The sequence below is a fragment of the Bradyrhizobium sp. WSM4874 genome, assembly GCF_055811835.1.
Genome location: NZ_JBVVPR010000013.1, coordinates 113,061 through 162,305, shown reverse-complemented (window position 1 = coordinate 162,305; position 49,245 = coordinate 113,061). Strand labels below are relative to the sequence as shown.

The following is a 49,245-nucleotide window of genomic DNA, read 5'->3' as shown; positions in this document are numbered from 1 at the left end:
CCAAGCTCGCCGGCGGTGTCCACCGTCTCGACGGCCAGCTCATGGTCGTCCTCGACGTCGACCGCGTCCTCGAGCTCAAGACCGAAGTGCAGATGGCTGCGTGAGCCCCAAAACATCGAAGCCGGAGAACCGAAATGAAGACGTGTTTGGTGGTCGATGATTCAAGCGTCGTGCGCAAGATCGCACGCCGGATCCTGGAAGGCCTGGAATTCGAAGTCACGGAGGCCGAGGACGGCTCCAAAGCGCTCGAGGTCTGTCAGCGCAAGCTGCCCGACGCTGTGCTGCTGGACTGGAACATGCCGGTGATGGACGGCTTCGAGTTCATGGGCCACATGCGCCGCCTGCCGGGCGGCGACCAGCCCAAGGTCGTGTTCTGCACCACCGAAAACAACGTGGCTCATATCGCTCAGGCGCTCAGCGGCGGCGCCAACGAGTACATCATGAAGCCCTTCGACAAAGACATCATCGCCGACAAATTCGCTGAAGTCGGCTTGATCCCGGTCGGACAAGCCATGGTCTGAGTTATCTGGCCGAGTGTTCCAGCCAGAGTGTTCCCAGTACAGCTTCCGAGAGGCCTATCCGTGACCCCGACCGAGTATGAGTATCTGCGTAAGTTCCTGAGGGATCATTCCGGGCTCGATCTGTCCGCAGACAAGCAATATCTGATTGAAAGCCGGCTGTTGCCGCTGGCGCGCAAGGCCGGTATCTCCGGCATCGGCGAGCTCGTGCAGAAGCTGCAAGGCGCTGGCTCGGGCGCGCTCGTCACCAGCGTGGTCGAGGCGATGACCACCAACGAGACCTTCTTCTTTCGCGACAAGGTCCCCTTCGATCATTTCCGCGACACCATCATGCCGGAGATCATCAAGGCCCGCGCCGGCCGCCGCAGCGTGCGCATCTGGTGCGCCGCCGGCTCGACCGGGCAGGAGCCCTATTCGCTGGCGATGAGCCTGAAGGAGATGGGTGCGGCCCTGACCGGCTGGCGCGTCGAGATCATCGCGACCGACCTGTCGCAGGAGGTGCTCGAGAAGGCCAAGGCCGGCATCTACAGCCAGTTCGAGGTGCAGCGCGGCCTGCCGATCCAGATGCTGATGAAATATTTCAAGCAGACCGGCGAGACCTGGCAGATCAATCCCGAGCTGCGGGCGATGATCCAGCACCGGCAGCTCAATCTGCTGCACGATTTCGCTCAGCTCGGCACCTTCGACGTCATCTTCTGCCGCAACGTGCTGATCTATTTCGATCAGGACACCAAGATCAACATCTTCAACCGCCTGGCTCGTCAGATCGAGGGAGACGGCTTCCTGGTGCTGGGCGCGGCCGAAACGGTGGTCGGACTGACCGACACGTTCAGGCCGATTCCGGAGCGGCGCGGTCTCTACAAGCCGAACGACCCGCGTGCCGCGGCCGCCAAGCCGGCTCTCGCCGGCGCCGCGCCGCGCGTAGCGGTCATGGCAGGACGATAGGCATGGCCGAGGATGGCAAGGGCGCGGAACGCGTGACATTCAGTCGCGGCTATGATGTCTGCATCATGGCCATCGACGGCACTTGGCGCCGCGACTGCAAGCTCAACGCGATCTCCGACACCGACGCCGTCCTGACGGTGGAAGGCTCGATTCAGGGCCTGAACCTGAAAGAGTTCTTCCTGCTGCTGTCGTCCACCGGCCTTGCCTATCGCCGCTGCGAACTGGTGCGCGTCAACGGCGTCGAAATGGACATCCAATTCCTGCGTGGCAAGAACCGGAAGAAGCGCGGCGCCGCCGGTGGCCGTGACGAGGCGGCGTGATCTTCACGTGCGTCTCGTCGCCGTTTGCCGCGACATTGGTTCACATTTGCTGAAACATCCGGCTGAATTTGCCGTCGCGGCTTTACGTCGCCTAAGCGCGAACCGGGTATCCATGGCCGGTCTCAATCTCAGGATACGGTAATGCCCAGAAGCTCTTTCTCACCTCTCCCGTCAAACCTGCCCGACGGCGCCGAGCGGCGCGCACTTCAGCTTCTGGTGGTCGATGACGACGCCACGCAGCGCAGCCTGATCACGGTCGCGGCCAAGCAGGCCGGCCACGAAGTCACCGTGGCGCCGTCCGTGGCCGAAGCGATCGAGAAACTCCGCACTGCGCGCTTCGACTGCGTGACACTCGATCTCGTGCTGGAGGATGGCGACGGCATCGACGTGCTGGGCGAGATGGCCAAGGCGAAATTTGGCGGCGCCGTGATCGTCATCAGCGGCATGGACGGAAAGCGCCGCAGCGCTGCCCGCAGCTTCGCCCGTTCCGTCGGGATCGAGCTCCAGAGCCTGCCCAAGCCGCTGGATCTGGCCGCATTGCGCATCAGCCTCGCCAATCTCGGCAAGACCGCGATGGGCCTGCCCGCGATGCACACCTGGGGTGGTGTCGCCACCGACGCGATCGTGGAACGGCACCGCGCCTGAGCCGCGGGCCGCCATGCGATAAAAAGAATGCGGTTGCCGCGTCGCAGCGATCGCGATCTACACCGTGCTGCCGGCATCCGACAGGCATTCAAGGGCGTCGCCAAGGCTGGGCCGGCAGGCATCGAGAGCGGCGATCGCCGTGGCATGCCGGGGTGTGACATCGTCGAGCACGAAGACGTCGGCGGAACCTTCCGGATCGCTGCCGTGTTCTTGATCCATGGCTGTGGCGGTCCGGCGCATACTGGTCTCGATCTGCGAGATCAGCATGCGAAGGTCAGCCGCAATCAGCTCACGGCTCTCGATTTCGGGCATTGCGACGAGAGGCGGCGTAGCGCCCAATTTAGCATGGATATTCTCCGTCCTCTGCAATTAGGCGCCTTGCCGCTACTTGTGCGTTATGTCCATGTCCCGTACAAATACGGTGGGCCGAATCCGCGCCGAACGCCATAACGGTTGGGGCGGACGCGAGTCCTTCATGCCAACCGGATGTGTGGCACATGGCCGAACAAAGCTCTCGCGGTGAAATCTTCGTGGTCGACGACGACGCTGCCGTTCGCGACACCTTGTCGATGGTGTTGAAGGCGGCGGGCTATGAGGTGATCTGTTTTGCGGACGGCGCAGCATTGCTCTCCGTCGCGCGAAGCCGCACACCTGCAGCGGTCCTGCTCGACGTGCACATTCCCGGCAAGTCGGGTCTCGACATTCTCAATGAGCTGCACGGCGAAGACTATCCGGCACCGATCTTCATGATCTCCGGGCAGGGCGATATCGCGATGGCGGTGGGGGCCATCAAGAGCGGCGCGCTCGACTTCATCGAGAAGCCGTTCCGCGGCAGCGAGATCGTCGGCCGGCTCGACGAGGCGATCGGTGCCTATGCACGCAGGCAGTCGGAGAACGCGGCGCCGAAGTTCGGTTCGCTGCATTTCCCCGGACGCGAGCCGTTGACGCGCAGGGAACGCGAGGTGCTCGAGCAGTTCGCCGCCGGCGCCTCCAACAAGGAGGCCGGCCGCACGCTCGGCATCAGCCCGCGCACCATCGAGGACCACCGCGCCAACATCATGAAGAAGCTCGGTGCGCGCAATGCCGCCGATCTGATCCGGATCGTGATGACCGCGGCCCAGCGCGCGTCGTAAATTTATCGGTCAGTAGCCCGGATGGAGCGTAGCGAAATCCGGGGATCCGTGTCCACGGCAAGACACGTCCCGGATTGCGCTGCGCTCCATCCGGGCTACGGCCCCTCACATCAACTGCTCAACGCCTTGCGGATGGCCCGCGCCAGATCCGATTTGCGATAGGGCTTCGCCAGCAGTAGAACGCCCGAATCCAGCCGGCCGTGATGGATGATCGCGTTCTCGGTATAGCCGGACGTGTAGAGCACCCTGAGATCGGGACGCGTTCTCTGCAGTTCATCGGCGAGCTGTCGTCCGTTCATCTTGCCGGGCATGATGACGTCGGTGAACAGGAGGTCGAACGGTTTTCCGGCGGCGACGATTGCGAGCGCCTCCGCGGCGTTCGCAGCCTGCAAGGTGACGTAGCCGAGCGAATGCAGCTGTGCCAGCACGTAGTCGCGCACCAGCCGGTCGTCCTCGACCACCAGGATCGTCTCGTGTCCGCCCTCGATGGTCGCCGGCGTCACGCTCTCGCCGACCGCCGTCGGCGTCTTGCCGGGCGGCAGATACATCTTGATCGTGGTGCCGTGGTCTTCCTCGCTGTAGATCTTGATATGGCCCGCGGACTGCTTGATGAAGCCGTAGACCATCGAAAGCCCGAGGCCGGTGCCCTTGCCCGGTCCCTTCGAGGTGAAGAAGGGGTCGAACACCCGGGCCAGCATGTTGGCGGGAATTCCGCTGCCGGTGTCGCTCACGGCGATCAGCACGTAATGGCCCGGCGGGACGTCGTTGACGCTGGCATAGACCTCGTCGAGATAGGCCGCGCCCGTCTCCACGATCAGCTTGCCGCCGCCGGGCATGGCGTCGCGGGCATTGAGCGCGAGGTTGAGGATCGCGGTGGTGAGCTGGCTCGGATCGACGGTCGCGACGCAGTTCTCGTCCTCGAACACTGATTCGATATGGATCTGCTCGCCCAGCGTCGGCCGCAATAATTTCGCGGTGTCGATGATCAGCGCGTTGACGTCGATCTCGCGCGGCTGGAGCGGCTGCTTGCGCGCAAACGCCAGCAGATGCTGCGTCAGCTCGGCGCCACGGCCGGCGGCTTCGTCGATCATCTTCGTGATCGCCGCGAGCTCCGGCTCCTTGGCCACCGCATCGGCCAGGATCTCGATCGTTCCGGTGATGACGGTGAGGATGTTGTTGAAGTCGTGCGCCACGCCGCCGGTGAGCTGGCCGACCGCCTCCATCTTCTCGGCATGACGGATGCGTTCATCGGCCGCGATCTTGTCGGTCAGGTCGCGGTAGAACGAATTGAGGAGAACGCCTTCGCGTCGCCGGAGCGCCGTGACGCTGAGCTCGGCCCTGAATTCCTTACCGTCGCGCCGCCGCACCAAAAGTTCGCGCCGTGGATTGGCTAGCGATTGTTGCTCGGATTCGAGAAAGAGCTTCAGTCTGGCCCTGACGCTTTCGCGCTCACTGGGGGCGACGAAAAACTCGATCGCATTCTTGCCGATTGCCTCCTCACGCGTCCATCCGAAGAGCTTCTCGGCCTGCGAGTTCCAACTCAGGATGGCACCGGTGTGGTCTGTCTGGGTGAAGGCGTCGAGGGAGGTCTCGACGATATTGCGCGCAAGCTGCTCGCTCTCCCGCAAGGATTCCTGTGCGAGCCTCGCCTCGGTCATGTCGCGCCCGACGAAGAAGTAACGCTGGGCGTGGTCGGACCAGCTACCGAGCCAGGACAGCCAGACCTCGCGTCCGTCCTTGTGGAAGCAGCGGGTGTCGGCGAGCTTCAGCCGCTCGCCGCGCCTGAGCGCGCGCATCTCGTCGCGCGACTGGTCGAGATGGCCGGGATGAATGAAATCGGCGCCGCTGCGGCCGATCATCTGCTCCGGCCGGTAGCCGAGAATAGACTCGCTGCTCGGACTGATCTGCGCGATGTGGCCGCGCGCGTCCATCACCATGATCAGATCCTGCGAGGTGTCGAAAAGTTGTCGCCGTTCCTCAAGCTGCTGCTGCAGCGCCCGCTCGGCCCGACGCGCCTCGGTCAGGCTGCGCGCGGTGCCGGAGGCGCCCACGATCTCGCCCGATGGGCCCTTGATCGGCGACAGGCTGAGTGAGATTTCGACCGGCGTGCCATCCTTGCGCAGGCGCACCGTCTCGAAGCGTTCGATCGGTTCGCCTCCGGCGATCCGCCGCAAATAGTCCTTGCCTTGCTCGCGTCTGTCGGGTGGGACGATAATCGAGGTGGATTGCCCGATCGCCTCATTCGCCGGATAGCCGTAGAGGCGCTCGGCGGAGGCATTCCAGCCGGTGATGATGGCGTCGAGCGATTGCATCACGATCGCGTCGTCGGAGGATTCGACGGCGGCGCTGAACAAGCGCTCGCGCGCTTCATGATGGCTTCGCGCTGCCTCGGTGCGGCGATGTTCCTCGACCTCGCGTTCAAGAGCGGCCGTCTTCGCTCTCGTTTCTTCGACCATTTGGGCAAAGGCCCGCGCCAGCACGCCTGTCTCTCCGCTCGCATCGACGGGAATGTCGGCGCGCCGTCCGCTGCCGATCGCCTCCACTGCCGCGGTCAAACGCCCGATCGGCCGCGTCAATGAGCGCGCCAGCAGCATCGCAAGCAAAGCTGCGGCAAGGACGGCAAGCAGGCCAACCAGCGAGGAGGTTTTTTGAATGGCCGCCGGAACGCGGCTGAACACGGAGGAGGGGGCCGTCTCGATGACTGCCAACCACTCCTTGCCGGCAAGCAGCGCGGGCGCGATTGCCGCTCCACTCGGCCGGCCCGACCCGTCGCTCGTAAGCTGCGCCGATCCTTGCGGCAGGCCGGCCCGCGCTGCAAAGAACGGAAAGTCACGGCGCCAGTCATTTGCGCTGCCGCGCAATGTGCCGAATTCCCGCGCGCGATCGGGATGGACCAGATAGTCGCCGCGCGCGTTCACGACATAGATCTCTCCCCCGGCGCTCGCGGTCGAGCGGATTCGGTCGAGCGCGGGACGCATGTCGATATTGGCGATGATGATGCCGAACGGCTTGCTATCAGGCGTGAACAGCGGCGTCGCGACGCGCAACGTCGGAATGTGAGGGTCCGTGGTTCCTCCCTGCCGGGTGGCGAGATCGAGGGGCGAAACATAGACGTCGCCCGGCGCCAATCGAATCGTCTCCTGGAAGTAGGTTCGTTCGCTCTTGCGTTCGAGTTCGCTGTTGGGGACGATCCGTGCTGCTCCGTTCGGGCCGGCGCGATCGACGCGGACCAGCTCGCGCTGGTCGTCGTCAAGGCCGATAATTCGAAATTGCCCGTAGCTCGGTTTCGCGTCGATCTCGGCTGCGAACCGCGCTGCGATGCGCTCGCGCCAGGTTTGCTCCGAAACGCCGTCGACGGCATCGATGCCTCCACCGACATGGGCGCGGATCAGGCCGTTGATGGCAGCGGCGGAGCGATAACCGAGCAGATCGCCACGAGCGCCGGCAACGTAGGATTCAAGATGGGTGGCCAGCAGGCTCGACTGGGCTTCGATCCGCTCCAGGACCCGCGGAATGACGGCCTGGGTGATGTTGCGATAGCCGAGCCAGCCGACTGCGGCCACGGTGACCGCCACCAGCAGGATCATCGCGATTGCGAGCCGCGTAGCGAGCGTCATGGTGATATTTGCACCGCTTCCCGAAAGGCCGTGCCCGTGCTCGGTTGGAACAGAATGAAGGTTCTGGTCATCGGCGGCCGGTGCTGACATCCGGATTCCTCACCGATGCCGCCCGCGCCGCGTCCAGGCAGCCAGCGACCGCGGCGAGCAGCGCGTCGGCCCGGAACGGCTTCTGCAAGCTCGCCACCGCGCCGAGCTTGGTCGCCATCTTGAGGAAGTCCGGCTCCGCATGAGCATCCGGCGTGAACGAACGGCCGGAGATGACGACGATCGGAATCGCCGGCTGCAGCGCCCGGATGTGGCGCATCGTCTCCAGGCCGTCCATGCCGGGCATGAAGATGTCGAGAAACAGCAGGTCGAACTGGCTGGCTTCGAACAGCGCAAGTCCCTTGCGGCCGTCTCCGGCGACGGTGATGTGATGACCAGCCCTCTCCAGGAGCAGCCGAATCGTCATCTGCACGGCCGGGTCGTCATCCACGATCAGGATGTTGGCCACGTCTGGTATCCTCCGGGCCGGATGGGGTTTCCCAGCGACCGCAAATCAAACCATCAACTCTGAAATTGTTGCGCGGATTGCATCCGGCCTGCAAGCACTTCGCCATAGATCCGACAATTGCTCGCAAAAGGCGAATCGGTTGCGCCAAGTTATGCACGGTGACGTGCACAAGCGCTCGCTCGCGACAATCGGGCCCCATAGGCTAGTCGCTCAGGTATTCCGGATAGTGGCTTCGGATCGTGTCGAGCTCGCTCAGCGTGCCCGACAGGTGCTTGCGCAGATGCTGTTGCGCGGTATCGGCGTCGCCGGCCTCGATCGCGCGCGTGATCAGCTTGTGGTGGCGGACGATGTTCTGGGCCTTGCCGGGTGAGGGCAGATGCAGCCGGCGCAGCCGGTCGATATGTCCGCTGCGACTGCGCACCAGCGTCCAGAGCTCCTGCTTGCCGGCCGCGGCATAAAGCTGCGCGTGAAAATCATTGTCGCCGGCGATGAAGCTCTGGAAGTCTCCGGCCTTGGCGAATTGCTGCTGGAGCGCGATCGTGTGGTCGAGGCGTATGACCAGGGCTTCGTTGTGCTGCTGCGCAAGCAGCCGGACGATTTCGAGCTCCAGCGCCTGGCGCAGGAAATGGGCCTGCTCGGCCCGACCGACATCGACCCGGCTGACGACGGTGGCGTGCTGCGGAAACACGTCGACGAGCCCTTCTTCCTCCAGCCGCATCAAGGCGTCGCGGATCGGAGTCGAGCTGACGCCGAATTGTGCGGCGAGATCCGTGCGCGAAAGCGGCGAGCCCGGCGGCAATTCCAGCGCGAGAATGGCGTTGCGCAGCCGCTCGAACACTTGCGGTGCGGCCTGCCGGGCCCGGTCGAGCCGCGCGCCGGGGCGGGCGGCCGCGCGGGGCGCGGGGTGGGCTGTTTCCATGCGAAGGGCTCCGGCCGGCCTTGCCTTTGATACACTAATGCATTAGTGCATCAGTGAGATCGCTCGTCAATGGCGGCCGGAGGAAACGAACAACAATGATCAAGCAATTGCAGTGTGGCCTCGCAGCCATCGCCCTGATCGCCGCCACGGCGCTGACGGCCTCGCCCGCGAAGGCGCAGCAAAAGTCCGAGATCTCGCTGTCGCGGCAGCCCGGCATTTTCTACATGCCGAGCCACATCATGGAAAAGCAGAAGCTGATCGAGAAGCACGCAGCCCAGCTCGGGGTAGCGGGTGTCACCACCAAATGGGTTACCTTCTCCGGTGGCGGTGCGCAGACCGATGCGCTGCTCGCGGGCGGCGTCGACATCCTCAACACCGGCACCGGCAATCTGCTGCTGCTGTGGGACCGCACCCGCGGCGGCGTCAAGGGCATCGTCGCGACCTCGGCGCAGCCGATGACGCTGATCAGCCGCGACGCCAACATCAAGTCGATCAAGGATTTCGGTCCCAGCGACAAGATCGCCGTGCCGACCGTAAAGGTCTCGACCCAGGCGATCGTGCTCCAGATCGCCGCCGCCGAGGCCTTTGGTGCCGACCAGTGGTCGAAGCTGGATGCCAACACGGTGCAGCTCGGCCATCCCGACGCCTATGCGGCGCTGTCCAACTCCAAGCACGAGGTGCACACTCACTTCTCGATTCCGCCGTTCACGTTCCTCGAGCTGAAGAACGTGCCGGGCGCGCATGTCGTGCTGTCGTCGCCCGACGTGATGGGCGGCCCGCTCAGCCAGGCGCAGTTCTTCACCGCCACGAAGTTCGCCGATGCCAATCCGAAGATCATCCAGGCCGTGCGCGATGCGACCAAGGAAGCGCAGGATCTGATCCGCAGCGACACCAGACAGGCGGTCGAGATCTACAAGGAGATCACCGGCGACAAGACCTCGGCGGAAGAGCTGCTCGATCTCCTCAAGGAGCCCGGCATGATGGAGTGGAATCTCGAACCGCAGGGCACGATGAAATTCGCCGCCCATCTGTTCAAGACCGGTACGCTGAAGACCCAGCCCAAGGCCTGGACCGATTACTATCTGCCCGTCGCCCACGATCTGAAGGGCAACTGATGGCGCTGCTCGACGTCAGCTCCGTGACGCTGCGCTACAAGACCTCCAGCGCCGTCGTCACGGCGACCGAAAGGGTCAGCTTCACCGTCGACAGGTCCGATCGCTTCGTGCTGCTCGGGCCGTCCGGCTGCGGCAAGTCGACCCTGCTCAAGGCTGTCGGCGGCTACATGGCGCCGAGCGAGGGCCGCATGACGATCAACGACCGCGAGATCCACGGTCCCGGCGCTGATCGCATGATGATCTTCCAGGAGTTCGATCAGCTGCTGCCCTGGAAGAGCGTGCTCGCCAACGTGATGTTCCCGCTGCTGACCGCGCGAAAACTGTCCCGCAAGGACGCCGAAGTGCGGGCGCGGGCCTATATCGAGAAGGTCGGGCTGACGCGCGTGGTCGATGCCTATCCGCACACGCTCTCCGGCGGCATGAAGCAGCGCGTCGCGATCGCGCGCGGCATGGCGATGGAGCCGGACATCCTGTTGATGGACGAGCCGTTCGCCGCGCTCGACGCGCTGACGCGGCGAACCTGCCAGGACGAGCTGCTCCAGCTCTGGAGCGAGACCAAATTCACCGTGCTGTTCGTGACCCACTCGATTGCGGAAGCGATCCGCATCGGCAACCGCATCCTGCTGCTGTCGCCGCATCCCGGCCGCGTCAAGGCCGAGGTGGTCGACGTCGACAAGGTCTCCAATGAGGACGGCAGTGCCGGCCGGCTCGAAAAGGAGGTTCACGATCTCCTCTTCGCCTCCGAAGCAACGGCGCATTGAGGGAGCCTCTCATGGGCGAAGCCAGGATCCTGCTACGTGAGGCGCCGGTCGCCGGCAGCGCAGCCGAAGTCGAGCGCAAGCTGAGCGTGCTCGAGCTGCTGTGGAACGATGGTTTTGTCCGCAAGACCGTCATCATCCTGTTTCTCGCGGCGGTCTGGGAGGCCTACGGCCTCACCCTCGACAATCCCCTGCTGTTTCCTACCCTGCACGACACGATCCTCACGCTCTACGATCGCGTCAAGGACGGCACGATTCCCATGCGGGCATGGGCTTCGCTAAAAGTTCTGTTCATGGGCTATTCGGCCGGCATCGCGCTCGCCGCGATCTTCACCGTGCTCGCGATCTCGACCCGCATCGGCACCGATTTCCTCGAGACTGTCACGGCGATGTTCAATCCGCTGCCGGCGATCGCCCTGTTGCCGCTCGCTTTGATCTGGTTCGGTCTCGGCAACGGCAGTCTGGTGTTTGTGCTGATTCATTCGGTGCTGTGGCCGGTCGCGCTCAATACCCATTCCGGCTTCAAGAGCGTGTCCAACACGCTGCGCATGGTCGGCCGCAATTACGGCCTGCGCGGGCTGCCCTACGTGGCAAAAATCCTCATCCCTGCCGCGTTCGGCTCGATCCTGACCGGTCTCAAAATCGGTTGGGCCTTTGCCTGGCGCACGCTGATCGCGGCCGAGCTGGTGTTCGGCGTATCGTCGGGGCAGGGCGGGCTCGGCTGGTTCATCTTCGAAAACCGCAACCTCCTCGACATACCTGCGGTCTTCGCCGGCCTCTTGACGGTGATCATCATCGGGCTTTTTGTCGAGAACCTGATCTTCCGCGCCATCGAGCGGAACACCGTGCAGAAATGGGGCACCCAATCATGACCAAGAAGAAACTGACGCCCGACCAGCTCCGCAGCGCGCGCTGGTTCGCACCCGACGATCTCCGCTCGTTCGGCCATCGTTCCCGCACCATGCAGATGGGCTACGCGCCGGAGGAGTGGAAGGACCGCCCCATCATCGCTATCCTCAACACCTGGTCGGACGCGCAGCCATGCCACATGCACTTCAAGTCGCGCGTCGATGACGTCAAGCGCGGCATCCTGATGGCGGGCGGCCTGCCGCTGGAGCTGCCGGCGCTGTCGCTGTCGGAATCGCTGCTCAAGCCGACCACGATGCTCTATCGCAATCTGCTGGCGATCGACGCCGAGGAGCTGCTGCGCAGCCATCCGGTCGACGGCGTGGTGCTGATGGGCGGCTGCGACAAGACGACGCCCGCGCTGCTGCTGGGTGCGACCTCGATGAACATTCCGGCGATCTATCTGCCGGCCGGCCCGATGCTGCGCGGCAATTGGAAGGGCAAGACGCTCGGCTCCGGCTCGGACGGCTGGAAATACTGGGACGAGCGGCGCGCCGGGAAAATCTCCGACAAGGACTGGCTCGACATCGAAGCCGGCATCGCGCGCAGCTACGGGACCTGCATGACCATGGGCACGGCTTCCACCATGACCGCGATTGCCGAGGCGATCGGCATGACGCTGCCGGGCGCCTCCTCGATTCCCGCCGCTGATGCCAACCATATCCGTATGGCCTCCGAATGCGGCCGCCGCATCGTCGAGATGGTCTGGGAAGATCTGACGCCGAAGACGATCCAGACCCGCAAGGCGTTCGAGAACGCGATCGCCGTGGCGATGGCGATGGGCTGTTCGACCAACGCGATCATCCATCTGATCGCGCAGGCCCGCCGCGCCGGCCTCGACATCGGCCTCGACGATTTCGAAATTGCGAGCCGCAAGGTGCCCGTCATCGCCAATGTGCGGCCGAGCGGTGACGCCTATCTGATGGAGGATTTCTTCTATGCCGGCGGGCTGCCGGCGCTGATGGGGCAGATCAAGCCGCATCTGCATCTCGACTGCATCACGGTCACCGGTAAGACTGTCGGCGAGAACATCGATGGCGCCGAGGTCCACAATGACGACGTGATCCGCTCGATCGACAATCCCATCTACAAGGAAGGCGCACTCGCCGTGCTCAAGGGCAATCTCGCGCCCGACGGCTGCGTCATCAAGCCGAGCGCCTGCGCGCCCCGCTTCCTCAAGCACACCGGCCCGGCGCTGGTATTCGACGACTATTCATCGATGAAGAAGGCGGTCGACGATCCCGATCTTGATGTGACTGAAGACCACATTCTCATCTTGCGCAATGCGGGCCCGCAGGGCGGGCCCGGCATGCCGGAATGGGGCATGCTGCCGATCCCGACCAAGCTCGTGAAGCAGGGCGTCCGCGACATGGTGCGGATCTCCGATGCGCGCATGAGCGGCACCAGCTACGGCGCCTGCATTTTGCACGTCGCCCCCGAATCCTATGTCGGCGGGCCGCTGGCGCTGGTGCGGAACGGCGACCGCATCACGCTCGATGTCGCCGCCCGCACCATCAATCTCGATGTGTCGGAAGCCGAGCTCGAAAAGCGCCGCGCCGCCTGGAAGCAGCCCGAGCGTCGCTTCGAGCGCGGCTATGGCTGGATGTTCACCAAGCACATCAAGCAGGCCAATGACGGCTGCGATTTCGACTTCCTCGAGACCGATTTCGGCGCGCCGATCGGCGAGCCCTCGATTTACTAGTTTCACCGTCGTTCCGGGGCGCGAAGCGAACCCGGAACCTCGAGATTCCGAGTTCGATGCTTCGCATCGCCCCGGAATGATGACAAGAGAGAGCACGAGATGACCAAACTTACCGAAGCCACCCGCAACAAGCTCAAATCCGTCTCCACCGCCACCGTCGCCACCGCGTTGTTCAAGCGTGGCCTGCGCATCCAGATGATCCAGGATGTGCACCCGCTCAGTGCCGGCCAGCCCACCATGGTCGGTGAGGCCTTCACGCTGCGCTATATGCCGGCCCGCGAGGATCTCAACACCATCGACGTCTTTAGGAATCACTCCCATCCGCAGCGCAAGGCGGTGGAGGATTGTCCGGCAGGCAGCGTGCTGGTGATGGACAGCCGCAAGGACGCGCGCGCCGCTTCCGCCGGTGCGATCCTGGTCACGCGGCTGATGAAGCGCGGTGTCGCCGGGGTCGTCACCGACGGCGGTTTTCGCGACTCGGCCGAGATCGCCAAGCTCGGGATCCCCGCCTACCACCATCGCCCGAGCGCGCCGACCAATCTGACGCTGCATCACGCCATCGAGATCAACGTTCCCATTGGCTGCGGTGATGCGCCGGTGTTTCCCGGCGACGTCATTCTCGGCGACAGCGATGGCGTGATCGTGATCCCGGCGCATCTCACTGAGGAGATCGCCAACGAGACCTTCGAGATGACCGCGTTCGAGGACTTCGTCACCGAGGAAGTCAACAAGGGCCGCGGCATCTTCGGTCTCTATCCGGCGACGGACCCGCAGACGCTGACCGACTTCGCCGCATGGCGGAAGGCGAACGGAAGGTAAATTCCGACAACTCGTCCCACAACCTCCATTGTCGTCCTGGCGTAAGCCAGGACCCATTACCCCAGGGAGTAATTTGGCGAAGACTCGGAGTCGTCGTGCTTTCGCGCGGTACTGATACCGAGCTTTGTCGGATAGATCACGCGGTATGGGTCCTGGCTTTCGCCAGGACGACCAGGGAGAGCGTAGCCTACACCCCCGCCTCCGCCATCCCGGCCGCCCACAGCGCGAACGCATAGACGATCGCGACTTCATCGAGCCGGTTGAAGCGTCCCGAGGCGCCGCCGTGGCCGGCGCCCATGTTGGTGCGGAGCAGGACCGGGCCGCCGCCGCTCATGGTTGCGCGCAGGCGCGCGATCCATTTGGCTGGCTCCCAGTACGTGACGCGCGGATCGGTCAACCCGCCCATCGCCAGGATCGCCGGATAGTCTTTCGCCGCGACATTGTCGTAGGGCGAATACGACAGGATGGTGCGGAAATCCTTTTCGCTCTCGATGGGGTTGCCCCATTCCGGCCATTCCGGCGGCGTCAGCGGCAGCGTGTCGTCGAGCATGGTGTTGAGCACGTCGACGAACGGCACTTCGGCAACGATGCCGGCGAACAATTCACCGGCACGGTTCGCGACCGCGCCCATCAACATGCCGCCGGCCGATCCGCCGTGGCCGACGATGCGTTTTGCACTGGTGTATTTCGCATCGATTAGCGCGCGGGCGCTGGCTGAGAAGTCGTCGAACGAATTCGTCTTCTTCTCGCGCTTGCCGTCGAGATACCAGCCCCAGCCCTTGTCGGCGCCGCCGCGGATATGGGCGATGGCGTAGACGAAGCCGCGGTCGACCAGCGACAGCCGGTTGGCGTTGAACGAGGCCGGCATCGCCATGCCGTAGGAGCCGTAGCCGTAGAGCAGCAACGGCGCCGCGCCGTCGAGAGTGAGCCCGCGGCGGTGGAGGATCGACACCGGCACCTCGGCGCCGTCATGCGCCTTCGCCATGATGCGCGTCGTGACGTAGTCGCTCGCATTGTGGCCGGACGGAATCTCCTGCCGCTTGCGCAGGGTGCGCGTCCGCTTGAGCATGTCGTAGTCATAGACCTCCGACGGCGTCGTCATCGACGAATAGGCGAAGCGCAGTGTGGTCGTTTCGAATTCGTAGGAGCCCATCGTATCCAGCGAATAGGCCGCCTCGTCGAACGCGATGGCGTGCTCGTCCTTGGTCGTGAGGTCGCGGATCACAATCGACGGCAGAGCATTGGCGCGCTCCAGCCGCACCATGTGGCCGGCATAAAGATCGAGATCGATGATGTAGATGCCGGGACGATACGGGATCAGATCGCGCCAGTTCTTGCGCTCGGGTGAGGCGAGCGGCGCGGTGACGATCTTGAAGTCGATGGCTTCGTCGGCGTTGGTGAGGATGAAGAGTTCGTCGCCGCGGTCGGCGAGCGAATATTGCACGCCTTCCTCGCGTGCCGCGACCAGGCGCGGCGGTGCGTCGGGGTGGGCGAGGTCGATCAGCCGCTGCTCGGAGGTCTCGTGGTCGCCGCCCGCGATGACGCAGAAGCGGCCGCTGGTGCTCTCCTGCAGATGGGTGAACCAGCCGGAATCCTGCTCTTCGTAGACCAGCGTGTCGTCGACCTGCCGAGTGCCGAGCTTATGCCGCCACACCTGCATCGGCCGGTGATTGTCGTCGAGCTTCACGTAGAAGAACGACGTGGCGTCCTTGCCCCAGACTACGCCGCCGTCGGTTTCCTCGACGACGTCATCGAGGTCCTTTCCGGTCGCCCAGTCGCGCACGCGGATCGAGAAATATTCCGAGCCCTTGGTGTCGGCGCTCCAGGCCTGCAGCCTGTGGTCGTTCGAGTGCCGGCTGCCGCCGAATTTGAAATATTCATGGCCTTTGGCGAGCGCATCGCCGTCGAGCACGATGTGGCCTTCGCCGCCATCGCGCGGCATGCGGCCGAACAGCTCGTGCTGACCACCTTCGCGGAATTTGCGGAAATAGGCGAAGGGACCATCCGGCGACGGCACGCTGGAATCATCCTCCTTGATCCGCCCCCGCATCTCGCGCACCAGCGTCTTCTGCAGGGCTGCGGTGTGGCCGAGCAGGCTCTCGGTGTAGCCATTTTCTGCGTCGAGATATTTGCGGATGTCGGGATCGAGCACCGCGGGATCGCGCAGCACCTCCTGCCATTTCTCGTCCTTCAGCCAGGCATAATCGTCGGTCACGGTTATCCCGTGCCGCGTGAAGGAATGCGGCCGGCGCGGGGCGACGGGGGGCTGGGAAGGTGTTCTGGCTTGTGTCACTCGATCCTCATTCAGATGCGTCCTGCCTTATATCGTCGCGATTCCGCGAATTGCCAGCGCTACAGCGCCAAGGACCGCGCCAAGTCGCCGGGTTGTTGATCGGCCCCTTCTATGCTTTAGGCTCCCTATCCCCGCCGCCGGTCCAGCCTGATGCTGTTCAATTCCTACCCGTTCATCCTGCTGTTCCTGCCTGCCGCGCTGGCTGGCTATTTCTGGCTCGGGCGGCGCAGCAATCTGGCCCCGGTGATCTGGCTGGCGGTGGCCTCGCTCACCTTCTATGCCATCGGCAACTGGCAGTTCGTCGCCCTGTTGCTGATATCGATCGCCTTCAACTATGGCATCGGCCACCTCCTGATCGTGGCGAACCTTGCTCCGTCGCAACGAAAGGTGGCACTTGCCGTCGGCGTCGCCGGCGACCTCCTCGTGCTTGGCATCTTTAAATATGCCGGCTTCGTCACCGAGAACATCAACGCGCTGGCCGGCACGCACTTTGCGGTCCACATCCTGCTGCCGGTCGGCATCTCCTTCTACACATTCACCCAGATCGCGTTCCTGGTTGACGCATGGCGCGGGCAGGTCGCGGCCTACGCACTGCCGCATTACGCGCTGTTCGTGACATACTTTCCGCATCTGATCGCGGGGCCGATCCTTCACCACAAGGACATGATCCCGCAATTCGAACGGGAGGAAACCAAGCATCCGCACGGGCATCTGATCCTGTGCGGCCTCATCATCTTCGCAATCGGCCTCTTCAAGAAGACGTGCCTTGCCGACGGCATCCAGCCGCTGGTCGCGCTCGCCTTCGATGCGCGCGCGCCGAGTTTTGATCAGGCCTGGCTTGGCGCGCTCGCCTACACCTTCCAGCTCTATTTCGACTTCTCCGGCTATTCGGACATGGCGATCGGAATATCGCTGATGTTCGGCATCTTCCTGCCGGTCAATTTCAACTCGCCCTACAAGGCCACCAGCATCGTCGAGTTCTGGCGGCGCTGGCACATGACGCTGTCGCACTTCCTGCGCGACTATCTGTACATCCCGCTCGGGGGCAACAGGCGCGGCCGCGTGCTCCGTTATGTCAATCTGATGCTCACGATGCTGCTCGGCGGGCTCTGGCACGGCGCGGCCTGGACTTTTGTCATTTGGGGCGCGCTGCATGGTGCCTATCTCTGCATCAATCACGCCTTCAACGCGCTGGTGCCGAGTGTTCCGAAGTTGCTCGCGCGCCCAACTCGGGTCGCCGGGGCCGCGCTGACATTTCTCGCCGTCGTTGTGGCCTGGGTATTCTTCCGTGCCGAACGGGTCGATTGGGCCATGCGGATTCTGAATGCGATGGCCGATCCCTCGAACATCGTCGTCGGGCGCGAGGAGATCGCGGCGTCGGTGATGGTCGCAATTTATGCGGCGCTGGTGTGGCTGGCGCCGAACACGCAAGGACTCATGGGGTACGACCACGCCAATCGCAGGGTCGGCGAGGGCCTGATGGCCGGACGGATGCGGCCGCTGGTCCTGTATGGCGCGTCGCTGGTGCTGGCGTTCGGGATTTTGGGTATCCAGAGCCACAGCGAATTCATCTATTTCCGGTTCTGATGCGGGGCGCGTTCACACATCCAGGGCGTCTTCTCTTCGCGAGCATCGCGTGCGTGCTCGGGGCGGCGGCGCTCACCTATGTCATCGATCCCCTGCAGCTGTTCCGGCCCTCGCGTCTCATCGCGCCGTTCTATTCCGATGACACGCGCGTGCAGAATGCAGGGCTGATCCGCAGCCAGTCGTTCGACGCGGCCTTCATGGGTACCTCGCTCGCGATCCATTTCCGTCAGAGCGACATCGACCATGCGCTTGGCGTGCACTCGCTGAAGTTGGCGATGACCGGCTCCAATTCGCGCCAGCAGGGCTTTGTGCTGGAGCAGGCAATCGACCGCGGCGCAAAGCGCGTGATCTGGCAGATGGACGATTTCATCTTTGTCGATGCGGCCGACATCGAGACGGATCCCTATCTCTCTGCCGATCTCTATCGCGGGACGGCAAAAGGCATCGCGTCGTATCTGTTCAGTGCGGCCATGGCGAAGGAATCCCTATTCGCATTGCTCCGGTCGGTTCCGCCGTTGCGGCAGCCGCTGACCCGGGCGGCGCCTTTTCTGCCAATCAAGTTTGCGCTTGAAGACGTCGACGACATCTATGCGCTGCCGCGGGATGTCGACGTCGCGCGCGCCTATAATGCGAACAGGACGCTCGCGGCCTTCGCCTATATCACCGATCCCGTACGCAGCCGATTTCTCGGCGAAGGCTATCGTTACGACGCCATGGTGCGGCATTTCGAGCATGACGCCGTCGGCCTGATCGCGCGCCATCCGGACGTGACCTTCGACATCTACTTCCCGCCCTATTCGATCCTGCAATTCGTCGCGATGCGCGATGCTTCGCCTGCGACGCTGAAGATCGTCACCGACCTCACCGCCGTCATGGCGCAGCGCCTGACCCAGCTTCCCAATGTGCGCCTGTACGATTTCCGGGCGATCAAGGACGTGACGCACGACCTCGACAACTACGGCGACGTCATCCACCATTCGCCGATCGTCGATGCGAAGGTGCTGTCGTGGCTGGCGCACGGGGAATATCGGGTCGATCCGAAGGCGCCACTTGCGTCGCTGGATGAGCTGAAGGCGCAGGTTGAAGCGTATCGGCTAAAGCAACCGGGTCGTCCCGGCGAAGGCCGGGACCCATAACCCCAGGGAGGAGTTTGGCGAAGACTCGGAGTGAAACGGTCCTCGGTACTGCGACCGCGCTCTGTCGATAGATCACGCGGTATGGGTCCCGGCCTTCGCCGGGACGACAGGTTTACGCCGCCACCTCTTCGCCGAGATACGCGACCGCCGCTTCGAGCCCGCCTTTGCCGTGCGGGATCTTCAGCGCATTCAGCCCGACCTCGATCACCCCCAACGTGCCGAGCAGCATCGGGGCGTTGACGTGGCCCATATGGGCGATGCGGAAGGCTTGTCCCGAGAGATCGCCGATGCCGGTGCCGAGCACGACGCCGCACTTCTCCTTGCAATAGCGTTGCAGGATTGCCGGATCGTGGCCGTTGCTCATGGTCACCGTGGTCACGGTGTTGGAGCGTTCGCTGGCTTCCGCGACGTTGAAGCCGAGCACCTGGCCTTCGGACCACGCGCCGACCGCGCGGCGCGCGGCTTCGCCGAGCAGGCTGTGACGGCGGAAGGCGTTCTCCAGTCCTTCCTCGTGCAACAAGTCGATCGCCTGGCGCAGCGCGAACAGCAGATGTACCGGCGCGGTGCCGGCATATTTGCGATAATGCTCGCTGCCTTCGCGCTCGCTCCAGCTCCAATAGGGCGTGCTCATGTTGGCGGTCTTCTGCACCTCGAGCGCGCGCGCATTGGCCGCGACGAAGCCGAGGCCGGGCGGCGTCATCAGGCCCTTTTGCGAGCCCGACATCGCAACGTCGATGCCCCATTTGTCCATCTCGAACGGCATGCAGCCGAGCGAGGCGACAGTGTCGACCATGTACAGCGCCGGGTGGCCGCTCGCCTTGATCGCCTTGCCGATCGCCTCGATGTCGTTCTGCACGCCAGACGCGGTGTCGACCTGGACGACGACGACGGCCTTGATCGTATGCTCCTTGTCGCGGCGCAGGCGCTCCTCGACCTCGTGCGGCCGTACCGCGCGGCGCCAGTCGCCCTTGAGCACCTCGACCTCGGCACCCATCAGGGAAGCCGCATTGCCCCAGCCGATCGCGAAACGGCCGCTCTCGAGCACCAGCACCTTATCGCCGCGCGACAGCACGTTGCTCAGCGCCGCTTCCCAGGCGCCGTGCCCGTTGGCGATGTAGATGTAGGACTTGCCCTTGGTCGCAAACAGTTTCGAGATGTCCTTAAGCAGGCTCTCGGTCAGATCGGTCATCTGTTTGGAGTAGATGTCGATCGCCGGACGATGCATCGCCCGCAGCACCTCGTCGGGCATATTGGTGGGCCCGGGGATGGCCAGAAATTCCCGGCCCGCGCGAACGGTCATTGCTGTTGGTCCTTATTGCCTGAGAACAGGATCGGTGGGTCGCTGATTTACACTTTTACGCGGCGCTGCGCTGCAAGAAAAGGCCGGAAAACGCAGGTCTGACGTGGGCTATCTCTTAGTCTCGCGGCAGCCCGCAGCTTCGGCTTCCTCCACCGAGCAGAACCAGCGCGTGCCCTTGCTGATCTTCATCTTGATCTGGGTGTACCAACGGCTGGTCGGCTGGTGATAGATGCACTCGCCGGCGGTGTTGACATTGCCCTTGATGGTGCAGTCCGGCGAGGGCGCGACCGGCCCCGAGGCCGAAGCGAGCAGGATCGCATGCGCACCGTCGGGCGGCTTGGTGGCACCGAGGATGGTGGTCTTCTTGTTGCGCACGCGCCAGTCCCAGGGCGCGATGAAGGCGCCCTGCCACATCCCGGCCTTGGCCTCCCGTGCGGCCTTCTCGTCCGCCTCATAGTCGTGCGACATCCGGGTGTAGGCCAGCGCCCAGCCTGCGTGCACCAGCCATTTCTGGATGTCCTCGCCGCCGACATCGCAGCGCGCCACGGTGCGGCCGCGCCGGTCGATCGACCTCGCATGGCAGACCCAGCTCTTGCCGTCGGCATATTTGGCGAGCTCGTCGCGGGCCGCGATGCCGCAGGTCCAGCGCTCGCCCTTGTTGTTGAGGCAGAGCTGGTCGACCGCGGGCGCGTCGATGCCGCCGAGTCTGATCCGCGTGTTGCCGATCACCACCGCGTCGCCGGCGCGAACCTTTGCGGTGCCGGTGATGTCGGCGGCCTCAGCCGGCGACGGCAAGCCGGGCAAGGAGAAGCCAAGCAATGACAGCGCAATCAGGAATTTTCGCAACATGCCGGTCCGCGTGTGATGGAAATTGCGATAGACCGCGCAATTGTGGTCGGCTTTTGTCCGCCCGGCCAGCATATGCCAGGCAGTTGGGCTTTCAACTTCCCGTCATCGAGCGAAGTTTTTGTAGGGTGGGTTAGCCGAAGGCGTAACCCACCTCTTTCGCCTCCACGGCGGCAGAAGTGGTGGGATACGCTTCGCTAACCCACCCTAGCAAACCTATCCCCGCGTCATCGCCCGCTTGGCCACCGCCAGCCCCATCAGCACGAACGCCGATGTGACCTCCGGACCGCCCACCAAAATCCGCGTCGGCGTCTTCATCTTGTTCCATTCATAGGCGCGGAACGGGCCGCGGCGGCCGCCTTCGCCCAGGCTCGCCACGATCACGTTCAGCGCCGGCGCAAAGGCGCGCGGGTCGGCGCCGAGATGGCCGAGCGCGATCAGGGCGAGCGCTGCGTCGAACACGTTCATCTCGGCGGCCATCAGCTCGCCCTTGACGTAGGAGAGCACGCGGTGGCGGATGAAATCGAAATGGCCGTCGGGGTCGATGATCGCCTGCGCCGCCAGCGGCAGCGCCAGGAAGGCGGCGTAGCAGCGGCCGAAATAGGCGCTGTAGAGCTCCGGCAGATAATAGATGTGCGAGCGCGGATTGGCGAAGGCGCCGCTCGCCGCCAGCCGCTTCTGGAAGCCGATGATGCGATGAACGGTGGCGAGCCGCGCCGGCGTCTCCAAGACTTTCCAGCGCGCGAGGTTGCGGAAGCTGACCTCGAGAATGTCGAGATTGAGCGTCGGATCGAGATCGTTGCCGTAGGGCCGCTCGCCATTGAGGTTGTCGATCCAGGTCGCAACCCCGCCCTCGTAGTCGATATTGTCGTTGATCGGCACGGTCACCCGCGGCTCGTTGACGCCGGCGCGCACCTGGTAGCCCGCATAGAAATCCAGCAGTGGCTGGTCGAGGATCGGATCGGTGCAGCCGGCCTGCGTCGCGGCGGAGATCGAGCACGCCGTGGTGTCGCAATCCGGCACGTAGACGCCGAAACCGAGGTCCTGCTTGATCTGGGCGAAGTAGCGCGAGAAGCGCGGATGCGGCGCCGGCGCGAGCGCGGTGATGACGTTGAACCGCGCGCCGTCGATGCCCTCGACCTCTTCGCGGCTGATGCTGACGCAGAAATCGACCATGTCGGCAACCGCGCGCTCCGCCGCCATCTTGTCAGCGAGCGAGGCGAGACCGGTCTCGACGTAACTCAACAGCGCCTCGATGAAGAACGCGTCGTAATAGGCCGAGCGGTGGCGGATCTGCACCGGCTCCCACATCGGTTCGGCAACCCCTCGCCAGGGCGGATTGACGACTGCGCGCGCCGGCGTTCGTGCGATGAAGACGCGGGCGAGGTTGAACAGCAGCGAGGAGTTCTTGTAGCCGCGGGCGTTGAGACCCGTGAGCGCCATGGTCAGCTCGCGTCCGCGGAAATCGGGGTCGCCGATCAGGTTGAACGCGGCGTAGGTCGGCAGAAAGCCATTCTTGCGGTACGAGCCCAGCAGATGCTGCGCGCAGTCGCGGATCACGCCGTCGATCTGCGACTGTTGCGGCGTGGCGCCGGTGAACATGGCCGGCGGCGGCTTGGGATGATCCAGCGCAATGCTGTCGACGAGATCGGCGACGGGCTGGCCGACCGCCGCCCAATCGGGCTCGGCCTCGTCGCGGGCGCGCACCAGCGCCTCGCGCAGCCGGGCCAGTTTGCCTTCGTCGCGCAGTTCGGGCAGTCCGGCCCGGCGCAGCAGCACCCGCAATGCGGGATTGCCGAGCGCGGTCTTGTAGAACTTGGCCAGATGCGGATCGCCACTGGCCGCAACGGCCAATACGGGATCGCAAACGTCGTAAAGCGACGGGCCGTCCTTCTGCGCCGTCAGCGCCCGGCAGGCGGCGCCGGCAAAATATTGGAAGCTCATGAAATACCTGGTCGCGGGAATTTGGCCGAGGGCGCCGGCCGGCACGCTCCCAGCCGCGCGCCACCCCCTGCAAGTCGTTGAAAAAGCTACCCGGATTCGCAGGAAATACAAATGTGGTGATGGTCACAGAAAAAGCCGGCACGAAGCCTGCATAATCAGGCTCCGGAAGGCTACGGGGACGCAAAAAAATCACACATTGGGCAGTGAAAATTAACTCATGTTTCCAGTGGCTTAGCTCAAATTTTCGACGATCTATTGCGGGGGAGGCGATATCCGGTTAAGGGTTTGTTTGGTGCGGCGCCGCAAATTGCGCGCAATTCGGGGGCACACCCCCGGCCAATCCCTCAAACCCAAAGACGCTATCGCGCTACTCAAACAGTGTGCGCGTGCTTGGCTGGTCTTTGGCACTGACAGGAATGACGCGAGATGAATGTAACGCAGCTCGACATTTCCCGACGCACGATCGCGGTGGCCGCAGCCCTCATCGGCACGGTCTCGCTCGTGATCGGCGCCCATGCTGCCCTCAACATGCGGGCGCTCGATGCCGCCAAGGCCGTTTCGACCGACCAGGTCACCGGCTCGATCGGCCAGGCCTCGCGTCTCGCCCTCGTCATCGGCAATGGACATTACCCCGACGCCACCGCGCCGCTGACGCAGTCGATCAACGACGCCCGCGCGCTGTCCTCGTCGCTGCGCAAGAACGGTTTTGACGTCGACATGGTGGAAGACGCGACCAAGGACGACATGGTCCGCGCCGTCAATCGCCTGAAGTCCCGGATCAAGCGCGACACCGTCGTCATGCTGTTCTTCGGCGGCTACGGCGTGCAGGCCGGCCGCGAGAGCTACATGCTGCCGGTCGATGCCGCGATCTGGAAGGAAAACGATGTCCGCCGCCAGGGCATCTCCATCGAGGGCGTGCTCGACATGATGAAGGAGCAGGGCGCCAAGGCCAAGCTCGTCGTGGTCGACGCCTCCCGCCGCAATCCCTATGAGCGCCGCTTCCGGTCCTACAGCCACGGCCTCGCGCCGATCAGCGCGACCGACAATGCGCTGATCCTCTCCTCGGCTTCGCCCGGCAAGGTCGTCGACGACGGCAAGGGCGAGCACAGCGTGCTGGTCAGCGAGTTCCTCAACAACCTCAATGCGCAGGGCAGCGCCGAGAGCGTCTTCAACAAGACCCGCCTTGCCATCTCCCGCGCTAGCGAAGGCGACCAGGTCCCGTCCGTCTCTTCCTCGCTGCTCGAGGACGTCCATTTCGGCGAAGCCGGCGGCTAGTTCTTCTTAGCGCTGGTAGGGTGGATTAGCGAAGCGTAATCCACCACTTCTCTCTCGTCAGCGTGGAAAGCAAATAGGTGGATTACGCCTTCGGCTAATCCACCCTACGATCTACGTGCTCAGCGCACATCTGCAATCACATCGTCATTGCGAGCGCAGCGAAGCAATCCAGAATCTTCCCGCGGAAAGAGTCTGGATTGCTTCGCCGCTTTGCTCCTCGCAATGACGATCGTAGCGATTACTTCGCCGCTTCCGCGGCCATCACGGTGCGCACCGGATCGCCTTCGCGCAGCAGCGCGCCGGCGCGGGCGACGACGATATCACCTTCATTGAGGCCGTCGCGGATCTCGATATTGCCGCCCGACATCAGTCCGACCTCGACGCGCTTGGTCTCGACGCGGTTGCGGCGGATCACCTGCACGACGGTGCCCGCGGAGGAATACTGCACCGAGGTCAGCGGCACCGCGACGTTGCAGCTCTGGCCGGACTTGATCAGTGCGCGGCCGCTCGCATTCAGCAACAGCCGTTTCTGTGAGGAGATGCCGATATAGACCATGCCCTGCTGGATATTCGGCTCAACCGTCGGGCCGATGCGGCGCACCTTGCCGTCGATATCGCCGGCGCCGGCGATGCGCACGGTCGCCACCTGGTTGACCGCGAGCTTGCGCATATCGCTGGTCGCGACCAGGGCGACAAGATCGTACTCGCTGCGCGCCACGATCGTGAACAGCGCCTCGCCTTTGGCGGAGGCGAGGTTGCCGATCTGCGCGGTCGATGTGGCGATCACGCCTGCCACGGGGGCGGTGACCTGAAGCGTGCCGCCCTCGGGCAGCGCCAGCCGCGCCAGCACCTGGCCTGCGGTGGTGGTGTCGCCGGCTTCCGCCAGCACCTCCGTCACCTTCAGCCCGGGCCGCTCCGGCCGTACCGAGCTTGCCTCGCGCGCGATGATGGTGCCGGTGCCCTCGACGATGTCGGAGAAACAGGATTTTGCGACCTTCAGCACCGTGACCGCCGGCCCCTTGGGCGCGTCGTCATCGGCGGCGGCAAAGGGCTGGGCGGACAGCAACAGCAGTCCGGTGAGCGCAACGAGATGTCTGGAAACAGGACGCGCAGGCAATGAACGCATGGATCATTCCGGTTGGGGCCTTGACGGCCTCATCGTTAGCAGAAGCAATTGCGGCGGACCATGGGCCGGCCGGATGAGAATGCCGCAGCAGCACGGGCGGCGCGATACCGCCCGTTGAATTAGTCGCCGCACAAGCAAAGAGGTTCGCCGGTGGTCGCCGCCCAATCAACTCGTCATGTCCGGCCCGGCCATGACGACGAGGAGGTATCAGCTCCCCCTCACGGCAGGCTCAAGAACTCCACCCAGTTCGGCTTCTTGCCGGTGGCGTAGGATTTCAGCTTGGTCAGCGCGCCGCTGCTCTGGTCGATGGCATAGACCGTCATGCTGTCGGAGAGCTCGCCGACCGCGGCGAGGTAGCGCCCGCCGGGATCGATATGAAAGCCGCGCGGTTGCTTCTCGGTCGGCACGCTGCCGATCGTGGTCAGCTTGCCGGTTGTCGCATCGATCTTGTAGGCGGTGAGCGTGCTGGTGGTGCGCTCGGATGCGTAGAGGAAGCGGCCGTCGGGGGTGACGTGGATGTCGGCGGCCCAGGGCTTTCCGGTAAATCCTTCCGGCAGCGCGGTGGTGCGCTGGATCTCGTCCAATGCGCCGCCTTTCGCCTCATAGGCGAACGCCGCGACGTCGCCATTCAGTTCGTGGAGGAGGTAGACGAACTTGCCGTTGGGGTGGAACACGAAATGCCGCGGCCCCGATTTCTCCGGCACCTTGTGAGCCGGCGGATCGCTCGGCGTGAGCGTACCGGTCGTGGCATCGAACGCGAAGGCCAGGATCTGGTCCGAGCCGAGATTGGTCGCGAACGCGAAGCGGTTGTCGGGCGAGGGCAGGACGGCGTGCGCGTTCAGCCCGGTCGGGATCACCTGCTTCGGCTCGCCCACGACGCCGTTGGCAAGCAGCGGATTCAGCGCGACCTTGTTGCCGCCATAGGAGGCGCTGAACAGGAATTTGCCGCCGCGGTCGAAGGCGATATAGGCCATGCTGTCGGCGAGCGGGCCGTTGCCGATATGGCTGAGCTGGCCGGTCTTGGGATCGATCGCAAAGCTCACCGCGAGAAACGGCTGCGAGCGGACACCGGCGATCAGCATGCGATGATCGGGCGTGATCGCGAGCGGCGTCGAGGAGCCGGGCTTTTCGACGCCGGTGAAGGCGGCCGTCTGCACGGGCGTCATCTCGCCGCTCTCGGCCATCTTGAACACGCTGATGTCGTTACTGTCGGCGTTGCCGATATAGGCGAAGGTGTCGGCCATGCCGGCGCGGACTCCAGAAATGAGGGTAAGGAAAGCAAGCGTGGCGGCGATCGCGGCGCGGGGTACGCCGGATCTGATGCGTCGGGTCGGTCTCAACATGGGGTCCTCCTGGATGCCGGTGCGGCATTTGTCGTTTTGCCGGCGAGGATAGCGGCAGCCGCCCCGCCGCACCAAATTTCAATTGGGATCGATCGATGCCGAAATGGTATCGGTCGGAGGCTTACCGTATCGCCGCCGTGCGGGAGGGCAGATGAGGCCCGGGCGGGGTGTCGGGCGGCCCGAGCACGGTCCACACGGTGACCGCGAGCAGCGCGCAGGTCAGGATCGTCCAGGCGACGAGTCGTTTCCGCATCAGGCCGAATCCGTCAGTCATATGAATGAGAATGCTCCCCGGGGGGGGGGCGCCTGGCGATCGTGCACTGCAAATCGCGGCGATCCTATGAACTCGTTCACAGGCGAAGCGAACCAATGCCGCGCGAGCGCATTGAACCGGCATGCCCCGTGAAAACGATCTTGAAGGTAAGCCCGACATGGGCGGCAAGCATGGCGGTCAGGCCGGCCAGCCCAAGTCGCCGCCGCGCCCGCGTCAGGGCGAGCGCGATGAGGACGTCGTGGCAAAGCGCCACACCGGCCAAACCGATCCCGACTCCGCGCCGACCAAACCAAAATAGCACCTCGCCCGCGCCGCACTCGCACCGGGAACGGCAGCCTCGCCTTGCCGTTACCTTGATCCCGCGGGCGGAGCAGATCGAAACGGAGGCTGGCACGTGTTTTGGATTTATTGGAACACCGCCTGGTCGCTGATCATCAGCGGCATCATGTTCGCCACCATCGTCGCCCATCCCGACTCCGAGTTCGTCGAGATCCACGCGGCCAAGCAAGTGAAGTGAACCCACGCCGGCCGCTTCAACGGCGCATCATCGCATGCTGCGCCGAGCCCGGGGACATCAGAAGTCAAAATTTCAAGTCATGCTGCCGGGCATGAAGCAGCGGATCATGGCGCGGCCGTTGATGTAGTACGGCCAGACCATGGTGCGGCCGGCGCGGTTCGGCTCGGTGATCACGGTGTCGTCGGGTACCTCGATCCAGTCGCCCAGAAGTCGGACGCGATAGTGTCCATCTCTCGTGTCCCAGTCGACGTCGTCCAGCGCCGTGCCGTCGGCGTCGGCACAGCAGGGACCGCCGCCCTTGCTGCGCAGGCTCTCGAACCAGCCCTTGAGGGGAGAGTTCGCGTAGCGACCGTCGTCGCGGGCCTGCACGGATGGGCCGATCATGGCAGCAACCGCTACGAGAGTGATCATCCTGAATGCCGTGATCGCCATATCGCCTCGCTCGATCTCGTGCGCGCACGAGCGCAGACGAACAGCCGCCCGCTGCACGTGACACAATGCCGGCTGGCGCCCGCCGATCGGGTTCCAGCCGTCTCAGCGGGGCAACCGCGAGGGTCGATGTTTGATCCTATTTTCAAGGGCGCGAACTCATCGGTGCCACGAGTCCGCGCCCTGCTTCAGCTCTCACCCGGCAAGCGGTCAGTAGTCCCAGAACACCGGCACCCAACGAAAGGCGTCGCCGTCGGCTGCCACGCGGCCCACGGACGGGAACGGCAGGTGCGTCGCCACCAGCATCTCGCCGGTCTCGGCAAGCTGTCGCAACAGACGGATGCGAACGCGCGCCGCTTCCTCGGGGTCGTGCTCGAAACCGTTAAACCAGTCGGGTTGTTCGAACCCGACGGCAAACACGGCATCGCCGGCGAATGTCAGCGCGTCGTCGCCGGCCGCCATGCGAACCACGCTGTGTCCGGGGGTGTGACCGCCGGTGCGAAGGGCGACGACGCCAGGCGCAATCTCGTGCTTGTCATCGAACAACCGCAGCTGACTGCCGTACTCCTTCAGGAAGCGCTTGGCGGTCGATCGAAGCGCGTCCGGAAACCCTTCCGGCATGGCAGTGCGGGAGAAATCAGGCTTTTCCCAGAACTTGACCTCGGCGGCGGCGACGTGGATCCGCAGGTCCTTGCGCAGCTGCTCCTTCACGCCGTCGACCAGCAGGCCGCCAATGTGGTCCATGTGCAGATGGGTCAGCACCAGATCGGTCACCGCCGCGAGATCAATGCCTGCGGCCGCCAGTCGCCTGATCAACTGCCCGGCGCGCGGCAAGTTCAGGTTCGGGTCCGAGCCCAGTCCGGCGTCGATGAGGATGGTCTTGCCGGCGCTGCGGACCATGACGGCGTTCAGCGCCCAGTCGAAAGCATCCTGCGGCAGGAACATGTCGTGCAGCCAGGTCGCCCGCACCGCCGGGTCGGCGTTGTGCGCGAGCATCTTGGTCGGCAGCGGCAGCACGCCGTCGCTGACCACCAGCACGTCGATCTCGCCGATCTTCAGCGCGTAGCGCGACGGAACGAGCTCTTCGGGTCCCGACGACACGGGAAATGAGGTGTTGTGCAGATTCATGTTGGTCTTCCTGTTCGAGGGTTGAGGCTTCCGGCTGGTCCTGTTGAACGGGCTGCGCCGCCGGGGAGAGCGCGGCCCTGATCGCTTGGTGGGTTAGAGGCTCGTCACCCGTTCCGGATCGGCCGACGCGAGCGCCAGGGCGCGCTCCGCCTTCGGCGGATAGATCCAGACGGTGTTGATCTCACGCTTGGTCTTCTTGGCGACGTCGCCGACCAGTTCGACCTTGCGCTCCCATCCGCGTGTGAACAGCGCGCCGGCTTCACCGAGGTCCAGGCAGGTGACGTAGGCCTTCTGGTGGTAGGGCCTGGTCGGAACGCCGAGCAATTCGGCCGCGGCATTGTTGCCGGCAAAGGCGCCCATCCGCGTGGCGTGCTGGCACGACATCAGTGCGTAATTGCCCTCGTCGTCGCAGGCGGCGCGTGCTGCGTCGCCGGCCGCGAAGACACCCTGAACGCCTGGCACCTGCAAGCAGCGATCGACCAGCAACCGTCCGAAATTGTCGCGCTCGGCGGGAATCTGCCCGGTCAGAGGCGCCGCACGAATGCCCGCTGCCCAGATCACCGTCTCGGTTTCAATGTGCTCACCGCTGGACAAGGTGACGCCGGCCGCGTCGAGCGCGGCGACACCGGCGCCGAGCCGTGTCTCCACGCCAACCTTGCGCAGGGCTTCCTCGATGACGGGGCGGGGGCCCGCGCCCATGTCGGGTGCGATCGCAGTGTTGCGCTCGACGATGACGACGCGAGTCTTGGCGTCGGTGCCCAGGATTTCGCGCAGCCGCGCCGGCATTTCGGTGGCGGCCTCGATCCCGGTGAAGCCACCACCGGCGACGACGACCGTGTCGCGTCCGTTCGCGGCGGGCCGCTTCGCGAGGCCATGCAGATGCTTGTCGAGCGCAACGGCATCGTCGAGCGAATCGACGCTGAAGCCGTGCTCGGCGAGGCCCGGAATGTTCGGACGGAAGAGCCGGCTGCCGGTGGTCACGACGAGGCGGTCGTAGGACAGCGTCTTGCGCGGGCCCTTCGCGGGCGTGATCTGCACCGTTCTGGCCTCGGTGTTGGTCGTCTCGGCGCTACCCTGGATGTAGTCGACGTCGATCGCCTCGAGGACGTCGAGCAGCGGGGCCGTCAGGGTTTCCGGCTTCGACTCGTAGAGTCGCGGACGGACCACCAGCGTCGGCTCCGGTGAGACGAGCGCGATCTGCAGATCCTGCGGCGAGGCGCCCCGGATGTCGCGCAGCCGGGCTGCGGAAAGGGCGGCGTACATGCCGGCGAAGCCGGCCCCGATGATGACGAGTCGCATGGATTTTCTCCTTGTTTGCTGTTCGAAAGACCGCGCGTGACCGCGCTGCTGCGTTGAGGGCAGCGTCCGGCGTCATCGCGTGGGGTGGGTTGGTCGCTGGCCTTAGGGCGCGATGCAGCGAGCCGGCAGCGATCTCGGCGGCTGGCCGTAGCCTAAGACGACGGGCTGCAGCTCACTTCGACTCCAGTCCTGATAGGGAAGACCGGGGCCATTTCGGATCATGATGGAAACGGGCGGCTGTGCCGGGTGCATGGTGTAGGCCGGAATTTCCACTTCCTCGCCGGTCGCCGACGTGAAGCGAATGGCCAGCGAGAGTCCGTACATGGTCGCGGTCGCAAGGCTTCGACGGCGTGAGGCAATCAGCCGTCGGCTGACGAAGTTCTTCCAGGTCATCTCTGGTCTCCCTCGATTGGTCTGGCCATGGAGATGATGTAGCCGACCCGATTTGCCGTTGCCCCAGCGCGATTGCCGTCGCTGTCGAGAGATTGCTGCTAACGCACGCGCCTGCGCCAATCGCTCGGCGTCTCGCCCGTCAGCTTCTTGAATGCCGCGGCGAAGGCGGTCTGCGAGGAGTAACCAAGCGCCGCGGCGATCGAGACGATCGATTCGTCGCTCTCCCGCAGCATCTTCATGGCCTGCTCGAGCCGGTGCTGGCGCAGCCAGACATGCGGCGACAGCCCGGTGCTCTCCTTGAAGGACCGGCAGAAATGAAAGCGCGACAGTCCGGCATCGGATGCCAGCGCATCGAGCGAGACGTCCGCTTCGCCGTCGGAGCGCAATCGTTCGATCGCACGGAGCAGGACCTTCGGCGCCAGCCCGCCCATGGTCGGCTGGAACGTGGTTGGCGACCCCGCATGCGCAGCCAAAAGGCGCGTCGCCAGAAGATCCGTGAGCTGATGCCGGAACAGCGTATCAAGCACGCCATGGCCCGCCAGCGAATCCGCCGCGCTCAGGAGCAGTCGGGACGTGATCGTGTCGGGATGCGCCGTTCGCTCAATCAATTCGGCGGGCCCGGTGCTTCCGGCCTCGCCGGCGACGCGCTGCAGCGTTGCGTCGGGAAGGTAAAGCTGCACGACGTCGACGGGCTTCGGAATGTCCCATCGGGAGCTCGACCCTTCCGGAACGATGTTCACGACTCCCGGACGAAACGTGCCGATTGCGATCGATTTTCCCGACCGCCGCTCCATGCGTTGCATCACGCCTTTATGCGCCATGATCACGTGGTGGCGCATGGGCTCGACGACGTCGTGCAGCGCATCATGCTTCCAGTGCGCGATACCGGCGCCGGAGGAATCGAGCGCCATGCGCAACGGCTCGGTCCTGAGCACGCGCGCCATCTCCGCGTCGGCGGCGCGCCGCTCGCACGTCGAGCGGTCGTCAGGCTGTGCGTCGGGTGCGGGCGGCAAGCCCTTGTGCGAGGGATTGCGCATGAGTGCGGTGTTCCCGGTCATGATGTGGCGCCTCCTGATCAGCTCGGGGTTTCGATCAGTCGTCCGTGTTTGTACGGAACGGCGCGTGTTCTAGGCGCCGCGATTGCCGGGCGTATTTCCTGAACCCGCCATGCTTTGTCTGATCCTGCTCCAAGCCGGCCGGCGCTTTCGCGAACGCACGGCGGGCGGGAGTGGAGGGAAATGCCTTATGCCAAAGCGTGCGGCAGTGCGCGGCTAAGCCGCCACTGCCTGTGCCAGCAACAGCTGCTTCAGTTTCGCCGCCGGCACGGCAGGGCTGAACAGCCAGCCCTGCATCTGGCTGCATCCGAGCTGGAGCAGCACTTCGCGCTGGGCTTCGGTCTCGACGCCTTCCGCGGTCGTCGCCATGTGACGGGCGGCGGCCATGTGCACCACCGCCTGCACGATCGGCGAGGAATCCTCAGGTTCTCCGATGTCGCTGATGAAGCTGCGGTCGATCTTGATCTTGTCGAACGGGAAACGATGCAAATAGCTCAGCGACGAATAGCCGGTGCCGAAATCGTCCAGCGCGATGCGCACGCCGAGCTCGCGCAGCTGCTGCAGGATCGTCAGCGCCTCCTGGTCGTCGCGGATCAGGACGGTCTCGGTGATCTCGAGCTCGAGCCGTCCGGGCGCGAGACCCGACTCGGCGAGCGCGGCGGCGACCTTCAGCGCCAGCGTCCGCGAGCGGAACTGCACCGGTGAGACGTTGACCGCGATTTGGATCTGGCCGGGCCAGGAGGCTGCCTCGAGACAGGCCTGCCTCAGCACCCATTCGCCGATCTCGCCGATCAATCCGGTCTCTTCCGCGACCGGGATGAAGTCGGCGGGCGAGACCATGCCGCGCTCCGGATGGTGCCAGCGCAGCAGCGCTTCGCAGCCGGTGACGACATTGGCCGCGAGATCGACCAGCGGCTGGTAGTGCACCTCGAACTCGCCGCGGGGCAGCGCCTGCCGCAGATCGAACTCAAGCTGGCGGCGCAGCCGCGCCTTGGCGTCGTATTCGGGCGCGAAGACGCGGAAGGTGCGGCGGCCCTCGGATTTCGCCGCATACATCGCGAGATCCGCGCGCTTGAGCAGATCGTCGAGATTGTCGCCGTGGTCGGGCGCGATCGCGATGCCGATGCTGGCACCGGTCGGGATTTCCTGGCCATTGTAGTTTACGGGCGCGCGCAGCGCCTTCAGGATCTGCTCGGCCAGCGCCGTCAGCTCGGCCTCATCGCGGGTGCCGGCCTTGACGATGGCGAATTCGTCGCCGCCCAAACGTGCCACCATGTCGTTGCCGCTGATGCAGGCGCGCAGGCGGTTCGCGACCTGGCGCAGCAGCTCGTCGCCGACCTCGTGTCCCAGCGAATCGTTGACGCCCTTGAACTCGTCGACGTCGATATAGAGGATCGCGAACGGCTTGCCCTGGGCAAGCTCCGCGACGCGCCGCTCCAGATGGCCGCGCATCAGCACGCGGTTGGGCAGGTCGGTCAGCGCGTCGTAATGCGCCATATGCGCGATGCGCTCGTCGGCGCGAATGCGCTCGGTGACGTCGTCATGGGTCGCGAGCCAGCCGCCGGCGGCACCGGGCTGGTTCTTGATCTCGATCAGGCGGCCATCGGAGGTCTCGACGATCGTGCTCTGCGTCTGCCCGGCATTGCCCAAAATGCCGTCGCAATAGGAATCGACGTCGCCGTGGAACGAGCCCGTGTCGTGGCGATGCTGGATCACGTCGCGGAAATACGCGCCGGGCTTCACCACGTCTGCCGATAGTCCGTACATCTCGATGTAGCGCCGGTTGCAGACGATCAGCCGCTCATCCTGGTCGAACATCAGGAGGCCCTGCGTCATCGTGTTCATTGCGGTGTCGAGCTGCTGCTTCTCCACGGCGAGCCTGCGCGTCATCAGTCGGAAGATCAAATAGAGCGTCAGCACGAGCAGGCCGATCGACAGTACGGCGACGGTCACGAAGAATTTCGTTTGGGTGTGCCATGTCGCCAGCGTCGCATCCAGCGACTTGGTCGCGACCACCACCAGCGGCTCGCCGGTCAGGAGGCGAGCGGCGACGATGCGGTCCTTGCCGTCGATCGGGCTTGCGAGCTGGGTCGTGACGAAGGTGCGCTCGAACACCGCCATCTGCTCGCGCGTGCCGTTGCGGAAGTTCTGCCCGATCATCGCGTCGACGTGCGGAATGCGCGCGAGCAACTGGCCGTTCTGGTGGTGCATCGCGATCGAGGATTCCTCACCGAGCCCGCTCGAGGCGAAGAAGGATTCGAGTTGGTCCGGCGTGATCGCGCGTGAGACCAGCCCAAGGAATTCGCCGTGGGGGCCGGAGACGCGGCGCGCGAACACGATCGCCGGTCCGCTGCCCAACCGTCCGGGCACCACCTCGACCTCTTCCTGCGAAGCCGGATCGTTCTTGAGGCGATTGAAATAGCCGCGGTCGGCGACCGAGACATCGGCGACCGGCCAGCGCCGCGACGAGTTGATCAGCACGCCCTTGGCGTCGAACACATTGGCGCCGGCAACGTCCGACCAGCCGCTGGCTTTGGCGCGCAGCACCTCGTGCACGGCGAGCGTGCCCATCTCGCTGCGGAAGACGTCGGCGGATTCGATGCCGTGGCTTTCGAGCTCGGCGATGATGCTCTTCTGCAGCACCGCGAAGTCCTCGAACTCGCGGTCGAAATGGCGGGCAAGCAACCGGACCGCGCTCTCCAGGCTGTCGCGGCCGCCTTCGATGGCATTCTGCCGGAAGCGGTCGACGGTCAGCGCGGTGCCGATCGCCATTGCGGCCATCAACACGAAGCCGCCTGCGATCAGCCATGTCAGCGGCGCGCCGCGCCAACGGCGCAGCGACGCGCGCATGCGCGCGCTCCACCGGATCGATGTGCCCATGCAGCCCTCCCCTGGGATGCAGGATGCAGCAAAACTGACAAGAGCCAGTTACCAGCGAGGGTTAGGAAAGCATGAATCGGAACGGAATCAGAGGGTTGGTTCCCTCAGCGTCGGATCTCCCATCTCAACGCTACCGCATTGGTCTTGGCGAACAGCGCCGGCACGTCGAAGGTCCCGGTCTTGAGATCATAGCGGCAGCGCCAGTCGGCCAACCCCTTCACGGCGACGTTCTTCGCGTGCTTGTCCATTTCGCCCGACAATGAGATCACGAGGTAACGGTTGTCCGGCCAGTGCACGCCAAGCCCGCGATAGGCCTCTTCGGTGCCTTTCACGAGATTGGCCGAGATGTGGTAGTCGAGCTTCATCTTCCCAGTGTCCGGCCGGCTGTGGAAATAGGCCCAGGCCAGATCGCTGAGCGAGGTCTTCGTCGCGCTGACGAAGGCGCCCTTCTCGACATGATAGAGATAGAGATCCTGCTCGCCGGAACCGGTCTTCTGCAACCGGAGCAGCCATTGCGAGTCGGGCGTGAAGCGGAAGCCGGCCCCGTAGCCCTGCTCGGGCTTCAGCTCCGTCATCTGTTCACCACGCCTCGCCCAAACCTGCCATTTGACTTCGAAATCTCCGCCGTCCTTCATGTACTGCTCAATCCTGGTGGCGCCGTCGGGCGAGGTGAAGGCGAGATCGGCATTGTCGGTGAGGATGTACTCCGGCGGCGGGCTGGAAGCGGCGAGCCCCGGAGTTGCGGCCAGTGTGAGGGCAAGCACAAGCCCAACAGGCCATTGTGCGGGGCGGAAAAATGCGTTCACGGACAATTCTCCAAGAAAAATGCCGCGATGCGGCCTTGAGCATTTGACACCGGCGGGGGTGCGTCGGTTCATCCCCGTGCCGGCTCATCATCCTATCGACCGTCTTGCTGCCGTGGCCAAAACGGCGCAACTTGCCGGCTAGATTGATTTGCAAGGTTCTTCCTGATCAAGGTTCGTTTCCGATGGTGACCGCATCCAAGGCCTTCATTGTATTCTGTCTGCTCGCGGTGGGCGGTGCCGTGCTGGTGGTCGGCCCCAACGAGCTGCGTCGCCTGCTGCCGAACGGGGCGAAGACCGACATCGCCGCCAAGCCGGAGGCCAAGGTCGAACCCAAGGTTGAGGCCAAGGTCGAACCCAAACCGGAACTCAAGCCGGAAGAGCCCAAGCTAGCCGCAAACGCGCCGCCGGCGCTGGCCGCGTCCCCCGCCCCTGAAACGAAGACGGGTGCGCTGGCCGAGACGCAAAAGCAGGTCACGGCCGCGCTTGCCGATCTTGCGCCGGTCAAGCCGCCGCCGGCGGTTGCCGATACCGGCCCTCGTTTTGACGTCGCGCGTGTCGACGATCAGGGCGAGGCGGCAGTGATCGCGGGCCGGGCGACGCCGGGCGCCAAGGTCGAGCTGTTGCGCGACGGCAAGCCGCTCGACAGTGTGGTGGCGGATGCCTCGGGCCAGTTCGTGATGATGCCGCCGCAGCTTCCCGCCGGTTCCTATGAGCTGACCCTGCGGGCGAAATCGCCTGACGGCACCGTTACGCAATCCGGCCGCAGCATGCCGGTGGTGATCGCCGAAGCCGCTCCGCCGCCCGCGCGGCCTGCACCGGTCGCGCGGCAAGAGGCGAAACAGGAGACCAAACAAGAGGCGAAGGCCGAGAAGCCCGACGACAAGTCGGATGTCGTGGCATCGGTATCGGACAGGCCCGCGGCCCGGCCGAGATTGATGGGTGCACCGAAACCCAAGGGCACATCAGGGGTGATGGCGCGGGCTCCCGCGGCCACGACCGTTGCATCGGCCTCACCGGCGGAAATCGTCGGCGGTGCACCGGCGGAAGCAGGCGGCAGTCGGGTGATCTCCCGCGGCGACAGCCTGTGGGCGCTCAGCCGGCTCGCTTATGGCGACGGCGCCCGCTTTGCCGTGATCTACAACGCCAACCGCGCCAAGATCCACAATCCCAATCTGATCTATCCCGGCCAGACCTTCGTGGTGCCGCAGAAGACGGAGTGACACCGCATCGGCTCTGCCGGTGCGCGTTGCGACGCTTTGACCTGTGCGCTTCCGGAACATTTTGTTCCCTCGCGCGTCAGTGTGATGCGACGCGATGCGCGCTTGGCGCCGGAGGAGGGCCAAGGTGGACAGGTCAGTGGTCAAGTCGAGATCACGCTTGGGGCTGGCGCTATCGGGCGCAACCCTCGTGATTCTGGCGGCGCTGTTGCCAGGTCGCGCCGAGGCGCAGTTCGGCTTCCGCGGCGGCCCGCTCGGTGTCGCGCGCTTTGCCGTCGGCCACATGATCGGCATGTCGCGCTTGCGCCACGCCCGGATGGCAGTGCGGGGCGGCCGATACCGCTCCGCAGCGTTGAGGTCGCAAGATCCTCGCGGTGTTGAACGAGGGCAGCCTGCCAATCCCTACGTCATGCGTGCCGCGATGACGGCGCAGGCCGCGCTGTCGGGCTGGCATGGCGGCCGCCGTCCGCAGGGCTGGTGGCGCCACCCCGACGGCAGCTACGGCTGGGTAGGCCCGGTGTTCTGGCCGTTCGCGCATGACGATCTCACCACCGCAATCATCCTCGGCGATGCGACCAGCCTCTCGCTCTATGGCTATGGCGACATCTATGCCGCGATCTTCGCGCCCTATGCGGCCACCGAGCTTGCCGCCTACACCGCGCCGCACGGCCGGCGCGGACGGCGAGTCCCGACCGCGGAGACGGTCTGCGATGCTAGCGACACTGGCGGCCTGCCGGTCGATCGCATCGCCGCTGCCCTGCAGCCGAATGAATTGCAGCGCGTCGCGCTCGACGAGCTCGCGACCGCATGGCTATCTGCGCGCGACACCATCCGCGCCGCCTGTCCAACGCAGGTCCCCGCGACGGCCATGGAGCGCCTCGGCCTGATGCGCGAGCGCATCGAGGCCATGATCAAGGCAACGGACGCCGTCGCGCCGCCGCTCGCAAAATTCGTCGATCTTCTCGACGACGACCAGAAGGCCAAGCTCGATGGCTTGGCCAACGATCGCCGCGCCGCGCTCGCAGCCATCCAGCAAAAGAATCCCCAGGCGGCATCGGCCTGCCAGGCGAATAGCGATCCCCGCTACGACGAGAAGCTGCAGCGCCAATACGAGCAGCTCATTCAGCAGCAATGGCCCGCGGCCGAGATCGCCTCAACGCTCAAGCTCGACGACACCGGCCGCGCCCGCCTCGACGTGCTCCAGGACACCACGCTGCGCACCATGGAAACGCTGAGCGCCTGTCCATCACAGGCAGCACCGACACCGCAGGCCCGTCTTTCCGCTGTGAAGGCGCGGCTCGAGACGATGCTGCAAGCCGTGAACGGCGTCAGCGACGCGCTCGACGATTTCGAGGCCGATCTGAGCGACGAGCAGAAGGCGGGGTTCGAGGCGATGGGGTCGAAGCGCGGGGTGTAATCACCCGCAGGCCCAGTCGAACTTCATCTCCTTGAAGTCGAGCTGCGCGTTGCCACCGCCAAAATTGTAGCCGCCGAAATATTCCTCGAACTCGACGTAGAACGGGCTCATCTCCGGCAAGGCCTGGCATGGCCGCATGGTGCCGCCGAGATGGTTGTGGGCGTGGTCCTTGCCCCAATCGTGCAGGCGGAAATTGTCGCGGCTCGGCACGCCGCCGACATAATAATAGTACGGCTGATAGCCGCTCGGCGGGCTTTGGCGCGTGTGCTCGTCCTGCGGACCCTTGCCGGCATTGGGATCGCTCGCACGCGTCTGCAACGCGATCGCGAGGTTCTCGGCCAGATCGACGCGCGGAGGGCTGGCGAACATCTTCTTCGCGTAAGGCGCGGCGGTCTCGAAGAAGGCGCTGGCGCCGCCGACATCGAGCCAGCGCGGCCGCTCCGCCGTTGCAAGCGCGAGCGGCGCGGGCGGCGTCGCGAACGCGCCCTCATATTCGCTCTTGGTCAGCAGCAGCGCCGCATACTCGTAGTCAAGGACATCAGTCATGCGCGAGAGGCGCGGATGCGAAGGGCGCGTCTGCACCGCCTCGCGAACCTCGGGATCGTCAGGCGCCCCGCCGTCATTGTGATCGGCGCCGTGGCAAAGAACGACACCGCGACGATGTCCTCGCCATGCACGCGATAATCGTCCGGCAGTTTCAAGGTGAAGCCGTGCATCAGCGGAAAACCGGTGACGGCATCGAGCGGCCATTGTTCGCTCGTGATGCCCGGCGGCAGACCGTAGACCCAGCCATGATCGCGTTCGCGATCGGCCGAACGATCCAGCATCTGCAAATCATACGCACGCGAAGGCAAGGCAAACGGCACAGGTCATCTCCATCCGAACGCCTCGATGCGGAGGCGATCGTTAGTCGCGAGGACGAGAGATGTGGTTCGTGGGGATGCTGCCATCCTGCCGGTGTTTTGCCCGACGAGTCAAACCGCTTCCGGCCATTTTCGGCACCCGCGTAACCCATTGATCTTGCAGCCCCCGGCTACTGTGCATGGGGTTGTTTTCGTACTTTTTTGTTTGGGCTACCCTCTTCGCCTTGCCGCCGCGGCGGCATCCACCACGTTCTCCACCTCCTCGCGCCACGACAGAATCTCCATCGCAAGCACGGGGTGGTTAAAACCCTTGAGCACGAGATCGTCGAGCGCGCGGGCTTCGACCCAGGGCTCGACCATGCCGTAGACGCGGCGGCTGACGACGACCTGGCCGGCCTTGGCTTCGTCGCAGAGGCGGGAGGAGAGATTGGTGACGCTGCCGATCGCGGCATATTCGAGCCGCTGCTCGAAACCGATCTGGCCGAGCGTGGCATAGCCCATCGCGACGCCGACGCCGAAGCCGAGCGAGTGGCCGCGGTTCTTCCACTTCTCGGTCAATTGGCCAATCACATCGCGCATCTCGACCGCCATCTTCACCGCGCGCTTGGTGTGGTCGGCGAACTGAATGGGCGCATTGAACAGGATCATCACGCCGTCGCCGGCAAAGCGGTCGAGCGTGCCTTCATAGCGGTGGATCAGCTCGCCAAGCGCGGCGTGATATTCGCGCAGCACGTTCATCGCCTCTTCCGGCTCGGTCGCCTCCGTGAACGAGGTGAAGCCGCGCAAATCGCAGAACACGACAGTGACCTCGCGGCGGTGGCTGTCGAGCAGCGCGTCGTGGCCATCGGACGAGGCGATCAGTTGCGCCACTTGCGGCGCGAGGAAACGCTCGAGCCGCTTGATGCGGCCGATCTCGCCGAGTTGTTTCTCGACGCGCTCTTCCAGCGAGCGGTTCCAGTTGCGTAGCTGCTCGGTCTGCTCCTGAAGCTTGGCGGCCTGCTGCTGCACGGTTTCGTGCGCAGCCGCGAGCTCGCGACCCTTGTGGTCGACCTCGGTGAACAGCCGCGCATTGCGCATCGCCAGCACGGCCTGGTTGGCGAAAGTGCGCATCAGGCCGATGATGCTGGCGGCGAACTCGCCGCTGGCGCGGCGCAGCACCACCAGCGAGCCGAGCGTACCCTGCTGATCGACCAGCGGCACCACCAGCACCGAATGGAAGCCGGCCTCGATCGCGACGTCGCGCAGCGGCTGCTCGGAGGCCTGGTCGAGATCGGCAATCACGATCGGCTCGCCGCTCCCGGCCGCATCGCTCAGGATATTCTGGCCTTCGTCGATGGTGACATGGGCGCCGTCGGCGGATTTGTCGATGCCGTTGGCCTCGACCAGGTTGAAGCGGCGCACCTGCGCGTCATAGCCGTAGATCAGCACCGCGTCGGCATGGGTGATCTCGATCGCGCGCGCGGCGATCGTCGGCAGCACGGCGTTGAGATCGAGCGAGGCGGCGACTGCGCGGCCGACCTCTTCGAGCACCTTGAGCTCGTTGATCGACTGCGCGAGATCGCGGGTGCGCTCCTCGACCTTGGTCTCCAGGTCCGAATAGGTCTCCTGGATCTGGCCGGCCATGCGATTGAACTGGCCGGCGAGATCTTCCAGCTCGTCCGAGGTGTGCACCTCGATGCGATGGCTGAAATCGCCCTCGCCAAGCTTGTGCGCGCCGTCACGCAGCGCGGTGATCGGAATGATCATGCGGCGCGCCAGAAGCGTGCCGGCAAGGATCGCGACCAGCAGGCCCATGCCGATCAAAAGCGCAATGCGCACCAGCTGGTCGCGGATCGGCATCAGGGCCTGTGTGGTCGGCTGCTCGAACATCACGCTCCAGCCGAGCTTCGGCACGGTGCTCGCGGCGCTCATCACCGCATGGCCGTTGAAGTCGGTGCCCGAACTGTCGGGCTCGTGGCCCGGTGCGACCGCGGCCGCAACCTGCGGCAGCTTCGAGAGGTCCTTGCCGATCTCGGGCCCTTTCGAGGACGTCGCCAGCACGCGGCCGCGCGGATCGACCACATAGGCGAAGGCCGCCTTGCCGACCTGGGTGTCGGAGAGGTACTCGGAGAGAAAGCTGAGATCGAGCTCGGCCACGGTGACGCCGGCGTTGAAGCCGGAATGCGCCACCGAGATCGACATGAACGGCGTTCGGTCGGAGAACCAGGCCGGCGCGTAGCTGACGCCGCGGGCGACGGTGTCGGTGAAGCGCATGTCGCGGGAGAGATCGGCATTGCTGCCGGTCGTGGTCGACTGGCGCGAGACGCGCAGCACCTCGCGGCCGTCGCCGTTGAGCTGGAACAGCTGGTTGACGACCGAAACCTGGTGCAGCAGCTGGGCGTAGTCGGCGCGGCGCTTCTCGAGCGTGTCCTGGCTCGCCCGGGTCACCCAGCTGATCTGGCGCTCAAGCTCCGAGATCGACTGCTCGATCCGCCGCGCAGCAGCCTGCGCCTTGTCCTCAAGACCGTCGGTCAGCTGTGTCTTGGTGGCGCGGTAGGAGATCCAGGTCTCCATCGCGCCGTTGACGGCGAGCACGAACACGACGAGGCCGACGAGAGAGACGACGTATTTGGCGAACAGACCCTCGCGCAGAAACCGTGTCTTGTCGTTCGCTCCTGCCATCCCGATCCTCTCGCGCCGCCATCGGCGCCGGCGCTACGGGCCGTACGGACCCTGCGAGCCTTCTAGCACAATTTGGTCCAAGGGACTGTGAAGGGACTGGTCGGAGCCGCGTGACCGGCCGGTGTGGTTACCCGCTGTGGGCGCTGGGGCAGACGGAAGGATGGTGAATTGTCGGAGTCTCATCCGTTTGGGGGAAGCCGCGGCCGGGCCAGCCGAGGTAAGGGGATGGGCTTGGCAAGGGAGGGCTTGGAGTCCAGCGCTTTGGTCCTGCAATCATCGATTAAAGAGCTGCCGCAGCACGTCGTTCATCGGCTGGCTGTCCTGCTGCGCCGCCGGCGGGTCCTCCAGGCCGGGGGACGCCGGCGAGGCTTGCGGCATCAGTGTGGATGGCGCTGCAGGCAGGCTGCGGCTGCGGCCGGTGGCAGTGCCGGCGCCGGTGCCGGAGGCGCTCCCAGTGGCGGTCCCAGTGCCGTTTGCGCCGCTGGAAAGTCCCTGCTGGATCAAATTGCCGAGCGCCTCGCCCAGGGGGCCGCCGAGCAAATTGTTCTGTGCCGGCTGCTGGGTCTGCGGATTGGCAGTGCCCCCCGCATTGCCGCCACCTGGCGCGGTGGTCCCTCCGAGACCAAGGCTGCCCAAAATATTGCCGAGGCCGGCCCCATCAGCGCCGAACAGCCCCTTGCCCATCTCGCGCAGCTTGGCATAGGCGGCGTCCGGATTGTCCAGCATGCCGGCCATGTCAGGATAGATCCGCGGCTGCGACCAGGTGCCCTGGATCATCACGGGAATGCCGAAGCCAACCGGCTCGGCGGCGCGGCCCTGGCCTTCGGTCGTCATCACCAGCTTCGGCTCGACGCGAAAGCCCATCATCTTGGTGTCGAGGGCGATCGTCCCGGCACCGGTCACGCGGACCAGCGGTCCGGTCAAGTTGAGATCGGTCGTCACCGCCTGGCCCTTGTCGATCCGGAACGAGGCCGAGAGCTGCGACAAATCCGTGCTCTGCTCCCGACTGTTGTCCTGGTTTGCCTGCCAGCCGGACAGCGTCCCCGAGGTCAGCGAGCGGATCATCTGTGCGACGTTGATGCCGCGAATGGCGCCGTCCTGGAGATTGACGAAGGCGGTGCCCTGCATGTTCGCCATCAGCGCGCGCTGGCTGGTGCCGGCGCTGCGCAGCGCGAGCTTGGCCTGCAGCTTGCCGTCGATCCGGTCGAATTCGGCAAGGCCCTGCAGCAGCGGCAGCGCGCGCACGCCGGCGAGGTCGGAATGCATGGCAAAGCTCGGCGCGCCGCTGGTCGCATCCAGGATCAATTCGCCCGAGACCTGGCCGCCATAGGCGCCGAGATTGGCGCTGCCGGCCTTCAGCACGCCGCCGGCGAGTTTTGCATCGACCGCCAGCGGCGCGAGGCGTGCATCGCCGATCACTGCCTCGTGCGCGGAGATCCTGATTTGCGCATCGACATAGTTGAGCCCGGACACGTCGATCGGCGCATCGCTCCAGGGCTGCCCGGACGCGCCTTCCGGCGATTTCGCCAGCGGAATCGCGAGCCGCTGGAAGTCGAGATCGACCTTGACCAGAGGCTTGCTCGCGATATCGATCGAGGCCCAGCCGTTGAACGCGCCATCGCCGAGCGTGCCGCTCACGCCGTTGATCATCACCACATCGCCGCTCAGCCGCATCTCGGCATGACCCGCGAGCCGGGACTTCAGCACGTCCGGCATGTCGATGGCGAAATCCACCGGAATAGTCGGCCGGTCGGCTGGCGGCGCCGGCGTGGTGGCCTTGATGTCGAACTTGGTCGGATGCTCGCCGACCCGTGCGGTGCCGGTGATGTTGATCTTGCGGTCGCGGCCGACGATCGCATCGGCATTGATGGCGCTGATGCGGTTCTCGACGCGATCCCGCACGCGTGCGAATGCGACCTCGCCATCGGTGACCTTGATGCGATCGATGGCGGCGCCATCGGTATCGAGCGCGATCGGCTTCGACGTGCCGCCGGCATTCGGCAGGCGCTCGCGCAGCAGTGGCTGGTAGAACACGGGATGGGTGACGACGAGTTCGCTGATCTTCGGGCGGCCCGACCAGACGCTCGAGAGCGACATGTCGGCCTGCACGCTGTCGATGGTCAGGCGCGTGATGCCGCTGCGGTCCTTGGGGTCGGCAAGCGTGAGGTCGTTCAGCGTCACGTTAAGCGTCGGCCACAGGCTGATTCGGGTCGTGCCGTCGATCGACAGGCGATAACCGGTCGCGCTCTCGACCCGCGAGGCAATCGTCGATGTCAGGAAGCCCGAGGGGATCCCGACCACCAGCAGGAGTGCGATCACGATGACGACGGCGGCCACCGCCGCGCCGGCGAATTTCACGGCTCTCATGTCGACTTTCCAGCGGCGAACGATCGGCGTCGAATCCGGCACATGACCGTCATTTGCACCCGTCCTTTGCGCCTGAGTTTATCCCGGGACGGGAAGCGGCTCCAAGCACGTAAAAATAGTCGGGGGGTGCTGCAAAGTTATGTGACTTATGGCACACTTCCCCGGCGCGGTTTTACGCGATCCTGATGTCGATGGTTCCAAGCGATTTGCCAACCAAATTCACAAGGACATTGAAATGAGCAAGCAGGCCGAATTTGCGGTCATCCTCAAGATGAATGCGATGTTCGCCGATCTCGGTGCAGACGAGCTCCAGCGGCTGGCGAATCTCTGCCACACCCAGCATCTGGGGAACGGCGAGGTGCTATTCCAGAAGGGCGACGCGGGCGATGCGCTGTTCGGCGTGCGCCGAGGCCAGGTCCGCATCGAGACCGGCGCCTCAGACGGCAGCCGCCTGACCCTGAACTTCATGGGGCCCGGCGACCTGTTCGGGGAAGTTGCGGTGCTGGACGGCCAGAGCCGCACTGCGGACGCGACCGCGGGCGAAGCCAGCGAGCTGTTCGTGCTGCGGCGCGAAGACTTTCTTGCTTTCCTCGAACGCGAGCCGAAGGTCGGGATCAAGATCATCGCGCTGCTGTGCCAGCGCATCCGCTGGCAGAGCGAACGCATGGAAGAGTCCATGCTCCAGCCGCTGCCGGTTCGCCTCGCGCGGCGTCTCTGCGCGCTCGCCGCCGATTTCGGTTCGGAGGTGCACATCTCGCAGGAGCAACTCGGCGTCTTCGTCGGTGCCGCCCGCGAGAGCGTCAACCGCCAGCTTCAGGCCTGGCGCAAGGAAGCGATCCTCGATCTCCAGCGCGGCCGCATCCTGCTGCGAAACATGACCAAGCTGACGGCGATCGCGCGCAACGAGTAGGGACGCAACTAGGCTGCTTCCGGCACGTAGTGCAAAACAAGCAGCTCGGATCGGGGGCAAGGAGCGACAGCATATGGCCGCCCATCATCGTCGCTGAATTCGACGAGCACTGTCGTGCCGTCGAGTTCTTCGACAACCGTGCCGACGTTCCCCCGCGCCAACCGGTGGTCCGGAAGGTTTGCCAGCAACGCGACAACATCCAGTGCCCCTGGCGCTCGATCTTCGTTGTTGTTTACTGCGCTCATCATACAACCCAACAGGTGACGAAGGTTGGCCGGTCCTCGCCGGCTCGTACAATCCATGCGATTCTTACCACAGCCTGCTTCTGATGTCGCCTGAGCAGGAATCCATGCGCCAATGGCTGCCCCAGCGATCTGTCGCAATCTGGACCGCGTCGCCTGTAGGTGCAGCTTCAAGCAGGGTGTCGCGAAGCCAAGAGGCATCTCCACGTCGAAGATCGAGCGCATCGCGGAAGACCCTTGCCTTATGCCGACCGCGTGGATGCGAGGGACTTAGGCAGTAGTCTTCGATCTTCCGAATCTCGATGGTGGCGTTCTTGCCATTCGGAATATGCATTTTTGTGCGCCCTACCGCTCGCCCGGAATTTACTCCGCCGCAGGGTGCACGATGCTTTTTGGCGCTGGTGCCGCTCCCGCCGGCGCCGCTTCATGATGACCGGCGTCCTCCGCATCTTCGCTGTGCACGACCAGCCGCTTGCCGAAGCGCCAGATCAGGGCGCCGAGATCGTCCATCACCATGAACATCGCGGGCACAAATACCAGCGACAGGATGGTCGAGAAGATCAGGCCGCCGATCACCGCGAGCGCCATCGGCGAGCGGAACTCGCCGCCCGCGCCGACCGCGAGCGCGCTTGGCATCATGCCCGCGGCCATCGCGATCGTGGTCATCACGATCGGGCGTGCGCGTTTCATGCCCGCGTCGATCATGGCTTCCTCGCGCGGTGTGCCCGCGTGAATGGACTCGATGGCGAATTCCACCAGCATGATCGCGTTCTTGGTGACGATGCCCATCAGCATCAGGATGCCGATCCACACCGGCGTCGTGAGCTGCTTGCCGGTGATCAGCAGAGCCGCGATCGCGCCGCCGATCGAGAGTGGCAGCGAGAACAGAATGGTGATCGGCTGCAGGAAGGTGCCGAACAGCAGCACCAGCACGGCGTAGACCATCATCAGGCCCGCCGTGATGGCGGTGGCAAAGCCTTCGGACAGTTCGTTCAAGCTTTCGGCGTCGCCGGAGGGGGAGACCTTCACGCCCTTCGGCCGGCTCTTCATGACCGGAAGGTCGTAGATCTTCTTGGTGGCGTCGCCGAGCGCGGCGGAGCCGACGAGATCGGCCGCGACGGTCGCCTGTCGCTCGCGATCGTAGCGGTTGATGCTGGTCGGACCCTGGTCGAGCTTGACGTCGGCGATCACGGAGAGCGGCACGCCGCCCTTCTCGCCGTGCTCGCCGAGCGGCACGCGCAACTGTTCGAGCGTCTTCAGATTGCCGCGCGCGGCATCCTCGAGCTGCACGCGGATCGGCACCAGACGGTCACCGACGTCGAACTTGGCGAGCGCGGGGCCGACGTCGCCGATGGTGGCGACACGGATGGTCTGCGACAGGCTTTCGGTCGACACGCCGAGCCGTGCGGCGAGATCGGCGCGCGGTTCGACGCGCAGCTCGGGCCGCTCCAGCGTGGTTTCCGAGATCACGTTGGAGATGGTGGGAATCCGCTTCATCTGCGTCGCGAGCTCGCTGGCGACGTTGTTGACGATGTTGGCGTCTGCGCCGGTCACGACCAGCGAGATGGCGCGCAGGCCGTTCTCGTCGAGGAACCAGAAGCGGATGTCCGGGATGTTCTCCAGCTCCTGGCTAATCGAGAATTCGAGCTCGCGCTGGGTGATGTCGCGACTGTCCTTGGGCGTGTAGTTGATGATCAAAGCGGCGCGCCGGACTTCCTGGGTCCCCGGTGGAACGCGGCCGCCGTCGACGAAGATGCTCTTCACCTCGGGCCGCTTGCGCAGGCGCGCGACGATGTCTTCGGTGACTTTTTCGGTGTAGGCGAGCTGGGTGCCTGGCGGCAGCTCGAGGGCAACCAGCGAGCGCGAGCTGTCCTGCGCCGGCAGGAAGCCCTGCGGCAGCAGCGTGATGCTCCAGATCGAGGCGGCGAAGACGCCGAAGCCGACCAGCACCGTGATGAAATAGTGCTTCACCGACCAGGCCACGAGCCTGTGATAGGACCGCAGCACGCGGCCGGGCGGCGGCTCTTGATGATTGCTATGTTTGAGGAAGTAGGCCGCGAGCACCGGCGTGACGAAGCGCGCCGCGAGCAGCGAGAAGAACACCTGCACCGAGACTGTGATGCCGAACTGCTTGAAGAACTGTCCGGCGATGCCCGACATGAAGCTCGCGGGTGCGAAGATCGCGATGATTGTCAGCGAGATCGCGATCACCGCGAGGCCGATCTCGTCGGCGGCTTCCAGGGCGGCACGATAGGGCGACTTGCCCATGTTCATGTGCCTGACGATGTTCTCGATCTCGACGATGGCGTCGTCGACCAGAATACCAGTCGATAGCGTGATGGCGAGAAAGCTGACGAGGTTGAGCGAGAAGCCGAGCAGGTCCATCGCCCAGAACGCCGGGAAGATCGACAACGGCAGCGAGATCGCGGCGATGATGGTGGCGCGCAAGTCACGCAGGAACAGCAGCACGATGACGACGGCGAGGATGGCGCCTTCGAACAGGGTCGAGATCGCCGCGTGGTAATTGCCGTTGGTATATTCGACCGAGGTGTCAATCACCTTCAAATCGACGTCGGGGTAGGTCGCCTTGAGCGTGTCGATGCGCTTCTGCACGGCCTCGGCGACCTTCACGTCGCTGGCACCCTTGGAGCGCTTGATGCCGAGCGCGACGATCGGCTCGCCGTTGAAGCGGGCGAAGGTGCGGCGGTCTGCGATGGTGTCGGTCACTGTGCCGAGATCGTCGAGCCGGACCTCGCCGCCGCCGAACAGCGGAATCATGGTGCCGGCGAGGTCGCTCAGCGTCTTGGCGCCGGCGAGGGTGCGGATCGCCTGGTCGTTCTTGCCGATCTCGGCGCGGCCGCCGGCAACATCGACATTGGTGCCGCGCAGGCTCTGGCTGACGTTGACGGCCGTCAGCCCCATCGACTGCAGGCGGTCGGGATCGAGCGAAACCAGGATCTCGCGCTCGACACCGCCGATGCGCTCGACCTGGGCGACGCCGCGCACGCCCTGCAGCGCGCGCTTGACCACGTCGTCGACGAAATAGGAGAGCTGCTCCGGCGTCTTGCCGGGCGAGATCGCGGCGTAGGTGACGATCGGCAGGCCGATGACGTCGACGCGCTGGATCAGCGGTTCGGTGACGTTCTGCGGCAGGTTGGAGCGCACGCGCGTCACCGCGTCCTTGACGTCGTTGAGCGCGCGGTCGGTGTTGGTTTCCAGCGCGAACTGGATCGTCGTCACCGACAGGCCGTCGGTGATCTGCGAGGTGATGTGCCTGACGCCTTCGACACCGGAGACGGCGTCTTCAACCGTCTTGGTAACCTGGGATTCGAGCTCGGCGGGCGCCGCACCGAACTGCGATACCGCGACCGAGATCACGGGAATGTCGGCCGAGGGTAGCCGCGTCACCGCGAGCTTGGTGAAGGATACCCAGCCGAGGATCAGGAGGATGATGGAAAAAACCACCGACGGCAGCGGATTGCGGATCGACCATGCCGAGATATTGAGAGCCATCAGCGTACCCGCGTGCGATCGAGTTCATCAGCGAACATGGTCTTGATCTGGTCGCCGTCATGCAGCGAAGAGCCGGCGTCGGCCACGACGATTTCGCCGACGTTAAGGCCTTCCAGAATTTCCGTCGCGCTGTCCGACGACAGCCCGACCCGTACCTTGCGCGTCTCGACAATGTTGCCCTTGACGACCTGCACGGTGAGATGGTCGATCGCGGTCTTGGGAACCGCGACGCCGCAGCTTCGCTTGGCGTCGATCGAGGCGCGGGCGAACACGCCGACTTTCAGCGAGGGATTGTTGGTGACGCTGATGCGCACGCGGCCGAGCTGGGTGGCGCGATCGATTTCGGGGGCGACCAGCCTGACCCGCCCGATCAGATCGGGCGCGTCGTCGCGGCTGATGCGCACAGTCGCGCCGGAGCTGAGCTTGGCCATGTGCACCGCCGGGACCTGCGCGTCCAGCTCGATCTCGTTGTTGACGGCGATACGGAACATCGGGCCGGCCTGCGGCGAGGCCGGCGCGCCGACGATGGTG

44 protein-coding genes and 1 pseudogene (1 of these 45 cut by a window edge) are annotated in these 49,245 nt (G+C 64.8%); 19 read left to right on the top strand and 26 right to left on the bottom strand.

Features of this window, described 5'->3' with window-relative positions:
• The 5 genes and pseudogenes from AC0L3P_RS16410 to AC0L3P_RS16390 all read left to right on the top strand — a co-directional run.
• Nucleotides 1–104: pseudogene (locus AC0L3P_RS16410) on the top strand (chemotaxis protein CheW); the annotation flags it as partial.
• A 30-nt stretch (nucleotides 105–134) separates the two neighbouring features.
• Nucleotides 135–521 (top strand): response regulator, encoded by a 387-nt coding sequence (locus AC0L3P_RS16405; protein WP_027568377.1) that lies wholly within the window; start codon nucleotides 135–137, stop codon nucleotides 519–521.
• Between the two features lie 60 nt (nucleotides 522–581).
• Nucleotides 582–1,463: a CheR family methyltransferase gene (locus AC0L3P_RS16400; protein WP_275174421.1), complete on the top strand. Its 882-nt coding sequence runs from the start codon at nucleotides 582–584 to the stop codon at nucleotides 1,461–1,463.
• Between the two features lie 2 nt (nucleotides 1,464–1,465).
• Nucleotides 1,466–1,783, top strand: a complete 318-nt coding sequence (locus AC0L3P_RS16395) for a PilZ domain-containing protein (RefSeq protein ID WP_275174420.1) — start codon at nucleotides 1,466–1,468, stop codon at nucleotides 1,781–1,783.
• A 141-nt stretch (nucleotides 1,784–1,924) separates the two neighbouring features.
• The gene (locus AC0L3P_RS16390; protein ID WP_473302918.1) at nucleotides 1,925–2,428 is read left to right on the top strand and encodes a response regulator; all 504 of its coding nucleotides are present in this window, start codon (nucleotides 1,925–1,927) and stop codon (nucleotides 2,426–2,428) included.
• Between the two features lie 57 nt (nucleotides 2,429–2,485).
• Here AC0L3P_RS16390 and AC0L3P_RS16385 read toward each other — a convergent pair whose 3' ends face one another.
• The gene (locus AC0L3P_RS16385) at nucleotides 2,486–2,695 is read right to left on the bottom strand and encodes a hypothetical protein (RefSeq protein ID WP_473302914.1); all 210 of its coding nucleotides are present in this window, start codon (nucleotides 2,693–2,695) and stop codon (nucleotides 2,486–2,488) included.
• A gap of 230 nt (nucleotides 2,696–2,925) precedes the next feature.
• Between AC0L3P_RS16385 and AC0L3P_RS16380 the strand changes: the two genes are divergently transcribed.
• A complete protein-coding gene (locus AC0L3P_RS16380; protein WP_007604420.1) occupies nucleotides 2,926–3,561 on the top strand; it encodes a response regulator transcription factor in 636 nt (211 codons plus the stop codon).
• Nucleotides 3,562–3,671: 110 nt separating this feature from the next.
• On the opposite strand, the gene AC0L3P_RS16375 is transcribed toward AC0L3P_RS16380, so the two are convergent.
• From AC0L3P_RS16375 to AC0L3P_RS16365, 3 genes are all read right to left on the bottom strand, one after another.
• On the bottom strand, nucleotides 3,672–7,268 hold the full coding sequence (locus AC0L3P_RS16375; RefSeq protein ID WP_473302912.1) for a PAS domain S-box protein: 3,597 nt from the start codon (nucleotides 7,266–7,268) through the stop codon (nucleotides 3,672–3,674).
• The gene (locus tag AC0L3P_RS16370) at nucleotides 7,246–7,674 is read right to left on the bottom strand and encodes a response regulator (protein WP_354063240.1); all 429 of its coding nucleotides are present in this window, start codon (nucleotides 7,672–7,674) and stop codon (nucleotides 7,246–7,248) included. The genes AC0L3P_RS16375 and AC0L3P_RS16370 overlap by 23 nt, the downstream gene beginning before the upstream one ends.
• A 202-nt stretch (nucleotides 7,675–7,876) precedes the next feature.
• Nucleotides 7,877–8,593, bottom strand: coding sequence for a GntR family transcriptional regulator (locus AC0L3P_RS16365; RefSeq protein ID WP_473302910.1), 717 nt, complete (start codon nucleotides 8,591–8,593; stop codon nucleotides 7,877–7,879).
• Between the two features lie 95 nt (nucleotides 8,594–8,688).
• Here AC0L3P_RS16365 and AC0L3P_RS16360 point away from each other — a divergent pair, with 95 nt between their 5' ends.
• The 5 genes from AC0L3P_RS16360 to AC0L3P_RS16340 all read left to right on the top strand — a co-directional run bounded on the left by AC0L3P_RS16360 (nucleotide 8,689) and on the right by AC0L3P_RS16340 (nucleotide 13,893).
• Complete coding sequence (locus tag AC0L3P_RS16360) at nucleotides 8,689–9,708, top strand: ABC transporter substrate-binding protein (protein WP_473302907.1); 1,020 nt, start codon at nucleotides 8,689–8,691, stop codon at nucleotides 9,706–9,708.
• Nucleotides 9,708–10,469: an ABC transporter ATP-binding protein gene (locus AC0L3P_RS16355; RefSeq protein WP_473302903.1), complete on the top strand. Its 762-nt coding sequence runs from the start codon at nucleotides 9,708–9,710 to the stop codon at nucleotides 10,467–10,469. Before AC0L3P_RS16360 ends, AC0L3P_RS16355 begins: the two co-directional genes overlap by 1 nt.
• Before the next feature lie 11 nt (nucleotides 10,470–10,480).
• A complete protein-coding gene (locus tag AC0L3P_RS16350) occupies nucleotides 10,481–11,338 on the top strand; it encodes an ABC transporter permease (RefSeq protein WP_027515055.1) in 858 nt (285 codons plus the stop codon).
• Nucleotides 11,335–13,074, top strand: coding sequence for an L-arabinonate dehydratase (araD, locus tag AC0L3P_RS16345; RefSeq protein WP_473302900.1), 1,740 nt, complete (start codon nucleotides 11,335–11,337; stop codon nucleotides 13,072–13,074). The genes AC0L3P_RS16350 and araD overlap by 4 nt, the downstream gene beginning before the upstream one ends.
• A 99-nt stretch (nucleotides 13,075–13,173) precedes the next feature.
• Entirely contained in the window at nucleotides 13,174–13,893 is a 720-nt protein-coding gene (locus AC0L3P_RS16340; protein WP_473302897.1) for a ribonuclease activity regulator RraA, read from the top strand.
• A gap of 187 nt (nucleotides 13,894–14,080) precedes the next feature.
• Here the strand turns inward: AC0L3P_RS16340 and AC0L3P_RS16335 are convergent, their stop codons facing one another.
• The gene (locus tag AC0L3P_RS16335; RefSeq protein WP_473302894.1) at nucleotides 14,081–16,186 is read right to left on the bottom strand and encodes a S9 family peptidase; all 2,106 of its coding nucleotides are present in this window, start codon (nucleotides 16,184–16,186) and stop codon (nucleotides 14,081–14,083) included.
• Between the two features lie 150 nt (nucleotides 16,187–16,336).
• Here AC0L3P_RS16335 and AC0L3P_RS16330 point away from each other — a divergent pair, with 150 nt between their 5' ends.
• A complete protein-coding gene (locus AC0L3P_RS16330) occupies nucleotides 16,337–17,773 on the top strand; it encodes an MBOAT family O-acyltransferase (RefSeq protein ID WP_473302891.1) in 1,437 nt (478 codons plus the stop codon).
• Nucleotides 17,773–18,909, top strand: a complete 1,137-nt coding sequence (locus tag AC0L3P_RS16325) for a hypothetical protein (RefSeq protein WP_473302888.1) — start codon at nucleotides 17,773–17,775, stop codon at nucleotides 18,907–18,909. Before AC0L3P_RS16330 ends, AC0L3P_RS16325 begins: the two co-directional genes overlap by 1 nt.
• 112 nt (nucleotides 18,910–19,021) lie before the next feature.
• Here the strand turns inward: AC0L3P_RS16325 and AC0L3P_RS16320 are convergent, their stop codons facing one another.
• The 3 genes from AC0L3P_RS16320 to AC0L3P_RS16310 form a co-directional block, all read right to left on the bottom strand.
• Entirely contained in the window at nucleotides 19,022–20,209 is a 1,188-nt protein-coding gene (locus AC0L3P_RS16320; RefSeq protein WP_473302886.1) for a pyridoxal-phosphate-dependent aminotransferase family protein, read from the bottom strand.
• Nucleotides 20,210–20,317: 108 nt separating this feature from the next.
• A complete protein-coding gene (locus AC0L3P_RS16315) occupies nucleotides 20,318–21,058 on the bottom strand; it encodes a thermonuclease family protein (protein WP_473302882.1) in 741 nt (246 codons plus the stop codon).
• A gap of 213 nt (nucleotides 21,059–21,271) precedes the next feature.
• Nucleotides 21,272–22,999, bottom strand: a complete 1,728-nt coding sequence (locus AC0L3P_RS16310; RefSeq protein ID WP_473302879.1) for a hypothetical protein — start codon at nucleotides 22,997–22,999, stop codon at nucleotides 21,272–21,274.
• Nucleotides 23,000–23,425: 426 nt separating this feature from the next.
• Between AC0L3P_RS16310 and AC0L3P_RS16305 the strand changes: the two genes are divergently transcribed.
• On the top strand, nucleotides 23,426–24,274 hold the full coding sequence (locus AC0L3P_RS16305; RefSeq protein WP_275174404.1) for a caspase family protein: 849 nt from the start codon (nucleotides 23,426–23,428) through the stop codon (nucleotides 24,272–24,274).
• A 238-nt stretch (nucleotides 24,275–24,512) separates the two neighbouring features.
• On the opposite strand, the gene AC0L3P_RS16300 is transcribed toward AC0L3P_RS16305, so the two are convergent.
• The 3 genes from AC0L3P_RS16300 to AC0L3P_RS16290 form a co-directional block, all read right to left on the bottom strand.
• Nucleotides 24,513–25,400, bottom strand: a complete 888-nt coding sequence (locus AC0L3P_RS16300; protein ID WP_473302875.1) for an efflux RND transporter periplasmic adaptor subunit — start codon at nucleotides 25,398–25,400, stop codon at nucleotides 24,513–24,515.
• 218 nt (nucleotides 25,401–25,618) lie between these two features.
• Entirely contained in the window at nucleotides 25,619–26,743 is a 1,125-nt protein-coding gene (locus AC0L3P_RS16295) for a lactonase family protein (protein WP_473302871.1), read from the bottom strand.
• Between the two features lie 121 nt (nucleotides 26,744–26,864).
• A complete protein-coding gene (locus tag AC0L3P_RS16290) occupies nucleotides 26,865–26,996 on the bottom strand; it encodes a hypothetical protein (RefSeq protein ID WP_354063270.1) in 132 nt (43 codons plus the stop codon).
• Between the two features lie 142 nt (nucleotides 26,997–27,138).
• Here AC0L3P_RS16290 and AC0L3P_RS16285 point away from each other — a divergent pair, with 142 nt between their 5' ends.
• Together AC0L3P_RS16285 and AC0L3P_RS16280 are read left to right on the top strand one after the other, a co-directional pair.
• A complete protein-coding gene (locus tag AC0L3P_RS16285; RefSeq protein ID WP_157233960.1) occupies nucleotides 27,139–27,315 on the top strand; it encodes a hypothetical protein in 177 nt (58 codons plus the stop codon).
• Nucleotides 27,316–27,411: 96 nt separating this feature from the next.
• Nucleotides 27,412–27,534, top strand: coding sequence for a hypothetical protein (locus AC0L3P_RS16280; RefSeq protein ID WP_354063273.1), 123 nt, complete (start codon nucleotides 27,412–27,414; stop codon nucleotides 27,532–27,534).
• Between the two features lie 72 nt (nucleotides 27,535–27,606).
• On the opposite strand, the gene AC0L3P_RS16275 is transcribed toward AC0L3P_RS16280, so the two are convergent.
• The 7 genes from AC0L3P_RS16275 to AC0L3P_RS16245 all read right to left on the bottom strand — a co-directional run bounded on the left by AC0L3P_RS16275 (nucleotide 27,607) and on the right by AC0L3P_RS16245 (nucleotide 35,524).
• On the bottom strand, nucleotides 27,607–27,966 hold the full coding sequence (locus AC0L3P_RS16275; protein ID WP_473302867.1) for a hypothetical protein: 360 nt from the start codon (nucleotides 27,964–27,966) through the stop codon (nucleotides 27,607–27,609).
• A 207-nt stretch (nucleotides 27,967–28,173) separates the two neighbouring features.
• Nucleotides 28,174–29,091 (bottom strand): MBL fold metallo-hydrolase, encoded by a 918-nt coding sequence (locus tag AC0L3P_RS16270; protein WP_473302865.1) that lies wholly within the window; start codon nucleotides 29,089–29,091, stop codon nucleotides 28,174–28,176.
• 93 nt (nucleotides 29,092–29,184) lie between these two features.
• Entirely contained in the window at nucleotides 29,185–30,390 is a 1,206-nt protein-coding gene (locus AC0L3P_RS16265; protein WP_354063277.1) for an NAD(P)/FAD-dependent oxidoreductase, read from the bottom strand.
• A gap of 102 nt (nucleotides 30,391–30,492) precedes the next feature.
• A complete protein-coding gene (locus AC0L3P_RS16260) occupies nucleotides 30,493–30,783 on the bottom strand; it encodes a hypothetical protein (protein WP_473302859.1) in 291 nt (96 codons plus the stop codon).
• A gap of 98 nt (nucleotides 30,784–30,881) precedes the next feature.
• Nucleotides 30,882–31,841 (bottom strand): helix-turn-helix domain-containing protein, encoded by a 960-nt coding sequence (locus AC0L3P_RS16255; protein WP_473302855.1) that lies wholly within the window; start codon nucleotides 31,839–31,841, stop codon nucleotides 30,882–30,884.
• A 213-nt stretch (nucleotides 31,842–32,054) separates the two neighbouring features.
• The gene (locus AC0L3P_RS16250; protein WP_473302853.1) at nucleotides 32,055–34,718 is read right to left on the bottom strand and encodes a bifunctional diguanylate cyclase/phosphodiesterase; all 2,664 of its coding nucleotides are present in this window, start codon (nucleotides 34,716–34,718) and stop codon (nucleotides 32,055–32,057) included.
• Nucleotides 34,719–34,822: 104 nt separating this feature from the next.
• Complete coding sequence (locus AC0L3P_RS16245) at nucleotides 34,823–35,524, bottom strand: hypothetical protein (RefSeq protein WP_473302851.1); 702 nt, start codon at nucleotides 35,522–35,524, stop codon at nucleotides 34,823–34,825.
• Nucleotides 35,525–35,706: 182 nt separating this feature from the next.
• Here AC0L3P_RS16245 and AC0L3P_RS16240 point away from each other — a divergent pair, with 182 nt between their 5' ends.
• Together AC0L3P_RS16240 and AC0L3P_RS16235 are read left to right on the top strand one after the other, a co-directional pair.
• Nucleotides 35,707–36,744, top strand: coding sequence for a LysM peptidoglycan-binding domain-containing protein (locus AC0L3P_RS16240; protein ID WP_473302848.1), 1,038 nt, complete (start codon nucleotides 35,707–35,709; stop codon nucleotides 36,742–36,744).
• Nucleotides 36,745–36,838: 94 nt separating this feature from the next.
• Entirely contained in the window at nucleotides 36,839–38,158 is a 1,320-nt protein-coding gene (locus AC0L3P_RS16235; protein ID WP_473302845.1) for a Spy/CpxP family protein refolding chaperone, read from the top strand.
• On the opposite strand, the gene AC0L3P_RS16230 is transcribed toward AC0L3P_RS16235, so the two are convergent.
• The 4 genes from AC0L3P_RS16230 to AC0L3P_RS16215 form a co-directional block, all read right to left on the bottom strand.
• On the bottom strand, nucleotides 38,159–38,704 hold the full coding sequence (locus AC0L3P_RS16230; RefSeq protein WP_473302843.1) for a hypothetical protein: 546 nt from the start codon (nucleotides 38,702–38,704) through the stop codon (nucleotides 38,159–38,161).
• Nucleotides 38,701–38,985 carry a hypothetical protein gene (locus tag AC0L3P_RS16225; protein WP_473302841.1) on the bottom strand — a complete coding sequence of 95 codons (285 nt, stop codon included), beginning with the start codon at nucleotides 38,983–38,985 and terminating at the stop codon, nucleotides 38,701–38,703. Before AC0L3P_RS16225 ends, AC0L3P_RS16230 begins: the two co-directional genes overlap by 4 nt.
• A 246-nt stretch (nucleotides 38,986–39,231) precedes the next feature.
• Nucleotides 39,232–41,682 carry an adenylate/guanylate cyclase domain-containing protein gene (locus tag AC0L3P_RS16220; RefSeq protein ID WP_473302839.1) on the bottom strand — a complete coding sequence of 817 codons (2,451 nt, stop codon included), beginning with the start codon at nucleotides 41,680–41,682 and terminating at the stop codon, nucleotides 39,232–39,234.
• Nucleotides 41,683–41,955: 273 nt separating this feature from the next.
• Nucleotides 41,956–44,049, bottom strand: coding sequence for an AsmA family protein (locus AC0L3P_RS16215; RefSeq protein WP_473302837.1), 2,094 nt, complete (start codon nucleotides 44,047–44,049; stop codon nucleotides 41,956–41,958).
• Nucleotides 44,050–44,284: 235 nt separating this feature from the next.
• On the opposite strand from AC0L3P_RS16215, the gene AC0L3P_RS16210 reads away from it, so the two are divergent.
• Nucleotides 44,285–44,959, top strand: a complete 675-nt coding sequence (locus AC0L3P_RS16210; protein WP_007599026.1) for a Crp/Fnr family transcriptional regulator — start codon at nucleotides 44,285–44,287, stop codon at nucleotides 44,957–44,959.
• 8 nt (nucleotides 44,960–44,967) lie between these two features.
• Here the strand turns inward: AC0L3P_RS16210 and AC0L3P_RS16205 are convergent, their stop codons facing one another.
• The 4 genes from AC0L3P_RS16205 to AC0L3P_RS16190 form a co-directional block, all read right to left on the bottom strand.
• Complete coding sequence (locus AC0L3P_RS16205) at nucleotides 44,968–45,204, bottom strand: DUF4926 domain-containing protein (RefSeq protein WP_083843118.1); 237 nt, start codon at nucleotides 45,202–45,204, stop codon at nucleotides 44,968–44,970.
• 64 nt (nucleotides 45,205–45,268) lie between these two features.
• Nucleotides 45,269–45,535: a DUF6883 domain-containing protein gene (locus AC0L3P_RS16200; RefSeq protein WP_473302831.1), complete on the bottom strand. Its 267-nt coding sequence runs from the start codon at nucleotides 45,533–45,535 to the stop codon at nucleotides 45,269–45,271.
• 29 nt (nucleotides 45,536–45,564) lie between these two features.
• Nucleotides 45,565–48,714, bottom strand: a complete 3,150-nt coding sequence (locus AC0L3P_RS16195; protein WP_275174386.1) for an efflux RND transporter permease subunit — start codon at nucleotides 48,712–48,714, stop codon at nucleotides 45,565–45,567.
• Nucleotides 48,714–49,245, bottom strand: partial view of an RND family efflux transporter gene (locus AC0L3P_RS16190; RefSeq protein WP_275174385.1) — the 3' portion only. It continues 398 nt past the right edge of the window; the window shows 532 of its 930 coding nt (coding positions 399–930); the start codon falls outside the window, past its right edge; it ends in the stop codon at nucleotides 48,714–48,716. The genes AC0L3P_RS16195 and AC0L3P_RS16190 overlap by 1 nt, the downstream gene beginning before the upstream one ends.

Coding starts and splice junctions, on each gene's coding strand:
- AC0L3P_RS16290 (WP_354063270.1), bottom strand. CDS start 26,996: ATGCGGAAACGACTCGTCGCCTGGACGATCCTGACCTGCGCGCTGCTC.
- AC0L3P_RS16390 (WP_473302918.1), top strand. CDS start 1,925: ATGCCCAGAAGCTCTTTCTCACCTCTCCCGTCAAACCTGCCCGACGGC.
- AC0L3P_RS16305 (WP_275174404.1), top strand. CDS start 23,426: ATGAATGTAACGCAGCTCGACATTTCCCGACGCACGATCGCGGTGGCC.
- AC0L3P_RS16360 (WP_473302907.1), top strand. CDS start 8,689: ATGATCAAGCAATTGCAGTGTGGCCTCGCAGCCATCGCCCTGATCGCC.
- AC0L3P_RS16220 (WP_473302839.1), bottom strand. CDS start 41,682: ATGGCAGGAGCGAACGACAAGACACGGTTTCTGCGCGAGGGTCTGTTC.
- AC0L3P_RS16340 (WP_473302897.1), top strand. CDS start 13,174: ATGACCAAACTTACCGAAGCCACCCGCAACAAGCTCAAATCCGTCTCC.
- AC0L3P_RS16255 (WP_473302855.1), bottom strand. CDS start 31,841: ATGACCGGGAACACCGCACTCATGCGCAATCCCTCGCACAAGGGCTTG.
- AC0L3P_RS16315 (WP_473302882.1), bottom strand. CDS start 21,058: ATGTTGCGAAAATTCCTGATTGCGCTGTCATTGCTTGGCTTCTCCTTG.
- AC0L3P_RS16210 (WP_007599026.1), top strand. CDS start 44,285: ATGAGCAAGCAGGCCGAATTTGCGGTCATCCTCAAGATGAATGCGATG.
- AC0L3P_RS16200 (WP_473302831.1), bottom strand. CDS start 45,535: ATGCATATTCCGAATGGCAAGAACGCCACCATCGAGATTCGGAAGATC.
- AC0L3P_RS16295 (WP_473302871.1), bottom strand. CDS start 26,743: ATGTTGAGACCGACCCGACGCATCAGATCCGGCGTACCCCGCGCCGCG.
- AC0L3P_RS16205 (WP_083843118.1), bottom strand. CDS start 45,204: ATGAGCGCAGTAAACAACAACGAAGATCGAGCGCCAGGGGCACTGGAT.
- AC0L3P_RS16250 (WP_473302853.1), bottom strand. CDS start 34,718: ATGGGCACATCGATCCGGTGGAGCGCGCGCATGCGCGCGTCGCTGCGC.
- AC0L3P_RS16300 (WP_473302875.1), bottom strand. CDS start 25,400: ATGCGTTCATTGCCTGCGCGTCCTGTTTCCAGACATCTCGTTGCGCTC.
- AC0L3P_RS16260 (WP_473302859.1), bottom strand. CDS start 30,783: ATGACCTGGAAGAACTTCGTCAGCCGACGGCTGATTGCCTCACGCCGT.
- AC0L3P_RS16230 (WP_473302843.1), bottom strand. CDS start 38,704: ATGACTGATGTCCTTGACTACGAGTATGCGGCGCTGCTGCTGACCAAG.
- AC0L3P_RS16375 (WP_473302912.1), bottom strand. CDS start 7,268: ATGTCAGCACCGGCCGCCGATGACCAGAACCTTCATTCTGTTCCAACC.
- AC0L3P_RS16215 (WP_473302837.1), bottom strand. CDS start 44,049: ATGAGAGCCGTGAAATTCGCCGGCGCGGCGGTGGCCGCCGTCGTCATC.
- AC0L3P_RS16405 (WP_027568377.1), top strand. CDS start 135: ATGAAGACGTGTTTGGTGGTCGATGATTCAAGCGTCGTGCGCAAGATC.
- AC0L3P_RS16275 (WP_473302867.1), bottom strand. CDS start 27,966: ATGGCGATCACGGCATTCAGGATGATCACTCTCGTAGCGGTTGCTGCC.
- AC0L3P_RS16310 (WP_473302879.1), bottom strand. CDS start 22,999: ATGAGCTTCCAATATTTTGCCGGCGCCGCCTGCCGGGCGCTGACGGCG.
- AC0L3P_RS16385 (WP_473302914.1), bottom strand. CDS start 2,695: ATGCTGATCTCGCAGATCGAGACCAGTATGCGCCGGACCGCCACAGCC.
- AC0L3P_RS16235 (WP_473302845.1), top strand. CDS start 36,839: ATGCGCGCTTGGCGCCGGAGGAGGGCCAAGGTGGACAGGTCAGTGGTC.
- AC0L3P_RS16285 (WP_157233960.1), top strand. CDS start 27,139: ATGCCCCGTGAAAACGATCTTGAAGGTAAGCCCGACATGGGCGGCAAG.
- AC0L3P_RS16195 (WP_275174386.1), bottom strand. CDS start 48,714: ATGGCTCTCAATATCTCGGCATGGTCGATCCGCAATCCGCTGCCGTCG.
- AC0L3P_RS16395 (WP_275174420.1), top strand. CDS start 1,466: ATGGCCGAGGATGGCAAGGGCGCGGAACGCGTGACATTCAGTCGCGGC.
- AC0L3P_RS16320 (WP_473302886.1), bottom strand. CDS start 20,209: ATGACCGTTCGCGCGGGCCGGGAATTTCTGGCCATCCCCGGGCCCACC.
- AC0L3P_RS16240 (WP_473302848.1), top strand. CDS start 35,707: ATGGTGACCGCATCCAAGGCCTTCATTGTATTCTGTCTGCTCGCGGTG.
- AC0L3P_RS16380 (WP_007604420.1), top strand. CDS start 2,926: ATGGCCGAACAAAGCTCTCGCGGTGAAATCTTCGTGGTCGACGACGAC.
- AC0L3P_RS16225 (WP_473302841.1), bottom strand. CDS start 38,985: ATGCTGGATCGTTCGGCCGATCGCGAACGCGATCATGGCTGGGTCTAC.
- araD (WP_473302900.1), top strand. CDS start 11,335: ATGACCAAGAAGAAACTGACGCCCGACCAGCTCCGCAGCGCGCGCTGG.
- AC0L3P_RS16355 (WP_473302903.1), top strand. CDS start 9,708: ATGGCGCTGCTCGACGTCAGCTCCGTGACGCTGCGCTACAAGACCTCC.
- AC0L3P_RS16265 (WP_354063277.1), bottom strand. CDS start 30,390: ATGCGACTCGTCATCATCGGGGCCGGCTTCGCCGGCATGTACGCCGCC.
- AC0L3P_RS16365 (WP_473302910.1), bottom strand. CDS start 8,593: ATGGAAACAGCCCACCCCGCGCCCCGCGCGGCCGCCCGCCCCGGCGCG.
- AC0L3P_RS16350 (WP_027515055.1), top strand. CDS start 10,481: ATGGGCGAAGCCAGGATCCTGCTACGTGAGGCGCCGGTCGCCGGCAGC.
- AC0L3P_RS16330 (WP_473302891.1), top strand. CDS start 16,337: ATGCTGTTCAATTCCTACCCGTTCATCCTGCTGTTCCTGCCTGCCGCG.
- AC0L3P_RS16270 (WP_473302865.1), bottom strand. CDS start 29,091: ATGAATCTGCACAACACCTCATTTCCCGTGTCGTCGGGACCCGAAGAG.
- AC0L3P_RS16325 (WP_473302888.1), top strand. CDS start 17,773: ATGCGGGGCGCGTTCACACATCCAGGGCGTCTTCTCTTCGCGAGCATC.